The 56,920-nt window shown below is 70.3% G+C and carries 52 protein-coding genes and 1 tRNA gene (1 of these 53 cut by a window edge); 17 read left to right on the top strand and 36 right to left on the bottom strand.

Annotation, left to right across the window (positions count from 1 at the left end; genetic code table 11):
* Together meaB and ACFU3E_RS20915 are read right to left on the bottom strand one after the other, a co-directional pair.
* Window positions 1–570 carry the 5' portion of a methylmalonyl Co-A mutase-associated GTPase MeaB gene (gene meaB, locus ACFU3E_RS20920; protein WP_384160096.1) on the bottom strand. It extends 387 nt beyond the left edge of the window, so 570 of the gene's 957 nt are visible here — the first part of the coding sequence; its start codon is at window positions 568–570; its stop codon lies off the left edge, out of view.
* A gap of 34 nt (window positions 571–604) precedes the next feature.
* Entirely contained in the window at window positions 605–1,804 is a 1,200-nt protein-coding gene (locus tag ACFU3E_RS20915) for an acetyl-CoA C-acetyltransferase (RefSeq protein WP_384160093.1), read from the bottom strand.
* A gap of 148 nt (window positions 1,805–1,952) precedes the next feature.
* Between ACFU3E_RS20915 and mce the strand changes: the two genes are divergently transcribed.
* The 7 genes from mce (at window position 1,953) to ACFU3E_RS20880 (ending at window position 11,751) form a co-directional block, all read left to right on the top strand.
* Complete coding sequence (gene mce, locus ACFU3E_RS20910) at window positions 1,953–2,393, top strand: methylmalonyl-CoA epimerase (protein WP_384160090.1); 441 nt, start codon at window positions 1,953–1,955, stop codon at window positions 2,391–2,393.
* A gap of 233 nt (window positions 2,394–2,626) precedes the next feature.
* Window positions 2,627–6,574 (top strand): polarized growth protein Scy, encoded by a 3,948-nt coding sequence (gene scy / locus ACFU3E_RS20905; RefSeq protein ID WP_384160087.1) that lies wholly within the window; start codon window positions 2,627–2,629, stop codon window positions 6,572–6,574.
* 183 nt (window positions 6,575–6,757) lie between these two features.
* Complete coding sequence (locus ACFU3E_RS20900) at window positions 6,758–7,693, top strand: cellulose-binding protein (RefSeq protein ID WP_384160084.1); 936 nt, start codon at window positions 6,758–6,760, stop codon at window positions 7,691–7,693.
* Between the two features lie 86 nt (window positions 7,694–7,779).
* A complete protein-coding gene (locus ACFU3E_RS20895; protein WP_384160081.1) occupies window positions 7,780–8,748 on the top strand; it encodes an ABC transporter ATP-binding protein in 969 nt (322 codons plus the stop codon).
* Between the two features lie 2 nt (window positions 8,749–8,750).
* Entirely contained in the window at window positions 8,751–9,521 is a 771-nt protein-coding gene (locus ACFU3E_RS20890; protein ID WP_384160078.1) for an ABC transporter permease, read from the top strand.
* A 113-nt stretch (window positions 9,522–9,634) separates the two neighbouring features.
* Entirely contained in the window at window positions 9,635–10,885 is a 1,251-nt protein-coding gene (locus ACFU3E_RS20885) for an ATP-binding cassette domain-containing protein (protein ID WP_384160075.1), read from the top strand.
* On the top strand, window positions 10,882–11,751 hold the full coding sequence (locus ACFU3E_RS20880) for an ABC transporter permease subunit (RefSeq protein WP_384160072.1): 870 nt from the start codon (window positions 10,882–10,884) through the stop codon (window positions 11,749–11,751). The genes ACFU3E_RS20885 and ACFU3E_RS20880 overlap by 4 nt, the downstream gene beginning before the upstream one ends.
* A gap of 6 nt (window positions 11,752–11,757) precedes the next feature.
* Here the strand turns inward: ACFU3E_RS20880 and ACFU3E_RS20875 are convergent, their stop codons facing one another.
* A complete protein-coding gene (locus tag ACFU3E_RS20875) occupies window positions 11,758–12,090 on the bottom strand; it encodes an ATP/GTP-binding protein (protein ID WP_384160069.1) in 333 nt (110 codons plus the stop codon).
* Window positions 12,091–12,367: 277 nt separating this feature from the next.
* Between ACFU3E_RS20875 and ACFU3E_RS20870 the strand changes: the two genes are divergently transcribed.
* Window positions 12,368–13,396 (top strand): LLM class flavin-dependent oxidoreductase, encoded by a 1,029-nt coding sequence (locus tag ACFU3E_RS20870; protein WP_384160066.1) that lies wholly within the window; start codon window positions 12,368–12,370, stop codon window positions 13,394–13,396.
* An 84-nt stretch (window positions 13,397–13,480) separates the two neighbouring features.
* Here ACFU3E_RS20870 and ACFU3E_RS20865 read toward each other — a convergent pair whose 3' ends face one another.
* The gene (locus tag ACFU3E_RS20865; RefSeq protein ID WP_030246492.1) at window positions 13,481–13,873 is read right to left on the bottom strand and encodes an SCO5389 family protein; all 393 of its coding nucleotides are present in this window, start codon (window positions 13,871–13,873) and stop codon (window positions 13,481–13,483) included.
* Between the two features lie 254 nt (window positions 13,874–14,127).
* Here ACFU3E_RS20865 and nucS point away from each other — a divergent pair, with 254 nt between their 5' ends.
* Window positions 14,128–14,799, top strand: a complete 672-nt coding sequence (gene nucS, locus ACFU3E_RS20860) for an endonuclease NucS (protein WP_033312972.1) — start codon at window positions 14,128–14,130, stop codon at window positions 14,797–14,799.
* Between the two features lie 75 nt (window positions 14,800–14,874).
* Here the strand turns inward: nucS and ACFU3E_RS20855 are convergent, their stop codons facing one another.
* From ACFU3E_RS20855 to ACFU3E_RS20840, 4 genes are all read right to left on the bottom strand, one after another.
* Window positions 14,875–17,382 carry an ATP-binding protein gene (locus tag ACFU3E_RS20855; protein WP_384160063.1) on the bottom strand — a complete coding sequence of 836 codons (2,508 nt, stop codon included), beginning with the start codon at window positions 17,380–17,382 and terminating at the stop codon, window positions 14,875–14,877.
* 267 nt (window positions 17,383–17,649) lie between these two features.
* Entirely contained in the window at window positions 17,650–17,973 is a 324-nt protein-coding gene (locus ACFU3E_RS20850) for an STAS domain-containing protein (RefSeq protein WP_003993003.1), read from the bottom strand.
* 150 nt (window positions 17,974–18,123) lie between these two features.
* Entirely contained in the window at window positions 18,124–18,972 is an 849-nt protein-coding gene (locus ACFU3E_RS20845; RefSeq protein WP_283972419.1) for a 3-hydroxyacyl-CoA dehydrogenase family protein, read from the bottom strand.
* 116 nt (window positions 18,973–19,088) lie between these two features.
* Window positions 19,089–19,730 carry a TetR/AcrR family transcriptional regulator gene (locus ACFU3E_RS20840; protein WP_384160059.1) on the bottom strand — a complete coding sequence of 214 codons (642 nt, stop codon included), beginning with the start codon at window positions 19,728–19,730 and terminating at the stop codon, window positions 19,089–19,091.
* Between the two features lie 79 nt (window positions 19,731–19,809).
* Between ACFU3E_RS20840 and ACFU3E_RS20835 the strand changes: the two genes are divergently transcribed.
* From ACFU3E_RS20835 to ACFU3E_RS20825, 3 genes are read left to right on the top strand one after another with little or no spacing between them, the layout of a single operon-like run.
* A complete protein-coding gene (locus tag ACFU3E_RS20835; protein ID WP_384160056.1) occupies window positions 19,810–20,592 on the top strand; it encodes an ABC transporter ATP-binding protein in 783 nt (260 codons plus the stop codon).
* 17 nt (window positions 20,593–20,609) lie between these two features.
* Window positions 20,610–21,359 (top strand): ABC transporter permease, encoded by a 750-nt coding sequence (locus ACFU3E_RS20830; protein ID WP_384160053.1) that lies wholly within the window; start codon window positions 20,610–20,612, stop codon window positions 21,357–21,359.
* Window positions 21,360–21,372: 13 nt separating this feature from the next.
* Window positions 21,373–21,945, top strand: coding sequence for a cob(I)yrinic acid a,c-diamide adenosyltransferase (locus ACFU3E_RS20825; protein WP_384160049.1), 573 nt, complete (start codon window positions 21,373–21,375; stop codon window positions 21,943–21,945).
* Between the two features lie 63 nt (window positions 21,946–22,008).
* Here ACFU3E_RS20825 and ACFU3E_RS20820 read toward each other — a convergent pair whose 3' ends face one another.
* On the bottom strand, window positions 22,009–22,590 hold the full coding sequence (locus ACFU3E_RS20820) for a hypothetical protein (protein ID WP_384160046.1): 582 nt from the start codon (window positions 22,588–22,590) through the stop codon (window positions 22,009–22,011).
* 152 nt (window positions 22,591–22,742) lie between these two features.
* On the opposite strand from ACFU3E_RS20820, the gene ACFU3E_RS20815 reads away from it, so the two are divergent.
* The 3 genes from ACFU3E_RS20815 to ACFU3E_RS20805 all read left to right on the top strand — a co-directional run bounded on the left by ACFU3E_RS20815 (window position 22,743) and on the right by ACFU3E_RS20805 (window position 26,533).
* Window positions 22,743–23,936 carry a sensor histidine kinase gene (locus ACFU3E_RS20815; protein ID WP_384160043.1) on the top strand — a complete coding sequence of 398 codons (1,194 nt, stop codon included), beginning with the start codon at window positions 22,743–22,745 and terminating at the stop codon, window positions 23,934–23,936.
* Complete coding sequence (locus ACFU3E_RS20810; protein WP_384160040.1) at window positions 23,933–24,574, top strand: response regulator; 642 nt, start codon at window positions 23,933–23,935, stop codon at window positions 24,572–24,574. The genes ACFU3E_RS20815 and ACFU3E_RS20810 overlap by 4 nt, the downstream gene beginning before the upstream one ends.
* Window positions 24,575–24,700: 126 nt before the next feature.
* Window positions 24,701–26,533, top strand: coding sequence for a glycosyl hydrolase family 18 protein (locus ACFU3E_RS20805; protein WP_384160037.1), 1,833 nt, complete (start codon window positions 24,701–24,703; stop codon window positions 26,531–26,533).
* A gap of 101 nt (window positions 26,534–26,634) precedes the next feature.
* On the opposite strand, the gene ACFU3E_RS20800 is transcribed toward ACFU3E_RS20805, so the two are convergent.
* The 26 genes from ACFU3E_RS20800 to ACFU3E_RS20675 form a co-directional block, all read right to left on the bottom strand.
* Window positions 26,635–27,081: a DUF2550 domain-containing protein gene (locus tag ACFU3E_RS20800; RefSeq protein WP_384160034.1), complete on the bottom strand. Its 447-nt coding sequence runs from the start codon at window positions 27,079–27,081 to the stop codon at window positions 26,635–26,637.
* 130 nt (window positions 27,082–27,211) lie between these two features.
* On the bottom strand, window positions 27,212–27,589 hold the full coding sequence (locus ACFU3E_RS20795) for a F0F1 ATP synthase subunit epsilon (RefSeq protein ID WP_384160031.1): 378 nt from the start codon (window positions 27,587–27,589) through the stop codon (window positions 27,212–27,214).
* A 117-nt stretch (window positions 27,590–27,706) separates the two neighbouring features.
* Window positions 27,707–29,143 (bottom strand): F0F1 ATP synthase subunit beta, encoded by a 1,437-nt coding sequence (atpD, locus tag ACFU3E_RS20790; protein WP_384160028.1) that lies wholly within the window; start codon window positions 29,141–29,143, stop codon window positions 27,707–27,709.
* A complete protein-coding gene (locus ACFU3E_RS20785) occupies window positions 29,144–30,061 on the bottom strand; it encodes a F0F1 ATP synthase subunit gamma (protein WP_384160025.1) in 918 nt (305 codons plus the stop codon).
* Between the two features lie 20 nt (window positions 30,062–30,081).
* Complete coding sequence (gene atpA / locus ACFU3E_RS20780) at window positions 30,082–31,671, bottom strand: F0F1 ATP synthase subunit alpha (RefSeq protein WP_384160022.1); 1,590 nt, start codon at window positions 31,669–31,671, stop codon at window positions 30,082–30,084.
* A gap of 126 nt (window positions 31,672–31,797) precedes the next feature.
* Window positions 31,798–32,613, bottom strand: a complete 816-nt coding sequence (locus ACFU3E_RS20775) for a F0F1 ATP synthase subunit delta (protein WP_384160020.1) — start codon at window positions 32,611–32,613, stop codon at window positions 31,798–31,800.
* Window positions 32,610–33,158, bottom strand: coding sequence for a F0F1 ATP synthase subunit B (locus tag ACFU3E_RS20770; RefSeq protein WP_086852629.1), 549 nt, complete (start codon window positions 33,156–33,158; stop codon window positions 32,610–32,612). The genes ACFU3E_RS20775 and ACFU3E_RS20770 overlap by 4 nt, the downstream gene beginning before the upstream one ends.
* A gap of 38 nt (window positions 33,159–33,196) precedes the next feature.
* Window positions 33,197–33,433 (bottom strand): ATP synthase subunit C, encoded by a 237-nt coding sequence (locus tag ACFU3E_RS20765; RefSeq protein WP_031104199.1) that lies wholly within the window; start codon window positions 33,431–33,433, stop codon window positions 33,197–33,199.
* A 79-nt stretch (window positions 33,434–33,512) separates the two neighbouring features.
* Window positions 33,513–34,280, bottom strand: coding sequence for a F0F1 ATP synthase subunit A (gene atpB, locus ACFU3E_RS20760; RefSeq protein WP_384160220.1), 768 nt, complete (start codon window positions 34,278–34,280; stop codon window positions 33,513–33,515).
* 273 nt (window positions 34,281–34,553) lie between these two features.
* Window positions 34,554–34,991, bottom strand: a complete 438-nt coding sequence (locus ACFU3E_RS20755) for a hypothetical protein (protein WP_384160016.1) — start codon at window positions 34,989–34,991, stop codon at window positions 34,554–34,556.
* Window positions 34,992–35,289: 298 nt separating this feature from the next.
* Complete coding sequence (locus ACFU3E_RS20750) at window positions 35,290–36,630, bottom strand: MraY family glycosyltransferase (protein ID WP_384160013.1); 1,341 nt, start codon at window positions 36,628–36,630, stop codon at window positions 35,290–35,292.
* 129 nt (window positions 36,631–36,759) lie between these two features.
* A complete protein-coding gene (gene glyA, locus ACFU3E_RS20745; protein ID WP_384160010.1) occupies window positions 36,760–37,998 on the bottom strand; it encodes a serine hydroxymethyltransferase in 1,239 nt (412 codons plus the stop codon).
* Between the two features lie 68 nt (window positions 37,999–38,066).
* A complete protein-coding gene (locus ACFU3E_RS20740) occupies window positions 38,067–38,747 on the bottom strand; it encodes a protein-tyrosine-phosphatase (protein WP_248504818.1) in 681 nt (226 codons plus the stop codon).
* Entirely contained in the window at window positions 38,744–39,391 is a 648-nt protein-coding gene (locus ACFU3E_RS20735) for an L-threonylcarbamoyladenylate synthase (RefSeq protein ID WP_030854964.1), read from the bottom strand. The genes ACFU3E_RS20740 and ACFU3E_RS20735 overlap by 4 nt, the downstream gene beginning before the upstream one ends.
* 70 nt (window positions 39,392–39,461) lie before the next feature.
* Window positions 39,462–40,307 (bottom strand): peptide chain release factor N(5)-glutamine methyltransferase, encoded by an 846-nt coding sequence (gene prmC, locus ACFU3E_RS20730; RefSeq protein ID WP_384160006.1) that lies wholly within the window; start codon window positions 40,305–40,307, stop codon window positions 39,462–39,464.
* 29 nt (window positions 40,308–40,336) lie between these two features.
* On the bottom strand, window positions 40,337–41,413 hold the full coding sequence (gene prfA / locus ACFU3E_RS20725) for a peptide chain release factor 1 (RefSeq protein WP_361929678.1): 1,077 nt from the start codon (window positions 41,411–41,413) through the stop codon (window positions 40,337–40,339).
* 292 nt (window positions 41,414–41,705) lie between these two features.
* Window positions 41,706–41,927: a 50S ribosomal protein L31 gene (gene rpmE / locus ACFU3E_RS20720; protein WP_031140670.1), complete on the bottom strand. Its 222-nt coding sequence runs from the start codon at window positions 41,925–41,927 to the stop codon at window positions 41,706–41,708.
* Window positions 41,928–42,098: 171 nt separating this feature from the next.
* A complete protein-coding gene (locus tag ACFU3E_RS20715) occupies window positions 42,099–43,235 on the bottom strand; it encodes an LCP family protein (protein WP_384160001.1) in 1,137 nt (378 codons plus the stop codon).
* Window positions 43,236–43,443: 208 nt separating this feature from the next.
* Window positions 43,444–45,231: a trypsin-like serine protease gene (locus ACFU3E_RS20710; protein WP_384160217.1), complete on the bottom strand. Its 1,788-nt coding sequence runs from the start codon at window positions 45,229–45,231 to the stop codon at window positions 43,444–43,446.
* Between the two features lie 123 nt (window positions 45,232–45,354).
* Window positions 45,355–47,385, bottom strand: coding sequence for a transcription termination factor Rho (rho, locus tag ACFU3E_RS20705; RefSeq protein ID WP_384159998.1), 2,031 nt, complete (start codon window positions 47,383–47,385; stop codon window positions 45,355–45,357).
* Between the two features lie 402 nt (window positions 47,386–47,787).
* Window positions 47,788–48,717, bottom strand: a complete 930-nt coding sequence (thrB, locus tag ACFU3E_RS20700; RefSeq protein WP_384159995.1) for a homoserine kinase — start codon at window positions 48,715–48,717, stop codon at window positions 47,788–47,790.
* A gap of 342 nt (window positions 48,718–49,059) precedes the next feature.
* Window positions 49,060–50,118 carry a threonine synthase gene (gene thrC, locus ACFU3E_RS20695; RefSeq protein WP_384159992.1) on the bottom strand — a complete coding sequence of 353 codons (1,059 nt, stop codon included), beginning with the start codon at window positions 50,116–50,118 and terminating at the stop codon, window positions 49,060–49,062.
* Window positions 50,119–50,124: 6 nt separating this feature from the next.
* Complete coding sequence (locus tag ACFU3E_RS20690) at window positions 50,125–51,414, bottom strand: homoserine dehydrogenase (protein WP_384160213.1); 1,290 nt, start codon at window positions 51,412–51,414, stop codon at window positions 50,125–50,127.
* A gap of 192 nt (window positions 51,415–51,606) precedes the next feature.
* Window positions 51,607–52,998 (bottom strand): diaminopimelate decarboxylase, encoded by a 1,392-nt coding sequence (lysA, locus tag ACFU3E_RS20685; protein WP_384159989.1) that lies wholly within the window; start codon window positions 52,996–52,998, stop codon window positions 51,607–51,609.
* Between the two features lie 16 nt (window positions 52,999–53,014).
* Window positions 53,015–54,058 (bottom strand): ArgS-related anticodon-binding protein NrtL, encoded by a 1,044-nt coding sequence (gene nrtL / locus ACFU3E_RS20680; protein ID WP_384159986.1) that lies wholly within the window; start codon window positions 54,056–54,058, stop codon window positions 53,015–53,017.
* Window positions 54,059–54,166: 108 nt separating this feature from the next.
* Window positions 54,167–54,712, bottom strand: a complete 546-nt coding sequence (locus tag ACFU3E_RS20675; protein WP_384159983.1) for a response regulator — start codon at window positions 54,710–54,712, stop codon at window positions 54,167–54,169.
* A gap of 115 nt (window positions 54,713–54,827) precedes the next feature.
* Here ACFU3E_RS20675 and ACFU3E_RS20670 point away from each other — a divergent pair.
* Both ACFU3E_RS20670 and ACFU3E_RS20665 read left to right on the top strand, forming a co-directional pair.
* Window positions 54,828–54,899, top strand: a tRNA-Arg gene (locus ACFU3E_RS20670).
* Window positions 54,900–55,258: 359 nt separating this feature from the next.
* The gene (locus ACFU3E_RS20665; protein WP_384159980.1) at window positions 55,259–55,555 is read left to right on the top strand and encodes a hypothetical protein; all 297 of its coding nucleotides are present in this window, start codon (window positions 55,259–55,261) and stop codon (window positions 55,553–55,555) included.
* A 72-nt stretch (window positions 55,556–55,627) separates the two neighbouring features.
* Here the strand turns inward: ACFU3E_RS20665 and ACFU3E_RS20660 are convergent.
* Window positions 55,628–56,920, bottom strand: a 1,293-nt coding sequence (locus tag ACFU3E_RS20660; RefSeq protein WP_384159977.1) for a tyrosine-type recombinase/integrase, incomplete at its 5' end; no start/stop codon positions are given.

The raw sequence follows: 56,920 nt of genomic DNA, 5'->3' as shown, positions 1-56,920 counted from the left end.
GTACACGTCGCCGATCTCCAGGATCCCGGCCTTGGCCGCCTGGATCCCGTCGCCCATCCCCGGCGCGAGCAGCACCACGGACGTGTCCGCCTGCGAGGCGATCTCCACCTCGGACTGCCCCACACCCACCGTCTCGACCAGGATCACGTCGCAGCCGGCGGCATCCAGGACCCGGATCGCCTGCGGGGCCGCCCATGCCAGCCCGCCCAGATGCCCGCGCGTCGCCATCGAGCGGATGTACACGCCCGGGTCGGACGCGTGCTCCGACATCCGCACCCGGTCCCCGAGCAGCGCACCGCCCGAGAACGGGGACGACGGGTCGACGGCGAGCACGCCGACCCGCTTCCCCTGCTTGCGGTACGCGGAGACCAGCGCCGAGGTCGACGTCGACTTGCCGACCCCGGGCGACCCGGTCAGCCCCACCACGTACGCCCCGCCCGTCAGGGGCGCGAGCGCCGCCATGACCTCCCGCAGCTGCGGGGACGCCCCCTCCACCAGGGAGATCAGCCGGGCCACGGCCCGCGGCCGCCCCTCCCTGGCCTGGGCCACCAGCGTGGAGACGTCCTGCATCACAGCTCCGTTCAGATAAGGGACGTACCGAAACTCAGGCCTTGGGCACGCGCACGATCAGCGCGTCACCCTGCCCACCGCCACCGCACAGCGCGGCCGCGCCCACGCCGCCGCCACGCCGCTTCAGCTCCAGCGCGAGATGCAGCACCAGACGCGCACCGGACATCCCGATCGGGTGACCCAGGGCAATGGCGCCACCGTTGACATTCACCTTTTCGGTGGACACCCCGAGGTCCTTCATGGACTGCACGGCCACGGCCGCGAACGCCTCGTTGATCTCGATGAGGTCGAGGTCGGAGACCTCCAGGCCCTCCTTCTTCAGCGCGTGCAGGATCGCGTTGGACGGCTGCGACTGGAGCGAGTTGTCCGGCCCGGCCACGTTCCCGTGCGCCCCGATCTCGGCGATCCACTCCAGGCCGAGCTCCTGCGCCTTGGCCTTGCTCATCACGACGACGGCGGCGGCACCGTCGGAGATCTGCGAGGCGGAACCGGCCGTGATCGTGCCGTCCTTGGCGAACGCCGGACGCAGCTTGCCCAGGGACTCCGCGGTGGTGTCGCCGCGGATCCCCTCGTCCTTGCTGAACAGCACCGCGTCGCCCTTGCGCTGCGGGATCTCGACGGGCGTGATCTCCGCCTCGAACAGGCCGTTCTTCTGGGCCGCGGCGGCCCGCTGGTGCGACAGAGCGGCGATCTCGTCCTGCTCGGGCCGCGCGATGCCGAGGCGGGTGTTGTGCTTCTCCGTGGACTCGCCCATGGCGACGCCCTCGAAGGAGTCGGTCAGACCGTCGTAGGCCATGGCGTCGAGCATCTCGACCGCGCCGTACTTGAAGCCCTCGCGGGACTTCGGCAGCAGGTGCGGGGCGTTGGTCATGGACTCCTGACCACCGGCGACGACCACGTCGAACTCACCCGCGCGGATGAGCTGGTCGGCGAGCGCGATGGCGTCGAGGCCGGACAGACACACCTTGTTGACGGTCAGCGCCGGCACGCTCATCGGGATGCCGGCCTTGACCGCGGCCTGGCGGGCCGGGATCTGCCCCGCACCGGCCTGGAGCACCTGCCCCATGATCACGTACTGCACCTGGTCGCCGCCGATCCCCGCACGGTCGAGGGCGGCCTTGATCGCGAAGCCGCCGAGGTCGGCTCCGGAGAAGGACTTCAGTGAACCGAGCAACCGCCCCATGGGCGTACGCGCCCCCGAGACGATCACCGAGCTGGTCGTGGCAGAAGACATGAGCTGCGATCCCCTTACCGGCTGCACAGCCGAGGAGTGAACGAGGGTTTACTTCGAATGTACTGACCGGTACTCCACCCCGTCACCGGGCTGTCGGTGTGATCGCGCGCACGTTGCGTAACCACCTCGGGAGCGCTGCACTGAATCCATGCTGACGCGAATCGACCACATCGGAATCGCCTGTTTCGATCTCGACAAGACCGTCGAGTTCTACCGTGCCACCTATGGCTTCGAGGTGTTCCACTCCGAGGTCAACGAGGAGCAGGGCGTGCGCGAGGCCATGCTCAAGATCAACGAAACGTCCGACGGCGGCGCCACCTACCTGCAGCTTCTGGAGCCGACCCGCGAGGACTCCACCGTCGCGAAGTGGCTCGCGAAGAACGGGGAGGGCGTCCACCACATCGCTTTCGGTACGGCAGACGTCGACGGGGACGCCCAGGAGATCAAGGGCAAGGGCGTACGCGTGCTGTACGAAGAGCCGCGACGCGGTTCCATGGGGTCACGGATCACCTTCCTGCACCCCAAGGACTGTCATGGCGTACTGACAGAACTGGTCACTTCGGCGCCTGTTGAGTCACCTGAGCACTGACTCTCGTACATAGGGGCCGGTAGGGTTGGGGGCGGTCGCCGCTCAGTCCAGGGTGACCGCGGTCCCGCCGTGCGACGGCAGGACCACCGGGGTCCGGGTTTCGGGGGACGAGCGTCGGGGCAGCAGCCTCTGCTCCGCCGATGATCTGACACCATTCCCCGGGGGCCCCGTCCGGCGGATGGACGGAGCTCGTTTGGGCAGAGTTGCGACCAGGGGACGGATGGGACCGCGCAGTGCGGGGCTACGAGAGCCAGGAGCGAGAGCCGGCGGCTGACGTCGACCACCTCTCTCGGTTCGAAGCCGAGATGAAGCGGCTGAAGACCGAGCGGGAAAAGGCGATCCAGCACGCCGAGGACCTCGGCTACCAGGTCGAGGTGCTGCGCGCCAAGCTGCACGAGGCGCGGCGCACCATCATGTCCCGGCCCTCCTTCGAGGGGGGCGACATCGGCTGGCAGGCCGAGCAGTTGCTGCGCAACGCGCAGGTGCAGGCCGACCAGATCCGCGCGGACGCCGACCGCGAGCTGAGCGAGGCCCGGGCCCAGACCCAGCGGATCCTCCAGGAGCACGCCGAGCAGGCGGCCCGGCTCCAGGCTGAGCTGCACCAGGAGGCGGTGACCCGCCGCCAGCAGCTGGACCAGGAGCTGTCCGAGCGCCGCCAGACGGTCGAGTCGCACGTCAACGAGAACGTGGCATGGGCCGAGCAGCTGCGCGCCCGCACCGAGCAGCAGGCCCGCCGGCTGCTGGAGGAGTCCCGGGCGGAGGCCGAGCAGGCCCTGGCCACCGCCCGCGCGGAGGCCGAGCGGCTGGCGACCGAGGCCCGGCAGCGGCTGACGGGCGCGGCCGAGGAGGCCCGGGCCGAGGCCGAGCAGATCCTGCGCCGCGCCCGCACGGACGCCGAGCGGCTGCTCAACGCCGCCTCCACACAGGCCCAGGAGGCCACCGACCACGCCGAGCAGCTGCGCACGTCCAGCGCCACGGAGTCGGAGTCCGCGCGCCGCGAGGCCCAGGAGCTGAGCAAGGCCGCCGAGCAGCGGATGAACGAGGCCGAGGAGGCGCTGCGCAAGGCGCAGACCGAGTCGGAGAAGCTGGTCGCGGAGGCCAAGGAGGCCGCCGCCAAGGCCCTGGCGAGCGCGGAGTCCGCGAACGAGACGCGGACGCGCACCGCCAAGGAGCAGGTCGCCCGGCTGGTCGAGGAGGCCACGAAGGAGGCCGAGAACACCAAGTCCGAGGCGGAGCAGCTGGTCGCCGACGCCCGCGCCGAGGCAGAGAAGATCGTCGCGGAGGCCTCCGAGAAGGCCCGTACGCTCACCGCCGAGGAGACCGCGACCCAGCTGTCCAAGGCGGCCCGGACCGCCGAGGAGGTCCTCACCAAGGCGTCGGAGGACGCCAAGAAGACCACGAAGGCCGCGGCCGAGGAGGCCGAGCGGATCCGCTCGGAGGCCGAGGCCGAGGCGGACCGGCTGCGGGCCGAGGCGCACGACATCGCCGAGCAGCTCAAGGGCGCGGCGAAGGACGACACCAAGGAGTACCGCGCCAAGACGGTCGAGCTGCAGGAGGAGGCCCGCCGGCTGCGCGGAGAGGCCGAGCAGCTGCGGGCGGACGCGGTCGACGAGGGCGAGAAGATCCGCGCCGAGGCCCGCAAGGAGGCCGTGGCGCAGATCGAGGAGGCGGCGAAGTCCGCCGAGGAGCTGCTCGCCAAGGCCAAGGCGGACGCGGACGAGCTGCGTACGAAGGCCACGACGGACAGCGAGAAGGTCCGCACCGAGGCCATCGAGCGGGCCACGACCCTGCGCCGGCAGGCCGAGGAGACGCTCCAGCGCACCCGGCAGGAGGCCGAGCGGCACCGTGAGGAGGTCGTCGAGCAGGCCGAGGCGCTCAGGGAGGACGCCGAGCGCGCGGCGCGGGAGCTGCACGAGGAGACCGAGCGGGCCATGGAGGCCCGGCGCGGCGAGGCCGCCGAGGAGCTGACGCGGCTCCAGACGGAGGCGGAGGAGCGGCTGACGGCCGCCGAGCAGGCGCTGTCGGACGCCCGTGAGGAGGCCGCGCGGATCCGCCGCGAGGCCGCCGAGGAGAACGAGCGGCTGCGCGCCGAGGCCGCCGAGCGGATCCGTACGCTCCAGCAGCAGGCGGAGGCGGAGGCCGAGCGGCTGCGCGACGAGGCAGTGTCGGACGCGTCCGCGGCGCGTGCCGAGGGCGAGGCCGTCGCCGTACGGCTGCGCTCGGAGGCGGCGAACGAGGCCGAGCGGCTGAAGTCGGAGGCCCAGGAGAGCGCCGACCGGATGCGCGCGGAGGCGCAGTCCGCGGCCGAGCGGCTCGCCGCGGAGGCGTCCGAGACGCTGGCCGCCGCCCAGGAGGAGGCCAACCGGCGCCGCCGCGAGGCCGAGGAGCTCCTCGGCAGCGCCCGGCAGGAGGCCGACCAGGAGCGCGAGCGGGCCCGCGAGCAGAGCGAGGAGCTGCTGGCCTCGGCGCGCAAGCGCGTGGAGGATGCGCAGACCGAGGCCGTACGGCTGGTCGAGGAGGCCGACCGCCGTGCCACGGAGATGGTGTCGGCGGCCGAGCAGCACGCCCAACAGGTCCGGGACTCCGTCGCGGGGCTGCACGAGCAGGCGCAGGAGGAGATCACCGGTCTGCGCTCGGCCGCCGAGCACGCGGCGGACCGTACGCGCCGGGAGGCCCAGGAGGAGGCGGACCGGGTCCGCTCCGACGCCTACGCGGAGCGCGAGCGGGCGAGCGAGGACGCGGGCCGGCTGCGGCGCGAGGCGCACGAGGAGTCCGAGGCCGCCAAGGCGCTCGCCGAGCGGACGATGTCCGAGGCGATCTCGGAGGCGGAGCGGATCCGCACGGACGTCGCCGAGCACGCCCAGCGGGCGCGTACGGAGGCGGCGGACGCGATCGCCGAGGCCGAGCAGAGCGCCTCGCGCACCCGGGCGGACGCCCGCGAGGACGCCAACCGCATCCGTTCGGACGCGGCGACGCAGGCGGACACCCTCATCACCGAGGCCCGCAACGAGGCGGAGCGGCTCACGACGGAGACGGTCCAGGAGACCGACCGGCTGCGCATGGACACGGTCGCCGAGGCCGAGCGGGTCCGTACGGAAGCGGTCTCCGAGGCCGAGCGGGTCCGCTCCGAGGCGGCCACGGAGGCCGAGCGGGTGCGGGCGGAGTCGGTCGCCAAGGCCGAGCAGCTGGTCGGAGACGCCACCGGCGAGGCCGAGCGGCTGCGGGCCGAGGCCGCCGAGACGGTCGGTTCGGCGCAGCAGCAGGCGGAGCGGATCCGCAGCGAGGCCGAGCGCGTGAAGACCGATGCGGAGGCGGAGGCGGAGCGGCTCGTCAGCACCGCGCGCGAGGAGGCCGACCGCACGCTGGACGAGGCCCGCAAGGACGCCAACAAGCGGCGCTCCGAGGCGGCCGAGCAGGTCGACAAGCTCATCACGGAGACCACGGCGGAGGCGGACAAGCTGCTGACCGAGGCGCAGCAGCAGGCGCACAAGACCACCGCGGAGGCCGAGTCGCAGGCCGACACGATGGTGGGCGCGGCCCGCACGGAGGCCGACCGGCTGGTGTCCGAGGCGACGGTCGAGGGCAACTCTCTGGTGGAGAAGGCCCGTACGGACGCGGACGAGCTGCTGGTCGGCGCACGCCGGGACGCCACGCAGATAAGGGAGCGCGCCGAGGAGCTGCGCGACCGCATCACCTCCGAGATCGAGGAGCTGCACGAGCGGGCCCGCCGCGAGTCGGCCGAGACGATGAAGTCGGCGGGTGACCGCTGCGACGCGCTCGTCAAGGCCGCCGAGGAGCAGCTGGCGAAGGCGCAGGCGAAGGCCAAGGAGATCGTCTCGGAGGCCAACTCCGAGGCGGGCAAGGTCCGTATCGCCGCGGTGAAGAAGGCGGAGGGCCTGCTCAAGGAGGCCGAGCAGAAGAAGTCCACGCTGGTCCGGGAGGCCGAGGAGCTCAAGGCCGAGGCGATCCGCGAGGCCAAGCGCACGGTCGAGGAGGGCAAGCGCGAGCTGGAGGTGCTGGTCCGCCGCCGCGAGGACATCAACGCCGAGATCTCCCGTGTCCAGGACGTCCTGGAGGCGTTGGAGTCCTTCGAGGCCCCCTCCACGGGCAAGGACAACGGAGTCAAGGCGGGCGCGACGGTCGGCGCGCCCCGTTCGGGTGGCAAGTCCTCGGATAGCTAGCCAAACGGGGCGAATCCGTTGTGTGCTGGGGCCTTTGACCAAGTCTTTGGCAAGCGGTCCGGGGGTTAGCCACTCAAAAGGGGTCTCATTTTGCAGACCAAACGCGCATCCGCTCGATGACACACCGTTTCGGCCCCTAGGATTCCACCTATCACCTCACCGGTCTCATTCGACAGGAACCCCATGAGCGACACTTCCCCCTACGGCTTCGAGCTTGTGCGGCGTGGGTACGACCGCGCTCAGGTGGACGAACGTATCTCCAAGCTCGTCTCCGACCGTGACAGCGCTCTCGCCCGCATCACCGCTCTGGAAAAGCGCATCGAGGAGCTCCACCTCGAGACGCAGAACGCCCAGGCCCAGATCACCGACGCCGAGCCGTCGTACGCGGGTCTCGGCGCGCGCGTGGAGAAGATCCTCCGCCTCGCCGAGGAAGAGGCGAAGGACCTGCGCGAGGAGGCCCGGCGCGCGGCCGAGCAGCACCGTGAGCTCGCCGAGTCGGCGGCCCAGCAGGTGCGCAACGACGCCGAGTCGTACTCGGCGGAGCGCAAGGCGAAGGCCGAGGACGAGGGCCTGCGGATCGTCGAGAAGGCCAAGAGCGACGCCGCCCAGCTGCGTTCCGAGGCGCAGAAGGACGCGCAGTCCAAGCGCGAGGAGGCGGACGCCCTCTTCGAGGAGACCCGCGCCAAGGCCGCGCAGGCCGCCGCCGACTTCGAGACGAACCTCGCCAAGCGCCGCGAGCAGTCCGAGCGCGACCTGGCCTCCCGTCAGGCCAAGGCCGAGAAGCGCCTCGCCGAGATCGAGCACCGCGCCGAGCAGCTGCGTCTGGAGGCGGAGAAGCTGCGCACGGACGCCGAGCGCCGCGCCCGCCAGACGGTGGAGACGGCCCAGCGCCAGGCCGAGGACATCGTGGCCGACGCCAACGCCAAGGCCGACCGCATCCGTTCGGAATCCGAGCGCGAGCTGGCCGCCCTCACCAACCGCCGCGACAGCATCAACGCCCAGCTGACGAACGTCCGCGAGATGCTCGCGACGCTCACGGGCGCCGCGGTGGCCGCCGCCGGCACGCCGGCCGAGGACGAGTCGATCTCCCGTGGGGTCCCGGCGCAGCAGTCCCGGTAACAGCCCGGCATACGGAGTCTGAATCTCCTGCAAAGCCCTCTGCCGCTCGGGTGGCAGAGGGCTTTGTCACGTTCTAGCGTGGCGGCATGATTGAGCTGGAGGGGCTGACCAAGCGGTACGGCGAGAAGGTGGCGGTCAACAATCTGTCCTTCACCGTCAGACCGGGCATCGTCACCGGCTTCCTCGGGCCGAACGGCGCGGGCAAGTCCACGACCATGCGGATGATCCTCGGTCTCGACCATCCGACCGCCGGCGACGTCCGGATCGACGGCAAGCACTACCAGCAGCTCAAGGACCCGCTGACGTACATCGGCGCCCTGCTGGAGGCCAAGGCCTGGCACGGCGGGCGCACCGCCTACAACCACCTGCTGTGCCTCGCGCAGAGCAACGGCATTCCGCGCGGCCGCGTGCGGGACGTGCTGGAGACGGTCGGGCTGACGGCGGTGGCGAAGAAGAAGACCAAGGGCTTCTCGATGGGTATGGGGCAGCGGCTCGGCATCGCCGCCGCGCTGCTCGGCGATCCGCGGATCCTGATGTTCGACGAGCCGGTCAACGGCCTCGACCCCGAGGGCATCCACTGGATCCGCACCCTGATGAAGTCGCTCGCCGCGCAGGGCAGGACCGTGTTCGTCTCCTCCCACCTGATGAGCGAGATGGCCCTGACGGCCGAGCACCTCGTCGTCATCGGGCAGGGGCGGCTGCTCGCGGACACCTCCATGGCGGACTTCATCGACCGCAACTCCCGCTCGTACGTCCGGGTCCGCAGCCCGCAGCGGGAGCGGCTGCTCGACGTGCTGCACCAGGCCGGGATCGTGGCCGTGGAGAGCGGTGACGGGGTGCTGGAGGTGGACGGCGGCAAGGCCGAGCACATCGGTGAGCTGGCGGCTCAGCACCGGATCACGCTGCACGAGCTGAGCCCGCAACAGGCCTCGCTGGAGGAGGCGTTCATGCAGCTGACCGCGGAGTCGGTGGAGTACCACGCACACAACGGGACGAGCGCGCCGAGCCCCGAGCCACCGCGGCAGCAGTGGGGCGACGGCTGGAAGAGGGGCTGAGCATGGCGGTGACACAGGTCGTCCGGTCGGAGTGGACCAAGATCCGGTCCGTTGCGTCCACCGTGTGGACACTCTCGCTGGTGGTGGTCGTGACGATCGCCCTCGGCATGCTGATCTCGGCACTGTCGAAGAACGAGTTCGACTCGATGAACGCGCAGGCCCGTGCGGAGTTCGACCCGACGTTCATCAGCTTCGCGGGGATGAGTCTCGGTCAGCTCGCGATGATCGTGTTCGGTGTGCTGGTCGTGTCGAACGAGTACAGCACCGGCATGATCCGCACCTCGCTGGCCGCCGTGCCGCAGCGCGGCTCCTTCCTGTTCAGCAAGATCGCGGTCGCCGGTGGGCTCGCCCTGCTGGTCGGCCTCGTCACCAGCTTCGCGGCCTTCTTCCTGGGGCAGGCGATGCTGGGCCCGCACCGGGCGGAGATCGGCGACCCGGGGGTGCTGCGGGCCGTGCTCGGCGGCGGCCTCTACATGGCGCTGATCGCGATGTTCTCCATGGGCGTCGCCGCGATGCTGCGCTCACCGATGCTGTCCCTGGGCATCCTGATGCCGTTCTTCTTCCTGATCTCCAACATCCTGGGCAACGTCGACGCGACGAAGAAGGTCGGCCGGTTTCTGCCCGACCAGGCCGGCAGCAAGATCATGCAGGTCGTCACGCCGATCGACGACGACACTCCGTACGGGCCGTGGGGCGGCCTCGGGATCATGGGGCTGTGGGTCCTCGCGGCGCTCGTCGGCGGCTATGTACTGCTGAAGAAGCGCGATGCCTAGCGTGGCCTGACCTTTTACCTCCTCTTGGGTGGAACCGTCAGCGCCTCGATATCCTCCTAACCCTTACGGGGGCGTGTGCCCCGCTGTCCTGAACCTTGCGATGGGTGCGGAGCATGATCGAAGCAGTCGGCCTGACGAAGCGCTACGGCGACAAGACCGCTGTGTACAACCTTTCCTTCCAGGTGCGGCCCGGAGCCGTCACCGGCTTCCTCGGGCCGAACGGCTCGGGCAAGTCGACGACGATGCGGATGATCCTCGGCCTCGACAACCCGACGGCCGGGCAGGTGACGATCGGCGGCTATCCGTACCGGAGGCTGCCCAACGCCGCCCGCCAGGTCGGTGCCCTGCTGGATGCCAAGGCGGTGCACGGCGGCCGGTCCGCCCGCAACCACCTGCTGTCCCTGGCCCAGCTCTCGGGCATCCCGGCCCGGCGGGTGGACGAGGTGCTCGGGGTCGTCGGTCTGCAGGACGTGGCCAGGAGGCGGTCCAAGGGCTTCTCCCTCGGTATGGGGCAACGGCTCGGCATCGCCGCGGCGCTGCTCGGCGACCCGCAGGTGCTGCTGTTCGACGAGCCGGTCAACGGCCTCGACCCCGAGGGCATCCTCTGGGTGCGCAACCTGATGAAGGCACTGGCGGCGGAGGGCCGTACCGTCTTCGTCTCCTCCCACCTGATGAGCGAGATGGCGCTGACCGCCGACCACCTCATCGTCATCGGGCGCGGTCAGCTGCTCGCCGACATGAGCGTGACCGCGTTCATCTCGGCGAACTCCGCGGACTTCGCGCGCGTGCGGACGCCGGACAGCGAGCCGCAGCAGCGCGAGAAGCTGTCGGCCGCGCTCACCGAGTCGGGCGGGCACGTGCTGCCCGAGCAGGACGGCGCGCTGCGCGTGACCGGGCTGCCGCTCCCCCGCATCAGCGACATCGCGCACGACCACGACGTACGGCTGTGGGAGCTGTCGCCGCACCAAGCCTCCCTGGAGGAGGCGTACATGCGGATGACGCAGGGCGCCGTCGACTACCGCTCGACGATCGACCAGAAGGAAGGGCTCCAGCAGCCGTTGCCGCCCGGCGCGCAGCCGCCGATGCCGGTGCCCGGGCAGGGCCAGGCGGGCTGGTACGCCCCGCCGCCGCCCCAGCAGGGCGGCCAGCCGTTCTCCATGCCACCGCAGGGCGCACCGGGCCCGACGCCGGCGGGACCGTACGGCGCGCCAGGGGCCGCCCCAGACGCCCCTGGCGCCCCAGGGGCGGGAACGTCCAACCCTTACGCCCAGCCCGCGCAGCCGGACGCCCAGCCGGACGCGGCGCCGCCGGCGCCCGCCGCCGCCCCGACCTCCGACCTGACCAAGCCCGAGGACACCCGATGAGCAGCCCCCAGTCCCAGATGCCGCAGGCCGCGCCCGCCCGGCAGGCGGCGCCCGGTGCCCCGTACCCCGGCTACACCTCGCCGATCCCGGTCGTGCGTACGCACCTCGGACACGCCATCGCCTCCGAGTGGACGAAGATCAGGTCGGTCCGCTCCACGATGTGGACGCTCGGCGTCTTCGTGCTGCTCGTCATCGGCATCGGCACGCTGACCGGCGTGGTGGTGGCGGACTCCGACCCCGCCCTGGACGGCGAGAACCCGCTCGGCCTGGGCTTCTTCGGCCTGCTGCTCGGCAGTATGTGCATCATCACGCTGGGCGTGCTGACCACGGCCTCGGAGTACGGCACCGGCATGATCCGCACCACGATGGTCGCGTGCCCGAGCCGGGGCCGGGTGCTGGCGGCGAAGGCCGTGGTCTTCTTCCTGGTCGCCTTCGCGGTGACACTCGCCTCCGCGTCCCTCGTCGCCTTCCTGCACGTGGCCATGCTGGAGGGCAACGGTGCCAAGTCCCCCTCCGGCGAGGAATGGCTGAGGGGGACGGTCGGCATCGCGGCCTACGTGGCCCTGCTGGGCCTGCTCTCGCTCGCCATCGGCTCGATCATCCGGCACTCGGCCGGCGCCATCACCATCATGATCGGCGCCGTGCTCGCCCCGCTGGTGATCGCGCTGTTCATGTTCTCGGAGTCGCTGCAGGGCGTCCGCGACGCCCTGTTCGAGTACTCGATCCCGAACCAGCTGAGCGTCTTCTACGCCAACTCCCTCAGCCAGTCGGGCCCGTCCGGCTGGGACCCTCTGTGGATCCTCCTCGGCGCCACGGCCGTGGCGTTCGCCGCCGCCTTCGCGCTGCTGGAGAAGCGGGACGTCTGAGCCCCCTCAGAACCTCGGCGCGTTACGGGACCGCCGCACCCCCGGGGTGCGGCGGTCCCGCGCGTTCCAGCAGGCCTTGTGCCAGTGCCGGCGGTCGTCGATGCCCGTGTGCTCCCCCCAGGCCACCACGTGCGGCACCCCGTCGGGGATCATCTGGTCGCAGCCGGGGCAGCGGTACGACTTGCCCTGCGCGCTCGCGCCGGCCACGTGGCGCACGCTCCAGTTCTCGCCCTGCCAGTTCTCCGAGGACTGCCATCCGCCGTAGCGGCCGGGGCGGTCGTCCTCGGCGCTCCGGCCGGACGAAGCTGCGCCCTTGGGTCGGTTGCGACGCGGGGACACGGGACACCTCTCGGGGCTATACAGGAAGCACGGGCCGCATCCAGCCTACGCGGCGCGTACCGGGGTACGCGTACGGCACCAATCGCCATAAGGACCTCTAAGTCCCTCTCGGGCGCGGCGGGCCCGCCCCGGGTGCCCTCCCCTCGGGACTCCCGGCGGAACGCCCCATTCTGCAGACAATCCGCAAAATACTCCGCCCGGCCGTGTCCTCGGCACGTGTCAGACGGTTATGCGCTGTGGGGGAGCTCCGTGTCGGAGCCAAGGAAGCAGGAAAGCAATGCGCGTTGGAAGTTTCGTGTTGGCGGCCCAGTTCCCCGGTCAGGGCGAGGGAGAGGCGCTGCATCGCGCGGTCCGCTCGGCCGAGGTGGCCGAGGAGGCCGGGCTCGACACGGTCTGGCTGGCCGAGCACCACTTCGTGCCGTACGGCACGTGCCCGTCGGCCATCACCCTGGCCGCCTTACTGCTGGGCCGCACCCGCCGCATCCGGGTCGGTACGGCGGTCAGTGTCCTGCCCACCGTCCACCCCGTGGCCCTCGGTGAACAGGCCGCGCTGCTGCACCACACGAGCGGCGGCCGGTTCACGCTCGGTGTCGGGCGCGGTGGCCCGTGGGTCGACCTGGAGGTGTTCGGCGCGGGCCTGGAGGCGTACGAGCAGGGCTTCCCGGAGTCCCTGGAGCTTCTGGCGCGGTGGCTGCGCGAGTCGTCCGTGGCGGCCGACGGGGAGCGCTTCCGCTTCCGTGAAGTCCCGGTGGTGCCGCGGCCGTCGGAGGCCCTGACGGAGGTCGCGGGACCCGAGCTCGTCGTCGCCTGCACGTCGCCGGCGAGTGTGCGGCTGGCGGCCGAGCGGGGTCTGTCGATGCTGCTCGGGATGCACGTGGGGGACGAGGAGAAGGCCGAGATGGTCGCGCTGTGGCGGCAGCACGCGCGGGCGTGCGGACGCTCCGCGGAGGAGGTCCACGGCGCGTCCCATGTGTCGGCCGGTGTCTGCCAGATCGCGGACCGGCGGGTCGATGCGGCGGAGACGCTGATGAAGGCGATGCCGGGCTGGCTGAAGCAGGGCCTCGAAGCCCATGTCACGGTCGACGGGCGCACCCGCCGGATGCGCGACCCTCTGGCATACACCGAACTGCTCTGCGGGCTGCACCCCGTGGGCACTCCGCGACTGTGCGCGGACCGGCTGGCGGCGACCAGCGAGCGGACGGGCATCTCCCGCTTCGCGCTGCTCGTCGAGGGATCCGGAGACCTGGCGGCGACCGAGGAGAACGTGCGGCGGCTGGGCGCCGAGGTGCTCCCCCAACTCGCCTGAGATCACGATGGATTCCTGGGAGCTTGCCGCTCCGGTACAGAACTGCACCTCCCGCGTACGGAGCGGCAAGCAAGTGGCGCCGCGTCAGCAGTCCCGGAACTCGGGCGACTGGTTCAGCACCTGACTGCGGACCGAGGTGAAGCGGCCCAGCTTCTCGTCCACCGAGGAGTCGAGCGGGAACACGGCCACCCGGTGGCAGTTCTGGAAGGCCAGGCGCACACCGAAGTGCCGTTGCAGCGCGCCGCGTATCGCGTCACTCGCAAGCGCACGCAGCAGCTGACCGCGTGCCTGCTCGTCCGGCGGGGGCGTCTGGTTGTCGGCGAACGCGCCGCCGTCCACCTTCAGCTGGGCCACCAGTGAGCTGATCATCTCCCACGCATAGGGCAGGGAGGTCCGGACGCAGTCGACGAATTCCGCTTCGTCGACCTCGCCTCGCTCGGCCTGTTCGAGTAGGGCCGGTGAGACGTCGAGCGACATGAGTTCTCCTCTCGCACCCCCGACGAGCGGGGGTTGCCGGACAGATAGGGAGAGTTCGCGATATCCGGACACGCTGCGTACACGCCTCGCGACCTCCCGTTCATACGGTAAGCACGGTACGGTGACGGCACCAGGAAAATGCGCAGATGAGACACTCCCGCTGAGCACACCATGCACACAATCGGCCATTACTGAACATGCGTTTTCCAGGGCGAATCGCGTCGACAGGTGCCCGTCGAGTAGCGTTGCCGACCATGCGTCTCGTCATTGCCCGCTGCTCCGTGGACTACGCCGGGCGGCTCACCGCCCACCTTCCCTCGGCCCCGCGCCTGATCCTGGTGAAGGCGGACGGCAGCGTCTCGATCCACGCCGACGACCGGGCCTACAAGCCCCTGAACTGGATGTCGCCGCCCTGCACGCTGAAGGAGGGCACCGGTGAGGAAGAGGGCGTCTGGACCGTCGTCAACAAGGCGGGCGAAAAGCTCATCATCACGATGGAGGAAGTCCTCCACGACTCCTCGCACGAACTGGGCGTCGATCCCGGCCTGATCAAGGACGGCGTGGAAGCGCACCTCCAGGAACTGCTCGCCGACCGCATCGAGACACTCGGCGAGGGCTACACGCTGATCCGCCGCGAGTACCCGACGGCCATCGGACCGGTCGACATCCTGTGCCGGGACGCCGACGGCAAGACCGTCGCCGTGGAGATCAAGCGGCGCGGTGAGATCGACGGCGTGGAGCAGCTCACGCGCTATCTGGAGCTGCTGAACCGCGATCCCCATCTCGCCCCGGTGCGCGGCGTCTTCGCGGCCCAGGAGATCAAGCCCCAGGCCCGCGTCCTCGCGACCGACCGCGGCATCGGCTGCCAGGTCCTCGACTACGACGCGCTGCGGGGCATCGAGGACGACAAGCTGCGGCTGTTCTGACCGCCCGTACGACGACGAACAGGGCCGGGTCCGTTCCGCGGACCCGGCCCTGACGTGTGTACGGGTGTACGGGTGTCAGATCACCGTCTCCGGGCTGCTCGGCGAGCCCGTGGTGCTCTGCGGCGCGCTCGCCGAGGTGCTCGTGGGAGCGCTCGGCGCCGGGCCGCTGGCCGAGTCGGACATGGACGGGCTGGTCGTCGGCGGCTCCGAGGTGGGCGGCTCGGAGGTGGGCGGTTCCGAGGTCGGCGGCTCGGAGGTCGGCGGCCTGGACGTCGGCGGCCTCGACGTCGCGGGGGGCTTGGACGTCACAGGCGGCTTGGACGTGGACGGCGGCTCCGAGGACGACGGCGACTTCGACGGCGACGCGGAACCACTCGGGTCCCGCGAACCGCTCGGGGTGTCCGTCGGCGTCGGGTCGTCCGACGTGCCGGGTGTGCCGTCCGGGCCCGGGTCCGTCGGGCGGGCGGGCGCCTCACCGGGGGCTCCGCCGTCGTTCGCCGGCCGGTCGGCGCCCAGACTTCCGTCGTTGACGCCCTGGCTGGCGGAGGGGTTGACGCCGACCTGGTCGGACGGCGGGTTCTGGTCGTTGTCGGAGGTGGCGCCGAGCGTCACCACCGTGCCGAGGACGGCGACGAGCAGCGCACCGGCACCGGCGCCCACGAGATTGCGCCGGGCCAGGCCCTTGAGACCGCCGCGCGCCTTACGCGAGGGCGTGGGCGTGGGCGAGCTGCGGTGGGTGACCAGGGCCGGGGAGGGCGGCTGCTGGAGCGTCGGGAAGGCCGCCGGAACGCCACCGGGCGGGGACGCCGACTCCTCTCCACGGGCGTCGGGCACCTCCTCCGCCGCGGTCGGTCCGAGCCCGATCGGCGTGCCCGCGCGGTCGGCGACCAGGGCGAGGGCACGGCGCCCGGCCACGGTGCCGCGCTTGTCGGCGAGGGCGCCGCGCAGGCCGATGGAGGCCTCCAGTTCGGCGCGGGCCCGGTCGAGCTGCCCGCCGCACAGGGCGAGGACGCCGAGCTCGTGGTGGAAGTAGGCCTCCTCGCCGACGTCCCCGGCGAGCCGGGCGGCCTCGGCACCGGCCCGCAGGGCCCGCTCCCAGGCGCTCCAGTGCAGTCCGGCGGCGAACGCGGGCGCGGCGGTGCGGGCCAGGTGCACGGCCGCGCTCTCCTCGCCTTCGGCGGGCGGCCGGGTGGCCGGTCCGAGGACGGCCAGGGCGGCGAGAACCGCGTCGGCCTCGGCGCACACCCGCTCCGGGGTGACCGAGGGGTGTCCGGCCCACCAGGAGTAGTGCTGGGCGGCGCTGCGGGCACCGGCCTCGGCCTCGTCGGCGTACCCGGCGGCCTCCAGCTGGGCCGGCACGCCGGCCGCGAGGCGGTAGCGGGAGCCGGCCGGGGAGACCAGGCCGCAGGCGGCCAGTTCGCCGAGCGCGGCGTCCGCGTGGGTGTCGCCGACCAGGGCGGGCAGATGCGCCTGGTGCGGGACCTCGCCGCCCAGGGCGATGGCGAACCGCAGGGTGGCGCGGGCGGAGGCGCTCAGCCGGGAGGCGAGCAGCGGCGCGGGCGCGGCGGCCTCGCCCAGCGCGGGCAGCGGCACGTCGTCAGCGAGGTCGCAGGCCTCGGCGGTGTCGGCCGGGGGCGCGTCCTCGAAGACGCCGAACTCGTCGACGGCACTGGTTCCGGCGCGCAGCCGGTCGCGCTGCCGCAGCAGGGCGCCTGCCTGGACGAAGCGCAGCGGCAGGCCCTCGGACTCGAACCAGAGGTCGCCCGCCCAGTTGGACTCGTCCTCGGTGAGGGTCCGGCCGACGGCGTGTTCCAGCAGGTCGAGCCCGGCCGCCCGCTCCAGTCCGCCGAGGAGGACCTCCTCGACGCCGGCGTCGGCGGAGGGAGCCGGCACGTCCGGGGTGGCGCCGAGCAGGAAGGCGCACTCGGGGGTGGCCTCCAGCAGCTCGTCGAGCGCGGCGCCGCCGAACTCCAGGTCGTCGAGGACGACGACCGCACCGATCTCACGGACGTAGGTGAGCAGTTCGTCCCGGTCCGGGCGGTGCAGCGGGGCGTTGTACACGGCGTGGAACAGGTCGTACAGCAGGTCACCGGAGGTGCGCCCGTAGCCGTTGAGGCGGACGACGCCGTCGGGGGCGAGGTCGGAGCAGTCCTCGGCGACGAGGTCGAGGAGGCGGGTGCGGCCGGAGCCGGCCGCACCGGTGAGGCGGGTGGAGCGGCCACGGGCCAGCAGGCGCACCAGGCGCTCGCGTTCGTCCTGGCGGGCCAGCAGCGGCAGCGCGGGCTGTGCGGGGCCTGGCGGGACGGGCGGGCGGGCGGCGCGCTCGGCCTCTGCGCGCTCGGCCGCGGTGAGCTTCACGGGCCGGGCGGGCCGTTCGGCGGGCGGGCAGGCCTCTATCTCACTGCCGTCCACGGGGTTGACGGTCAGCAGGAAGTCGCCGGAGACGAGCTGCACCGTGCGGGCGAGCGCCGGCGCGTGCTGTGCGAAGTCCGGCGTGAGGGAGTCCCTGGGAGGGCGCTGGCGCGGCGCAGGGCCGTCACCTTCGTGGCCGTACTCCTCGGGTCCCTGGTTGTCAGGATCCATAGGTCAAGCCCCCCAAAAGCGTGTGTGTGCCTGGAAAAGCCCCTCCCGGCCTTGCTGCACACCGCGCTGTCGCTTCTGGTCCGGTCCCGCTCGAAGGGTTTCAAGGCAGCGGGCAGCCGAACCCTAAACCTTCGCACAGTATCTACGACAGTCCGGGGTACCGCGCCGTCCGTAACGTCACGGTCTCGTGAGGATTGTGCGCGCCGCACGATTCGACGACGTGCGTCCGGGTCTCCCCGGTCGCCCGGCTCACACCTGTACGAGGCGTCACACGCGGGGAAGGGTCTCCACTCCGATACCGCCCTCGATCGCCAGGATCCGGTGCAGGCGGGTGGCCACCAGCAGGCGCTGCATCTGCGGCGGTACTCCGCGCAGCACCAGGCGGCGGCCGCAGCGGCCGGCCCGCCGGTGGGCCCCCATGATCACGCCGAGTCCGGTGGCGTCCCAGGAGTCCAGTTCGGACAGGTCGAGCACCAGGTCTCCGACTCCGTCGTCGACGGCCGAGTGCAGGACCGTACGGGCGTCCGCCGCGCTCCGGACGTCGAGGCGGCCCCCGACGACCAGCTCGGCGTGGTCGCCCCTGATGTGCATATGCGCTCCCCGTGCGTGCGAATCGTGCTCCGCGTTCTGATGTGGGTGATGCAACCTCTGACTGTGTGGAGGAGTCAGAGGTTGCTTCCTGTAAGCGAACCGATACCGAATTCACCCTGGGGTGTGATGGGTCCCGGGGCATGTGCGGTTTCAGTGCTTGTAGAAGCCCTGCCCGCTCTTGCGGCCGATGTCACCGGCGTCAACCATCCGGCGCATCGCCTCGGGAGCCGCGAACTTCTCGTCCTGGGACTCGGTGTAGATGTTGTTCGTGGCGTGCAGCAGGATGTCGACGCCCGTCAGGTCCGCCGTCGCCAGCGGGCCCATGGCGTGGCCGAAGCCCAGTTTGCAGGCCAGGTCGATGTCCTCGGCGCTGGCCACACCGGACTCCTGCAGCTTCGCGGCCTCGACGACCAGGGCGCAGATGAGACGGGTCGTCACGAAGCCGGCGACGTCGCGGTTGACGACGATGCAGGTCTTGCCGACCGACTCGGCGAACTCCCGGGCCGTGGCGAGGGTTTCGTCGCTGGTCTTGTAGCCGCGGACGAGTTCGCACAGCTGCATCATCGGCACCGGCGAGAAGAAGTGCGTGCCGACGACCCGCTCCGGGCGCTCCGTGGCCGCCGCGATCTTGGTGATCGGGATGGCGGAGGTGTTGGAGGCGAGGATCGCCTCGTCCTTCACGATCTTGTCGAGCGCGCGGAAGATCTCGTGCTTGACCTCGAGCTTCTCGAAGACGGCCTCGACGACCACGTCCGCGTCGGCCGCGGCGTCCAGGTCGGTGGTCGCGGTGATGCGGGCCAGGGCGGCGTCGGCGTCGTGCGCTTCCAGCTTGCCCTTGGCGACGAACTTGTCGTACGACGCCTTGATGCCGTCGGTGCCCCGCGTCAGCGCCTCGTCGGTGACATCCCGCAGGACCACCTCCCAGCCCGCCTGTGCGGAGACCTGGGCGATGCCGGATCCCATGAGGCCGGCTCCGATGACGGCGAGCTTCCGTGCCACTGTGCGACTCCCCTGACGCGCTGCTTATGTCTGCCTCTCGGGCGGAGACTAGCGCTCGTGAGAGTGCGTGTGAGCGCTTAGTAACGCGTTTCACGTCTCACGACGTGAGACACGCGTCACGCGCCGCCTCGTACGGCGTAGTTGAGCACCTTCTCACTCAACAGCTCCTCGATGCCGTCGAGGAGGACGAGCATTTCCCGTGACACTTCGTCCGGTTTGCGCCCCTTGGTCATCTCGCGGCCGATCGCGACGAAGACGGTGCCGTGGACCCAGCAGATCTGACCGGCGATCAGCCTCGGCAGCGGGTCACCGGCCTCGGCGCTCAACTCCTCGCGGAGCGTCGTCTCCAGGTTGTCCTGGACCTCCTGCTGCATGCGCCACAGCCGGGAGCGCAGCGGCGGGGCCTCGTCGATGCAGCGCATGAAACGGTCATAACCCTCGATCAGACCCATCCGAGGCGAGACGGCCTCGATCTCGGCGCGCAGTTCGCGCAGCACCGCCCGGGCGGCCGACTCCCCCGCGTCCCGGCCGCGCACCCAGCGGGAGAGCCGGTCGACGACACCCTGGGACCGGTCGAAGAAGAGGTCCTCCTTGGCCGGGAAGTAGTTGTAGACGGTGTTCACCGAGACGTCGGCCGCTTCCGCCACGTCCGCGATCGTCACCGTCACGAACCCGCGCTCCAGGAACAGTCCGGTGGCGATGTCCGAGATGCGCTGCCTGGTCTCACGCTTCTTCCGCTCCCTGAGCCCCTCAGCCATGTCCGAATCCTAACTTCCCTGGGATCGATGAAAATTTGGAGTCATTGCAAACTTTAAGAGACTCTGTTTTTCTGTGGGCATGGCAATCATCAGTGCGGCCGGACTGGCCCGTACCTTCCAGACCAGGAACGGCCCCGTGGAGGCCGTGCGCGGTGTCGACCTGACCGTCCGCGAGGGCGAGATCCTCGGCTTCCTCGGCCCGAACGGAGCCGGCAAGACGACGACCCTGCGGATGCTGACGACCCTGCTGGAACCGACCGGCGGCGCCGCCACCGTCGCGGGCCACGACCTGGCGACCGACCCCGCCGGGGTGCGACGGGCCTGCGGATACGTGGCGCAGTCCGGCGGGGTCGACGAGCAGATCACCGTGCGGGAGGAACTGGTCACCCAGGGGCGGCTGTACCGGCTGACGAAGACCGAGGCCGTCGGGCGCGCCGGGGAACTGGCCCGCGACCTGGACCTCACCGAACTGCTCGACCGCAGGTGTGCCACGCTCTCCGGCGGGCAACGGCGCCGCCTGGATATCGCGATGGCGCTCACCCACCGCCCGAAGGTGCTGTTCCTCGACGAGCCGACGACCGGTCTCGACCCCGGCAGCCGGGCCGACCTGTGGGACCTGGTGCGCCGGCTGCGCGACGAGCACGGCACGACCGTCTTCCTGACCACCCACTACCTCGACGAGGCCGACGCCCTCTCCGACCGGCTGGTGATCGCCGACCAGGGCGTGGTCGTCGCGGAGGGCACCCCGAGTGCGCTGAAGCTCGAGTACGGCGGCTCGCTCGACGCCTCGCTCCAGGACACCTTCCTCGCCATCACCGGCCGCGGCGCCGCCCCCGCCGACCAGACCCCCGTCGCCGTATAGACGCCAGAGGACTCACGATGCTGTTGCACGACACCGCGCTCGTCTACGGGCGCTACCTCCGCCAGTCCCTGCGCTCCCGCTTCGCGCTGCTCTTCGGCGTGCTGACGCCGCTGCTGTACCTGCTGTTCTTCGGCCCTCTGCTGACGGATCTCCCGCTGGGCGGGCAGGGCAGCTCCTGGCAGGTGCTGGTCCCCGGGCTGCTGCTTCAACTCGGTCTGTTCGGAGCGTCCTTCGCGGGTTTCTCGATCATCATCGAGAAGGGCCAGGGAGTGGTGGAGCGGATGCGGGTGACGCCCGTCAGCCGGCTCGCCCTGCTGCTGGGGCGGGTCCTGCGGGACGCGACCGTGTTCGTCTTCCAGGCGGTGCTGCTGGTGCTGGCGGCACTGGCGATGGGACTCCGGGCCCCGCTCGCGGGCGTTCTCATCGGCTTCGCGTTCGTCGCGCTGCTGACGGTGTCGCTGGCCGCGTTGTCGTACGCGCTGGCGATGAAGGTCCGCACCCCTCAGGAGTTCGGTCCGGCGGTCAACGCCATGACGATGCCCATGATGCTCCTGTCCGGCCTGATGCTGCCGATGACACTGGGGCCGAAGTGGCTGGACGTGCTGTCCCACTTCGTACCGTTCCGCTATCTGGTGGACGCGGTCCGGGACGCGTACGTCGGCTCGTACGTCACGGAGCACATGCTCTACGGCGTCGTTGTGGCGGTCGGCTTCACCGCGCTGGCCGTGACAGTGGGCACACGCGTGTTCCGAACCGCCGGAGCGTAACTACGCTGGCCGCATGGTCAATCTGACGCGCATCTACACCAGGACCGGCGACCAGGGCACCACCGCCCTCGGCGACATGAGCCGGGTCGCCAAGACCGACCTGCGGATCTCCGCGTACGCGGACGCCAACGAGGCGAACGCGGCGATCGGCACGGCCATCGCGCTGGGCGGCCTGGACGAGGAGATCGTCACGGTCCTCACCCGCGTCCAGAACGACCTGTTCGACGTGGGTGCGGACCTGTCGACGCCGGTGGTGGAGAACCCCGAGTTCCCGCCGCTGCGGGTCGAGCAGTTCTACATCGACAAGCTGGAGGCGGACTGCGACCGCTTCAACGAACAGCTGGAGAAGCTCCGCTCCTTCATCCTCCCCGGCGGTACCCCCGGCGCGGCCCTGCTCCACCAGGCCTGCACGGTGGTCCGCCGGGCGGAGCGCTCGACCTGGGCGGCACTGGAGGTGCACGGCGAGGTCATGAACCCGCTGACGGCCACCTACCTCAACCGCCTCTCCGACCTCCTGTTCATCCTCGCGAGGACGGCCAACAAGGAGGTCGGAGACGTGCTGTGGGTGCCGGGCGGCGAACGCTAGGTTCTGCCCCGCGCGGCGTGACGGAGGCCGTCGGCGGAGAGGACCCCGCCGACGAACAAGCGGTCATGGGCGGATCCTCTCCTTCGAAGGGGTGACCGCCCCTGGCTCCCCCGCCGGAGCCTTCCGCGGCCAGACCCGGTAGCTGAGCGCGATCAGTCCGTGGATGCCGGCCGCACGCCAGGCCACGGAGCGCCAGCTCTCCAGGGAGGTGACGCGGCTCGGGTCGTCGACGTACCAGATGGCGAGCTGGAGCAGCACGGTCGCGACGACGGCACCGGTCAGCGTGCCCAGCCACACCTTGCCCTCGTGGCGCGCCCGGGCCAAGCCGTAGCGGGGTGGTCCGACCGGCGGCGGCGCACCGCCGAACCGGTGGGCCGCGTGGCCGTCGAGCCACTTCACCGTGCGGTGGCCGTGGCCGACGGTGTAGCCGATGTACAGCGCGGCCAGCCCGTGCGTCCAGTTCGGGTCCGCGCCGTTCTTCAGGTCCAGCGCGGTCGCGACCAGCAGGACGACCTCCAGCAGCGGCTCGCACAGCAGCAGCGCCAGCCCCGTACGCGGCATGCGCAGCAGGTAGCGGAAGGCCAGCCCGGCCGCCAGCAGTACCCAGAAGCCGATCTCACAGGCGGCGATCAAGGCGACGATCACGGTTCGCTCCTCTCGGTCACCTCTTCAGGCTCCCGTGCGCAGCGGCCGGAGTCGTCGTCGCGACTGACGAACCCGCGGTACATCGAAAGATGCAGCGAGGGACCCTTCGCGGGGTCCACGCGCGGGGCGCGAGGGCCGTGTTGGATGGTGGCATGGCCGCACGACTCCCCCGCCCACGCCGTTTCGACGTCTACGTCGCGCTCGGCGGCCTGCTCGGCGGGTTGCTGCTCTGGGGCGTCGGTCTGGCCACCCGTCCGCACACCGAGGCGTACGTACTCCTGCCGGGCCGCTGGCCGGTCCTGCTGCCGCTGCTCGTCATGGCCGGCTGCGAGCCGCTGCGCCGCACCGCACCGCGCGCGGCCCTGCTGACCGGCACGGCCGCGATCGTCCTGGACACCGTCACCCAGGGCAACCTGGTGACGGTCCTGATGTACACGGACCTCATGTACGCGGCCGTCCTGTACGGCCCGCCCGCCTCGGCCCACCGCATCCCGCGGATCACCGGGCTGCTCTCGCTGGCGGGGGCCGTGGTGCCGTTCGCGCTGTGGCGCGAGCCGGAGGCGCTGCTGATCGGCGTGGTCACCGGCCTCGTGACGTTCGGGCCCGCCTCCACCGGCCTGATCGTCCGCAACCACCGCGAGGCCGCGGAGGCAGCCCGGCTGCGCGCCGAGCAGACCGCGCTGCTCGCCGAGATGGACCGCACCCAGGCCGTCACCGCCGAACGCGCCCGGATGGCCCGCGAACTGCACGACATGGTCGCCAACCACCTGTCCGCGATCGCCATCCACTCCACCGCCGCGCTCTCCCTGGCGGACCCGAAGACCTCCCAGGACGCCCTGGCCGTCATCCGTGAGAACAGCGTCGAGGGGCTGGCGGAGATGCGGCGGCTGATCGGGATCCTCCGGGACTCCAGCGGTGACGTCGAGCCTGTCGCCGCGCCCACCCTCGACGGACTCGGCGCACTGGTCGAGAGCGCCCGCGCCAACGGCCTCGACATCACCCTCGACGCGGCCCACGGCACGGTCCCCGCGCCCGTCGAACTCGCCGCCTACCGCATCGTGCAGGAGTCCCTCACCAACGCCCTGAAGCACGCCGGGCCCGGCCGGGTCACCGTCGCCCTCGCCCGGCAGAACGGTGCGCTGACCGTCTCGGTGACCAGCCCCCACGGTGACCGGGACCAGCCGGGCGCCCCCGGCTCCGGCGCCGGGCTCATCGGCATGCGCGAGCGCACTGCCCTGCTGGACGGCACGTTCGAGGCCGGCCCCGAGGACTCGGCCGACGGCAGGATCTGGGCCGTACGCGCCGCCCTCCCCGTGCACGACACCGTCGAAGGAGACACCGCATGATCCGCGTCCTGGTCGCCGAGGACCAGTCGGCCGTCCGCGCAGGACTCGTCCTCATTCTGCGCAGCGCCCCCGGCATCGAGGTGGTCGGCGAGGCGGCGGACGGCGAGCAGGCGGTGGCGCTGGCCCGTGAGCTGCGGCCGGACCTGGTGCTGATGGACGTGCAGATGCCGCGCCTCGACGGTGTGTCGGCGACCCGGCAGGTTGTCGCGGAGCGGCTGGCCGACGTGCTGGTGCTGACCACGTTCGACCTCGACGCGTACGTCTTCGGGGCGCTGCGCGCGGGTGCGTCCGGGTTCCTGCTCAAGAACGCCGAGGCGACGGAGCTGCTGGAGGCCGTACGGACGGTCGCGCGCGGGGAGGGGCTGATCGCCCCGGCGGTCACACGGCGGCTGATCGCGGAGTTCGCCGCGAAGCCCGCCCGGGAGCCCGCGGCGGATCCGGCGGTGCTCGACCAGCTGACCCGGAGAGAACGCGAGGTGCTGGCCTGCCTCGGCGAGGGGCTGTCCAACGCGGGTGTCGCCGAGCGGCTCGACATGGCCGAGGCGACCGTGAAGACCCACGTGAGCAGGCTGCTGGGGAAGCTGGGGCTGCGGAGCCGGGTGCAAGCCGCCGTGCTGGCTCAGGAGTTGGGGATCTGAGCCGAGTCCGGTGAGTGGTGGTCCAGACCTATTGACCGGTGGTCCAGACCTTTCTATTCTCACCGCACCATGAGAGTGGCGTGAGGCTCAGTCACGCCCCCCACAACTCCATCAAGGAGGCGCAGCATGCGCTTCAGACACAGAGCCGTGGCAGGCTTCGCGACCCTGCTGCTCCCGCTGGCCGGCCTCGTCGGCCTGGCCGGCCCGGCCCAGGCCGCCACGTCCGCCACGTCCGCCACCGCCACCTACGCCAAGACCCAGGACTGGGGCTCCGGCTTCGAGGGCAAGTGGACGGTGAAGAACACCGGCACCACCGCCCTCAGCTCCTGGACCGTCGAGTGGGACTTCCCCTCCGGCACGTCCGTCACCTCCTCCTGGGACGCCGACGTCACCTCTTCGGGCACCCACTGGACCGCGAAGAACAAGTCCTGGAACGGCACCCTCGCCCCCGGCGCCTCCGTCTCCTTCGGCTTCAACGGCACCGGCACCGGCTCCCCCGCGAACTGCAGACTCAACGGCGGCAGCTGCGACGGCGGCACCACGGAGCCCGGCGACAGCGCGCCGAGCGCCCCCGGCACCCCCACCGCCTCGGAGATCACCGACACCTCGGTGAAGCTGTCCTGGTCCGCCGCCACCGACGACAAGGGCGTCAGGAACTACGACGTCCTGCGCGACGGCTCCAAGGTGGCCACCGTGACGGGCACGTCGTACACCAGCACCGGCCTGACCGCCGGCACGGACTACTCCTACTCGGTCCAGGCCCGTGACACCGCCGACCAGACCGGTCCGGTCAGCGGCGCCGTCCGCGTCCGCACCACCGGTGGCACCTCCGAGCCGCCCACCGGCGACAAGATCAAGCTCGGCTACTTCACCGAGTGGGGCGTCTACGGCCGCAACTACCACGTCAAGAACCTGGTGACCTCGGGCTCGGCGTCGAAGATCACCCACATCAACTACGCGTTCGGCAACGTCAAGAACGGTCAGTGCACCGTCGACGACACCTACGCCGCCTACGACAAGGCCTACACCGCCGGCCAGTCCGTCAGCGGCACCGCCGACACCTGGGACCAGCCGCTGCGCGGCAACTTCAACCAGCTGCGCCAGCTGAAGGCCGAGTACCCGCACATCAAGGTGCTGTACTCCTTCGGCGGCTGGACCTACTCCGGCGGCTTCGGCCAGGCCGCGGCCAACCCCGCCGCGTTCGCCAAGTCCTGCAAGGCCGTCGTGGAGGACCCGCGCTGGGCCGACGTCTTCGACGGCATCGACATCGACTGGGAGTACCCCAACGCCTGCGGCCTGACCTGCGACACCTCCGGCCCGGCGGCCTTCAGGAACCTCTCTCGGGCACTGCGTGCCGAGTTCGGCCCGGACTACCTGGTCACCGCGGCCATCACCGCCGACGGCTCCTCCGGCGGCAAGATCGACGCGGCCGACTACGGCGGTGCCGCCGAGTACCTCGACTGGTACAACGTGATGACGTACGACTACTTCGGCGCCTTCGACAAGGACGGCCCGACCGCCCCGCACTCCCCGCTCACGTCCTACCCGGGGATTCCGCAGGCGGGCTTCAACTCGGCCGACGCCATCGCCAAGCTCACGGCGAAGGGCGTCCCGTCCGCCAAGCTCCTGCTCGGCATCGGCTTCTACGGCCGCGGCTGGACCGGCGTCACCCAGTCCACCCCGGGCGGATCGGCGACCGGCGCGGCTCCGGGGACGTACGAGGCGGGCATCGAGGACTACAAGGTCCTGAAGAGCGCCTGCCCGGCCACCGGCACCATCGCCGGCACGGCGTACGCGCACTGCGGCAGCAACTGGTGGTCGTACGACACTCCGGCCACCATCGGCTCGAAGATGGCGTGGGCGAAGTCCCAGGGGCTCGGCGGAGCGTTCTTCTGGGAGTTCAGCGGCGACACCGGGAACGGGGAGCTGGTGACCGCGATCGACAGCGGCCTGAAGTAGGCCGGATCAGAGAGAGGTTCGAAGGGCCATAAGGCTCAGGCGACATTGACGCTCCCCCCAGACTTCGTCCGGGGGGACCCCCACCCAGCGAGTGAGTGTGGCTACGCCACATTCACTCGCTGTCCGGGCGGGGCTGCCTCCAGCCACGCGAGGAAACCGGTCAGCGCGTCTTCGCTCATCGCGAGTTCGAGACGCGTGCCCCGGTGCAGACACGCCAGGATCACATGCTCGGAGAGCAGCGCCAGCTCCTCCTCGCCCTCCGGGACGCGGCGGCCGGCCACCTCGATCGCGGAACGCTCCAGGACACGGCGCGGCCGCGGCGAGTACGAGAAGACGCGGTACCACTCGACCCGGTCACCGTTGTACCGGGCCACCCCGTACGCCCAGCCCTTGCCGTTCGTGTCGCCCTCGGCCGGGGCGTCCCAGCGCAGGCTGGCGTCGAAGGTGCCGCCCGAGCGCTGGATCAGCCGGCGGCGCAGGCCGAAGACGAACAGGCCCACCACCACGAGGGCCACCACGATTCCGCACACAGTCAGAGCGAGGACCATCGACACCGACCTCCTCGTCTCCTAGGTAACGGAACGTAAAAATCACCCACATCCGCCTCAGCCGCGGCTGGGTCCGGATCTCTCCGGTACCCAGCCGCGGCTGAGTGACGTCATCACACGGCGGACGGGGTCAGCGCGCCGCCGTGGCAGCCCGCAGACGGGCGTCCGCGCGGCGCCGGGCCTCCGCGTCGTCCTCCGCCTTCGCGCGCTCGAGCTCCTGCTCCGCGCGCTGGACATCGATCTCGTCCGACAGCTCGGCGACTTCGGCCAGCAGCGAGAGCTTGTCGTCCGCGAACGAGATGAATCCGCCGTGAACCGCGGCGACGACCGTCCCGCCTTCACTCGTACGGATGGTCACCGGGCCCGACTCCAGCACACCGAGCAGCGGCTGGTGACCGGGCATGACGCCGATGTCGCCGGACGTGGTGCGCGCGACGACCAGGGTGGCCTGGCCGGACCAGACCTCACGGTCGGCCGCGACCAGCGCGACGTGCAGCTCAGCAGCCAAGGGTGGCTCCTCGGGTCACCACCCGGCGGGAGTGCCGGGTGTTGGTTACAAGTCTAGTAGGCGTGAATGAGGGGGCGGGACGAACCCCGCCCCCTCATGACTCGAGCACTGCCCGGGTCAGGAGACGCCCAGCTCCTTCGCGTTCTTCTTCAGGTCCTCGAGACCACCGCACATGAAGAACGCCTGCTCCGGGAAGTGGTCGTACTCGCCGTCGCAGATCGCGTTGAACGCGGCGATCGACTCGTCCAGCGGCACGTCCGAACCGTCCACACCGGTGAACTGCTTGGCGGCGTGGGTGTTCTGGGACAGGAAGCGCTCCACGCGACGGGCACGGTGGACGACGAGCTTGTCCTCCTCGCCGAGCTCGTCGATACCGAGGATCGCGATGATGTCCTGCAGGTCCTTGTACTTCTGCAGGATGTTCTTCACGCGCATCGCGGCGTTGTAGTGCTCCGCCGAGATGTACCGCGGGTCGAGGATGCGGGACGTCGAGTCCAGCGGGTCCACGGCCGGGTAGATGCCCTTCTCGGAGATCGGACGGGAGAGCACCGTCGTCGCGTCGAGGTGGGCGAAGGTGGTGGCCGGGGCCGGGTCGGTCAGGTCGTCCGCGGGGACGTAGATCGCCTGCATCGAGGTGATCGAGTGACCACGGGTCGAGGTGATGCGCTCCTGGAGGGTGCCCATCTCGTCGGCCAGGTTCGGCTGGTAGCCCACCGCGGAGGGCATACGGCCGAGCAGGGTCGACACCTCGGAACCGGCCTGGGTGAAGCGGAAGATGTTGTCGATGAAGAACAGCACGTCCTGCTTCTGGACGTCACGGAAGTACTCCGCCATCGTCAGGCCGGCCAGCGCCACGCGCAGACGGGTGCCCGGGGGCTCGTCCATCTGGCCGAAGACCAGGGCGGTCTTGTCCAGAACGCCGGACTCTTCCATCTCCGCGATGAGGTCGTTGCCCTCACGGGTGCGCTCGCCGACGCCCGCGAAGACGGAGACGCCCTCGTGGAGGTTGGCGACACGCATGATCATTTCCTGGATCAGCACGGTCTTGCCGACACCGGCACCACCGAACAGACCGATCTTGCCGCCCTTGACGTACGGGGTGAGCAGGTCGACGACCTTCAGGCCCGTCTCGAACATCTCGGTCTTCGACTCGAGCTGGTCGAACGCGGGGGCCTTGCGGTGGATGGACCAGCGCTCGCCCTCGTGGACCTCGTCGCTGTTCAGCACCTCACCGAGGGTGTTGAACACCTTGCCCTTGGTGAAGTCGCCGACCGGGACGGTGATGCCCGCGCCGGTGTCGACCACCGGGGCCTGGCGGACCAGGCCGTCGGTGGGCTGCATCGAGATGGCGCGGACCAGGCCGTCGCCCAGGTGCTGGGCGACCTCGAGGGTCAGCGTCTTCTTCTCGCCCGCCAGCGCCGGGTCGGCGACCTCGACGTGAAGGGCGTTGTAGATCTCCGGCATCGCGTCGACGGGGAACTCCACGTCGACGACCGGGCCGATGACCCGCGCGACGCGGCCCGTCGCCGTGGCCGTCTCAACAGTGGTGGTCATTTATCGGTCACTCCCCGCGGTCGCGTCGGCCAGGGCACTCGCGCCACCGACGATCTCGCTGATTTCCTGGGTGATTTCGGCCTGGCGGGCCTGGTTGGCAAGCCGGGTGAGCGTCTCGATGAGCTCTCCGGCGTTGTCGGTGGCCGACTTCATCGCGCGCCGCGTGGCGGCGTGCTTGGAGGCGGCCGACTGGAGCAGCGCGTTGTAGATGCGGCTCTCGACGTAGCGCGGCAGCAGGGCGTCCAGGACGTCCTCCGCCGAGGGCTCGAAGTCGAACAGCGGGAGGAGCTCGCCCTTGGGCGCCGCCTCCGCCGCGACCTCGTCGAGGCTGAGCGGCAGCAGCCGTGCCTCGATCGCCGTCTGCGTCATCATCGACACGAACTCGGTGTAGACGATGTGGAGCTCGTCCACGCCGCCCTCGGCGGTCTCCGTCTCGATCGCCTCGATCAGCGGGGCCGCGACCTTCTTGGCGTCCGCGTACGACGGGTCGTCGGTGAAGCCCGTGAACGACTCCGCGATCTTGCGCTCGCGGAAGTTGTAGTGGGCGACACCGCGGCGGCCGACGATGTAGCTGACGACCTCCTTGCCCTCGGCCTCCAGCTTCGCCGTGAGCCGCTCCGCGGCCTTGATGGCGTTGGCGTTGAAGGCGCCGGCCAGACCGCGGTCGCTCGTGAGGAGCAGGACCGCGGCACGGGTCGGGTTCTCCGCCTCCGTCGTCAGCGGGTGCTTGGTGTTAGAGCCGGTGGCGACCGCCGTGACCGCCCGGGTGAGCTCGGTCGCGTACGGGGTGGAGGCCGCCACCTTGCGCTGCGCCTTGACGACGCGCGAGGCGGCGATCATCTCCATCGCCTTGGTGATCTTCTTGGTCGCGGTGACGGATCGGATGCGACGCTTGTAGACCCGGAGCTGGGCTCCCATGAGTCAGGTCCCTTCCGTCGTCACTTGCCGGCAGCCGGGCTGTCCTCGCCGAGCAGCTTGCCGTCGGAGGTCTCGAACTGCTTCTTGAACTCCGCGATGGCCTCGGCGACGGCCTGAAGGGTGTCGTCGGACATCTTGCCGCCCTCGCGAATGGAGGTCATCAGACCCTGCTCCTTGCGGTGCAGGTAGTCCAGCAGCTCCTTCTCGAAGCGGCGGATGTCTGCGACGGGGACGTCGTCCATCTTGCCGGTGGTGCCGGCCCAGACGGAGACGACCTGGTCCTCGGTGGCCATCGGCTGGTACTGCGGCTGCTTGAGCAGCTCGACCATGCGCTGACCGCGCTCCAGCTGCGCCTTGGACGCGGCGTCCAGGTCGGAACCGAAGGCGGCGAACGCCTCCAGCTCACGGAACTGGGCGAGGTCCACGCGCAGACGGCCGGAAACCTGCTTCATCGCCTTGTGCTGGGCGGAACCACCGACTCGGGAGACAGAGATACCGACGTTCAGCGCGGGGCGCTGACCGGCGTTGAACAGGTCCGACTCCAGGAAGCACTGGCCGTCGGTGATGGAGATGACGTTGGTCGGGATGAACGCCGAGACGTCGTTGGCCTTCGTCTCGACGATCGGCAGACCGGTCATCGAGCCGGCACCCATCTCGTCGGAGAGCTTCGCGCAGCGCTCCAGCAGACGGGAGTGCAGGTAGAAGACGTCACCCGGGTAGGCCTCACGGCCCGGCGGGCGGCGCAGCAGCAGCGACACGGCGCGGTAGGCGTCGGCCTGCTTCGACAGGTCGTCGAAGATGATCAGGACGTGCTTGCCCTGGTACATCCAGTGCTGGCCGATGGCCGAACCGGTGTACGGCGCCAGGTACTTGAAGCCGGCCGGGTCGGACGCCGGGGCGGCGACGATGGTCGTGTACTCCAGCGCGCCGGCCTCCTCCAGAGCGCCGCGCACGCCGGCGATGGTGGAGCCCTTCTGGCCGATGGCGACGTAGATGCAGCGGACCTGCTTGTTCGGGTCGCCGGTACGCCAGTTGTCGCGCTGGTTGATGATGGTGTCGACGGCCAGGGCGGTCTTGCCGGTCTGGCGGTCACCGATGATCAGCTGACGCTGGCCACGGCCGACGGGGGTCATCGCGTCGACGGCCTTGTAGCCCGTCTCCATCGGCTCGTGCACCGACTTACGGACCATGACGCCCGGGGCCTGCAGCTCCAGGGCGCGACGGTCTTCGGTCTCGATCTCGCCGAGGCCGTCGATCGGGTTGCCGAGGGGGTCCACCACGCGGCCGAGGTAGCCCTCGCCCACCGCGACGGAGAGAACCTCACCGGTACGCTGCACCGGCTGACCCTCCTCGATACCGCTGAACTCACCGAGGACGACGCAGCCGATCTCGCGCTCCTCGAGGTTGAGGGCGAGACCGAGGCTGCCGTCCTCGAACTTCAGCAGCTCGTTGGCCATGACCGAGGGCAGACCCTCGACCTTCGCGATACCGTCGCCGGCGAAGGTGACCGTACCGACCTCCTCGCGCGAGGCCGCGTCCGGCTTGTACGCCTGGACGAAGTTCTCCAGCGCGTCCCGGATCTCCTCCGGCCGGATCGTGAGCTCCGCCATCTGGGTTCCCTGCTCTCCTTGTTGGGCCCGAAGTTTCACTTTGGGGGTCTGGGGGCGACCCCCAGGATTCTTCTGCACGGCCCAACCAGGGCCGTCGTAAGTACGTTGTGCCTATTGAGTTGCTGCTCAGCCGGCGAGCCGGCGGCTGGCGTCCTCGATGCGGTCCGCGAGGGAGCCGTTGATGACCTCGTCGCCGACCTGCACCCGGATTCCGCCGAGGACCTCGGGGTCCACGTCCAGGTTGAGGTGCATCCGGCGGCCGTAGAGCTTCGCGAGGGCGGCACCCAGGCGCTGCTTCTGCGGGTCGCTCAGCGGTACCGCCGACGTGACGATGGCCACCATGCGGTCCCGGCGGTCGGCGGCGAGCTTGGACAGGGACTCGAGTCCCGACTCCAGGCTACGTCCCCGCGGCGCGGTCACAAGGCGCGTGACCAGACGCTCGGTGGTTGACTGCGCCCGGCCGCCGAGCAGGCTGCGCAGCAGCTCGCCCTTGGCCGAGGTGGTGGCCTTGCGATCGGTCAGCGCGGCACGCAGCTCGGTGCTGCCGGAGACGATCCGGCCGAACCGGAACAGCTCGTCCTCGACGTCGTCGAGCTTGCCGGCCTGCTGCGCGGCGGTGAGGTCCGCCGTGCCGGCCAGCACCTCGAGCGCGTCCACCAGGTCGCGCGACTGCGACCAGCGGGAGCGGACCATGCCGGCCACCAGGTCGACGGCGGGGCCGCTGACCTGGGTGCCGAGCAGGCGCTGGGCCAGCTCGGCCTTGGCCTCGCCGGCCTGCGCCGGGTCGGTCAGGACCCGACGCAGCGACACCTCGCGGTCGAGCAGCGCGGTGACGGCGGCCAGCTCGTCGGCGAGCCGCGCCGCGTCGGCGGACGTGGAGTCCGTCAGCGCGTCGAGACGCTCTCGTGCGGCTGCCAGGGCATCGCGGCTCGCTCCGTTCATCGTCCGGCCTCGGCCTTCTCCTCGAGGTCGTCGAGGAACCGGTCGATCACGCGGCTCTGACGGGCGTGGTCCTCGAGGGACTCGCCGACGAGCTTGCCGGCCAGGTCGGTGGCGAGCTTGCCGACGTCCTGACGGAGCGCGGACGAGGCGGCCTTGCGGTCGGCCTCGATCTGGGCGTGACCGGCGGCGACGATCTCCTCGCGCTGACGCTGGCCCTCGGCCCGCATCTCGGCGATGAGCGCGGCACCCTGCTCCTGCGCCTCCTGGCGCAGACGCGCGGCCTCGTGCCGGGCCTCGGCGAGCTGTGCCTTGTACTGCTCAAGGACGCTCTGGGCCTCGACCTTCATGGTCTCGGCCTCTTCGATACCGCCTTCGATCGCCGCGCGGCGCTCCTCCAGAACCTTGTTGATGTTCGGAAGCAGCTTCTTCCAGAAGAAGAAGAACACGATGGCGAAGGCGATGGTGCCGACGAGCAGCTCGGGGCCCGGAGGAACGAGCGGGTTCTGCTCTTCCTCGGCCGCCAGCTGCACCAGGTTGGCGATCACATCAGTGCCTTTCGTCGATGCGTGTCAGTAAGCGGTGATTACTTACCGAACACGAACGGCATAACGATGCCGATGAGGGCGAGCGCCTCACAGAAAGCGAAGCCGAGGATCTGGTTGGCACGGATCAGGCCGGCGGCCTCGGGCTGACGGGCCAGGGCCTGGGTGCCGTTACCGAAGATGATGCCGACGCCGATGCCGGGGCCGATGGCGGAGAGGCCGTAGCCGATGGAGCCGAGCGAACCGGAGACAGCGGCGAGGGTCTCAGTGGCAGCCATGCTGTTTCTTCCTTCTCTTTCACGGACCGGCGGGGGTTGGCCACCGGACGTTCTTGGGATTTGCGGGGGCGGGTGGGGCTCAGTGGTGCTCGGCCAGAGCGCCCTGGATGTACGTGCAGGCGAGGAGCACGAAGACGTACGCCTGGACAGCCTGCACGAAGAGCTCGAAGAGGATCATGACCATGGTCATGACGAAGGAGATGCCGGCCGCCGGGATCATCCAGCTGTTCAGCAGGTACCAGGAGGCGACGGTGAACATGACCAGCATCAGGTGGCCGGCGAACATGTTCGCGAACAGTCGCACCGCGTGCGTGAACGGCCGGACGAGCAGGTTCGAGAAGAACTCGATGACCATCACGAGCGGCAGCACCGGGCCGAGCGACTTGTCGTAGCCGGTGACGTTCTTGAAGAACCCGACGAAGCCGTGCCGCTTGAAGGTCAGCGAGACCCAGGTCACGTAGACGATCGCGGCCAGCACCGCGGGGAACGCGATGATCGACGAGACCGGGAACTGCGCGAGCGGGATCACGGACCAGATGTTCATGATCCAGATGAAGAAGAAGAGCGAGACCATCAGAGGGACGTACTTCTCGCCCTCCTTCTTTCCGAGGGTCTCGTAGACGATGCCGCGGCGGACGAAGTCGTACCCCGCTTCACCGACCATCTGCAGCTTGCCCGGCACGACCTTGGCCTTGCCGAAGGCCGCGTAGAAGAAGCCGATGACGAGGATGGTGGTGATGAGGGCCAGCAGCATCACCTTGTTGAACTCGAACCCTCCAACCGTGGCAATCGGCTTGAAGAGGAACGAGTGCAGGCCCGGTGCCGGAAAACCACACCCGTCGGACATGATCCGACAGCTCCAGTCAAAGGCGAGCTGGGTCTGGTCAGCACTCACCGCGGGCTCCTTCGGCGTGACGCATAGGTACGGCAACCTCGTTGTGTCGGCGCGGCGCGCAGCCGCGGTTCGGCACGGGACTGGTGTTACGGATGTGAGGGCGGCTGAGGGGCATCGAGCCTCGCGTTCGAGCAGGCGTCAGCTCAGATGCCCGCGCCCGCGATGCCGCAGTTGGCACCGGACGATAGCAGGAGTTCCTACTGCCCTTTATCGCGCCCCTACTCGTCACGACGACGACCCGGTCTTCTCGGGCTTCTCGCTCTTCTCGGAGTCCGGGTCGATGTAGAAGATCTTGGCCTTCATATGCGCACGAGCCTGCGCGGCCATCCACACGACGGTGGCGATGACGAGCCCGAGGGCGAACGCCTTCGCGTTGAAGAGAGAGGTGTCCTTGAAGAGGGCGACGAAGATCAGCAGAAGCAGTAGCTGGGCGACATAGAGCATCAGCCCCATGGCCTGGAACAACTGCGGGAGCGTTTTTGCCGTCCACTGGAGAACGTACAGACCGATACCCATGAAGAGGATGGCCAGTACGGTGCCGACGGCCGCTCCGATGGCTCCCTTGCCTCCGGCCACCACGCCGCTGACGGCGACCACGACCACACCGGCAGCGGCTGTGGGCACAGCGCACTGCAAGAGGTTCCGGGCGTCATTGGACGGCATGGCGGCAACTCCGCTTTCGCAGGGGGCAGGGGTGTCGTCATGGACGAGCGTAGTCCCGGGCTGAGTGGAGACCTCACACCAATGGACCGTCGCACTACGGTCCTTCGGCTCTATCCGGGGGGTTCTCGTGAACCGTATCACAAACTATTTGATGCAGTCTTTACCTGAGGGTGTGCGCACTGTCACACATGAGAGTGAAGATGCGCGTCTGAGCGAGAACCTTGCCGAGATGTCTGGTATTGGGGCGCTTCGCACCCCCATCGTGACCCCACGACTTGGTAATGCTCTAGTCAGATTCTTACCTGGTCCCCGCCTTGCGCCGGTCGGACAGACGCGAGCGGGGGCCGATGGCGGTCGCCCCGTTGACACCGGCGACGCCGGACACCACGGGCGTGCGGTCCTCGGCCGGGGCGGGCTGGTCCGCCGCGGACGCTGGCGTCGAGGCCTCGGGTGAGAGGGCCGCGACCGAGCCGCGGCGCCGGTAGCGCGGCGGCACGAAGCGCTCCATCCAGCGCGGGGCGCGCGGCGTGAAGCGCGGCAGCAGAAGCAGGAGGAGACCGATCGCGCTCAGGAACACCACACCCAGCACGATCCACATGGACGCCGAGTTGACCGAGTAGGCGAGCGCACCGAAGGCGATCAGCGCCGACCAGAAGTACATGATGAGCACCGCGCGGCTGTGCGAGTGGCCGATCTCCAGCAGCCGGTGGTGCAGGTGGCCGCGGTCGGCGGCGAACGGGGACTGGCCGCGCCAGGTGCGGCGCACGATCGCCAGGATCAGGTCGGCGGCCGGCACCGCGATGATCGTCAGCGGCAGCAGCAGCGGGATGTAGACCGGCACCGTCTGGTGCACCGCCTCCTTCTCGGAACCGGCGAACAGCTTCAGCGCATCGGGGTCCACCTGCCCGGTGACGGAGATCGCGCCCGCGGCCAGGACCAGGCCGATCAGCATCGAGCCCGAGTCGCCCATGAAGATCCGCGCCGGGTGCATGTTGTGCGGCAGGAAGCCCAGACACATGCCCATCAGGATCGCCGCGAAGAGGGTGGCCGGGGCGGCGGCCTCGATGCCGTACGAGTACCAGATGCGGTAGGCGTACAGGAAGAACGCCATGGCCGCGATGCAGACCATGCCGGCCGCGAGGCCGTCCAGGCCGTCGACGAAGTTGACCGCGTTGATGGTGATGACGACCAGCGCGACCGTGAGCAGGGTGCCCTGCCACTGGGTGAGCGCGACCGAGCCGACACCCGGGATCGGCAGCCACAGGATCGTCAGACCCTGCACGACCATCACGCCCGCGGCGATCATCTGGCCGCCCAGCTTGATCAGGGCGTCGATCTCGAACTTGTCGTCCAGCACACCGATCAGCCAGATCAGGGCCGCCCCGGACAGCAGGGCCCGGGGTTCGTTCGACGTCTCGAAGACCTGGTTGAGGTTGGTCAGGTGGTCGGCGACCAGCAGGCCCGCGCACAGACCGAAGAACATCGCGATACCGCCGAGGCGCGGAGTGGGTTCGCGGTGCACGTCGCGTGCCCGGATCTCCGGCATCGCTCCGGCCACGATCGCGAACTTCCGTACCGGCCCTGTCAGCAGATACGTCACCGCGGCCGTGACGCAGAGCGTCAGGAGGTATTCACGCACGGGCTTCCCCACAGGTCTCGCTGGCCATCTCAGCCCCACACCCTAGCGATGCGCGCATACCAGTGGGGACTTCCGGGTAGCGACGATGGTTGCACGAGTGGCTGTGCACCCTGGTGCGTCTACCCCGGCTCAGGCGGGATACGGCGGAAATCCACCGGCCAGCTCCCGTACATCTTCACGGGCTCTTGAGGTCTCCGTCACGCCCCGGAGCACTCCGGTGAGCAGTTCGGCGATCCGGACCATCTCCGCCTCCCCCATCCCCTGCGTGGTGATCGCGGCCGTGCCGAGCCTCAGCCCCCGGGCGTCGCCGTGCGGCAGCGCACAGCAGTCCATGACCAGGCCTGCCGCGGCGAGACGGCCCCGGGCGGTGCGTCCGTCGACACCGAGCGGCGCCGGGTCGGCGGTGATCAGATGGGTGTCCGTGCCGCCGGTGGTGACGACCAGGCCCGCCGCGGCCAGCCGGGCCGCCAGAACCCGCGCATTCGCCACCACCTGATGGGCGTACGCGGCGAACGCCGGTGTTGCCGCCTCACCGAACGCGACCGCCTTGGCGGCGATGGTGTGCATCTGCGCACCGCCCTGTGTGAAGGGGAACACGGCCCGGTCGACCCGCTCGGCCAGCTCCGAGCGGCACAGGATCAGGCCGCCGCGCGGGCCCCGCAGCACCTTGTGGGTGGTCCCGCAGACGATGTCCGCGTACGGCACGGGGTTCGGGGCCGCTCCCCCGGCGACCAGTCCGAGGGGGTGCGCGGCGTCCGCGATGAGGTACGCGCCCACCTCGTCGGCGACCTCGCGGAAGAACGCGTAGTCGAGGTGCCGTGGGTAGGCGATCGAGCCGCACACGACCGCCTTGGGCCGGCGGGTGCGGGCCAGGGTGCGCACCTGCTCGTGGTCGATGAGCCCGGACTCGGCCTCGACGCCGTACCCGACGAAGTCGAACCAGCGGCCGGAGAAGTTGGCGGGCGAGCCGTGCGTGAGGTGCCCGCCGTAGGGCAGGCCGAGCGCGAGGACGGTGTCGCCGGGGCGGAGCAGGGCGGCATAGGCGGCCAGCACCGCCGAGGAGCCCGAGTGGGCCTGGACGTTGGCGTGGTCGGCGCCGAACAGCGCCCGGGCCCGCTCGACGGCGACACGTTCGGCTACGTCGACGACCTCGCAGCCGCCGTGGTGCCGCGCCCCCGGGTAGCCCTCGGCGTACTTGTTGGCGAGCGGTGAGCCGAGGGCGGCCAGCACGGCCGGGGAGGTGAAGTTCTCGGCGGCGATCAGCTGGAGCGTGGTCGACTGCCGCTCCCGCTCCCCGAGCAGGATGTCGGCGAGCTCGGGGTCCTGGCGGCGCAGGACGTCGGTCTCGATGGCAGGGGTGACCGTCATGGTGGGCTCCGGGCGTCGACGCTGACGTACGACCAATGTAGGCCCGGGGCCTGAGGAACGCTCGGTCGCTACGTCTTTGCGGGGACGCCGGTGAGGGCCGTGACCACCGGATCGAGTGCCTGGTGTATCTCGTCCCCGATGGACCGGAAGAACGTCAGGGGCGCGCCGTACGGGTCGTAGACCTCGTCCGCCTCGGCGGTCGGCGCCAGCAGCCACCCGCGTAGAGCGGCCGAGGCGCGGACCAGCGCGCGTGCGCGCACGACCACGCCCTCCTCCAGGGGCGGCAGGGTCGCCGGGTCGATGGCCTTGACCAGGCGGGTGAACTCCTTGAGCGTGAAGGTGCGCAGGCCGGCGGAGTGCCCCATGGAGATGACCTGCGCCCGGTGGTCCCTGGTGGCGGTCAGCACCAGGTCGGCGCGGATCACGTGCTCGTCGAGGAGCTCGCGCCCGGTGAAGCCGGAGGCGTCCGCGCCGAAGTCGGCCAGGACGGTCTCCGCGTGGGACTCCATGGGCGCGCCCTCATGACCCCAGGTGCCCGCGCTCTCCACGACGAGCCCGCCGCCGAGGATGCCGAGCCGCTCCTTGACGAAGTGGCGGGTCAGCCGCTCGGTGATGGGCGAGCGGCACACGTTTCCGGTGCTGACGTGGAGGATGCGGAAGCTGTCGCGCGGAAGTCCCACGAAGGTCGTCGTGATCTCCGCCGCGCTTTCCCCGTTGCCTATGCCACGCCCCGATCCAGGGGCCGTCAATTCGCCACCTCGAGGTCGGGTACGACCTTGCGCAGCTCGTCCGCCGAGATGGCACCCGCGCGCAGGAGCAGCGGCACCTCCCGGGTCACGTCGACGATCGACGACGGCACGATGCCGGGGGTCGGGCCGCCGTCGAGGTAGACGGAGACGGAGTCGCCGAGCATCTCCTGCGCGGCGTCGCAGTCCTCCGGCGCCGGGTGGCCGGTCAGGTTGGCGGAGGAGACGGCCATGGGGCCGACCTCGGTCAGCAGCTCGATGGCGACCGGGTGCAGCGGCATGCGCACGGCGACGGTGCCACGGGTGTCCCCGAGGTCCCACTGGAGGGACGGCTGGTGCCGGGCGACGAGCGTCAGGGCGCCCGGCCAGAACGCGTCGACCAGCTCCCAGGCCAGCTCGGAGAAGTCCGTGACGAGGCCGTGCAGCGTGTTCGGGGAGCCGATGAGGACGGGGGTGGGCATGTTGCGGCCCCGGCCCTTCGCGTCCAGCAGGTCGGCGACCGCCTCCGAGGAGAACGCGTCGGCGCCGATGCCGTACACCGTGTCCGTCGGCAGCACCACGAGCTCGCCACGGCGGACGGCGGACGCTGCCTCGCGCAGACCGGTCACGCGGTCGGTCGCGTCGTTGGTGTCGTATCGCCGTGCCATCTTTAGCTGGCCTCCTCGTACACGTGCTGCTGGGATGAAGTCCGCGAAGACCGCGGGGTGCCCGGTGTGCTCACGGCAGTGCCTTGCGGGCCGTGGCGAACCGCGGGCGGTTGTTCAGGTCCGGGTGGTCGGCCGCGTCGGTCCAGCCCCGGTCCTCGGCGAAGATCCACGGCACCTGGCCGCCCTGGGTGTCCGCGTGCTCGACGACGACGACACCGCCCGGGCGCAGCAGCCGGTGTGCGGTGCGTTCCAGGCCGCGGATGAGGTCGAGGCCGTCCTCGCCGGAGAAGAGGGCCAGGCCGGGGTCGTAGTCCCGGGCCTCGGGGGCGACGTACTCCCACTCGGTGAGCGGGATGTACGGCGGATTGGTGATGACCAGGTCGACCTGGCCGTCGAGGTCCGGGAAGGCCGTCAGGGCGTTGCCCTGCCGCAGGTCGACCCTGGATCCCTGGACGTTCTTGCGGGTCCACTTGAGGGCGTCCTCGGACAACTCCACGGCGTGCACGCGCGAGCGCGGCACCTCCTGGGCGAGGGCGAGCGCGATGGCGCCGGAGCCGGTGCACAGGTCGACGATGCACGGCTCGACGACGTCCATGGCCCGTACGGCGTCTATGGCCCAGCCGACCACGGACTCCGTCTCGGGCCGCGGCACGAACACCCCGGGGCCGACCTGGAGTTCCAGGTAGCGGAAGTAGGCTCGCCCGGTGATGTGCTGGAGCGGTTCGCGGGCCTCGCGGCGGGCGATGACCTCCCAGTAGCGGGCGTCGAAGTCGGAGTTCTTGACGGAGTGCAGCTCGCCGCGCTTGACGCCGTGCACGAACGCGGCGAGTTCCTCCGCGTCGGTACGCGGCGAGGGCACGCCGGCGTCGGCGAGCCGCTGGGTGGCCTGGGCCACCTCCGCGAGCAGCAGGTTCACGCAAGTCCTCCGTATTGCTCGTACGTGCCTTACGCCGCCGCCAGCTTCGCGGCCGAGTCCGCGTCGACGCATGCCTGGATCACCGCGTCGAGGTCGCCGTCCAGGACCTGGTCCAGGTTGTACGCCTTGAAGCCGACACGGTGGTCCGAGATGCGGTTCTCCGGGAAGTTGTACGTGCGGATCTTCTCGGAGCGGTCGACGGTGCGGACCTGGCTGCGGCGGGCGTCGGCGGCCTCCCGCTCCGCCTCCTCCTGCGCCGCTGCGAGCAGCCTCGAGCGCAGGATACGCAGTGCCTGCTCCTTGTTCTGCAGCTGGCTCTTCTCGTTCTGGCAGGAGGCGACGACTCCGGTGGGGATGTGCGTGATGCGCACGGCGGAGTCGGTGGTGTTGACGGACTGCCCGCCGGGCCCGGAGGACCGGTAGACGTCGATGCGCAGGTCGTTCGGGTTGATCTCGACGTCGACCTCCTCGGCCTCGGGCGTGACGAGCACACCGGCCGCGGAGGTGTGGATCCGGCCCTGGGACTCCGTCGCGGGCACGCGCTGCACGCGGTGCACGCCGCCCTCGTACTTCATCCGCGCCCAGACGCCCTGACCGGGTTCGGTGGCGCCCTGGCCGCCCTTGGTCTTCACGGCGACCTGGACGTCCTTGTAGCCGCCCAGCTCGGACTCGGTGGCGTCGATGATCTCGGTCTTCCAGCCGACGCGCTCGGCGTAGCGCAGGTACATGCGCAGCAGGTCGCCGGCGAACAGCGCCGACTCGTCGCCGCCCGCGCCCGCCTTGATCTCGAGGATGACGTCCTTGTCGTCGCTGGGGTCGCGCGGGACGAGGAGGAGACGCAGTTTCTCCGTCAGCTCCTCGCGCGCCTTCTCCAGCTCCTTGACCTCGGCGGCGAACTCGGGGTCGTCGGCGCCCAGTTCACGCGCGGTCTCGATGTCGTCGCCCGTCTGCGTCCAGGAGCGGTAGGTGGCGACGATGGGGGTGAGCTCGGCGTAACGCTTGTTCAGCTTGCGCGCGTTGGCCTGGTCGGAGTGGACCGACGGGTCGGCGAGCTTCTTCTCCAGGTCGGCGTGCTCGGCGACGAGTTCCTCGACGGCCTCGAACATCTTGGGCTCCTGTGAACGGACGGGGGTGAAGGGCGGGCGACCAAAAACGCCGGTCCAGGCGCGCCCTCGGTGGGGGCGCGGCCGTGGACCGGCGCTAGGGCCTGTCCGGCGGATCAGGTCGGAGGAAAGCCGCCGTACCTGTCAGTGCCGACGAGCGGGGCCTGGTGCGTGCAGCTGCAAGGCGGAGGAAAGAGTCGACGCGGAGCGTCGGCGACTGACGACAACGCCGCAGATGTGCGTGCCAGGCCCCGCGTCTCCGACAGGATCCGCCGGGCAGGCCCTAGGAGGCTCGCTACTTCTTGGAGCCGGCGGCCTTGCCGAAGCGGGCCTCGAAGCGGGCCACACGGCCACCGGTGTCGAGGATCTTCTGCTTGCCCGTGTAGAACGGGTGGCACTCGGAGCAGACATCGGCGCGGATGGCGCCGGACTCGATGGTGCTGCGGGTGGTGAACGACGCGCCGCAGGTGCAGCTGACCTGCGTCTCGACGTACTCGGGGTGGATGTCGCGCTTCAAGGTGTCTCCTAGGTTCGGGAGGGCGCCGGGTCGCTGCCGCGGGGTGCGAGAGCGTGAACCGGAGCCGACGTACCAGTCTGCCAGGACTGGGGCCTACTCCCAAAACCGGGGGTTGCCGTCGTTTGTTCCCTGCGGGCCGGTGAGGGCTTGTCGCGCAGTTCCCCGCGCCCCCTAGGAGGACGACACCACGCCCTTGGCCTCACCGGTCGCCGTGCCCTTGGTGGCGCTCGCCGGGATCGGTCTGTCGTTCGCCAGGGCCTTCCAGATCTGGTCGGCCTTCTTCTCCTGGAGGAGGACACGGTTGGGGTCGGCCGGGTCGTAGGCCACCGGCATCGTGATCATGTGCATGTTGGACGGGCTGATGCCCTTGAGGCCGCTCGCGAAGGACGCGAGTTTGTTGACCGAGCCGAGGTCGGAGTCGGTCGTCACCGTCTTGGTCGCGGTTTCCGCGAGGTCGAGCAGCTTCTTCGGGTTCGAGAAGACGCCGACGTCCTTGATCTGGTTGACCAGGGCCTTGATGAAGGCCTGCTGGAGCTGGATGCGGCCCAGGTCTGAGCCGTCGCCGACGCCGTGTCTGGTGCGGACCAGGCCGAGGGCCTGCCTGCCGTCGAGCGTGTGGGGGCCGGCCTTCAGCTTCAGATGGCTGTCGGGGTCGTCGATGCTCTTGGTGGTGGTGATCTCGACGCCGCCGAGGTCGTCGATGAGCGTCTGGAAGCCGGAGAAGTCGACCTCCAGATAGTGGTCCATGCGCAGGTCGGTGATCGACTCGACGGTCTTCACCGTGCAGGCCGCCCCGCCGGTGGAGTACGCGGAGTTGAACATCACGCTGTGGGCGGCGGGGTGCTCGTCGCCCTTGGTGTCCGTGCAGGAGGGCCGGTCGATGAGGGTGTCGCGCGGGATGGAGACCACACTGGCCTTCTTGTGGCCCTCGTAGACGTGCACGATCATCGCCGTGTCGGAGCGGGCGCTGCCGTCGTCGGTGCCGCCGCCCAGCTTCTTGTTGCCGCCGGCGCGGGTGTCGGAGCCGAGGACGAGGATGTTCTCCGAGCCGTTGTCGGCCTTCTTGGGCCGGTCCGTGCCGAGGGCCTGGTCGATGTCGACGCTCTTGAGGTTGCCGTTGAGCTTGAAGTACAGGTACCCGGTTCCGGCTCCGCCCAGCACGACGATGCCCGCGGCCGTCCAGGCCGTGATCATCAGACCCTTGTGACGCCTCTGGGACTTACGGCGTCGGCCCTTGCCGCGGTGACGGGCTCCGTTGATGCCGGTGTCGCCCGGTATACCCGGATCCGGCGTGCTCTCGGCGGACATGCACTCCTCAGCTCTTCTACGGTCGGTTACCCCCTGCGGTCAATGCCAGGCGTGGCCGGAGAAGACCCTTCCTCGCACTATCGTCGCCCCACCTGGTCAGACGGGGAAACTCGGGAAAGGGTTGCACGACGGACTGTGCCCACCGCGTGCGGCGGTGGGCACAGTCCGTGTTCGTCACAGCGGGGGTGAATCCCGCTCACCTGCAATTTCAGCCGAAGATGTCGTACTGCTTGAAATCCGTGCCCACGGACTTCCTTGTGGCGAAGATCTCGCTGGTCCCCTTGCCGGTGCCCGGGTACAGGTAGAGCGTGCCGCCGGGGGTGCGGGCCAGGAAGTCGGCCCTGCCGTCACCGGTGACGTCGCCGGGCGCGTCGAAGGCGTTGTAGCCGCCCCACGTACGCACCTTGACCCGGGCCGAGAAGGCCCCCGAGCCGGACTTGCCGGTGCCCTTGTAGAGGTAGATGTAGCTGCCCGACTTGCTGCGGGCGATCAGGTCGGTCTTGCCGTCCCCGTTGAAGTCGCCCTTGCCGCGCACGGAGTTGTACTGGTTCCAGCCGGAGCCGACCTTCACGCGGGGTGCGAAGCTGCCGTTGCCCTTGCCCGGGTAGATCCACATGACGCCCGCCGAGTCGACCGAGAGCAGGTCGGGCAGGTAGTCGCCGGTGACGTCACCGGGGGTGATGACGCGGGTGCGGGTCTTCCAGTTGTCGGCGAGCTTCTTGGTGGACCAGGTGCCGCTGGAGATCACGTAGTGGGTCCAGAACAGGTCGCCGTCGCTGCTGCGCCGGTAGACCAGATCCTGGTGGCCGTCGCGGTCGAGATCGGTCTGCAGGACGACGTTGACGCCGTTCCAGTTGCCCCAGGACACCCGGGCGGCGAACGACGTGCCCTTGGAGTCCTTGGAGTAGCCCGTCTTGGTGGAGGACTTGCGCACCCACAGGTCGGCCTTGTGGTCGCCGCTGATGTTGGTGTCGTCTAGGCGCGGGTAGGCGGCGCCGACGTACGAACTCACCTTGCTGAAGACGCTGTAGGCGCCCTTGGCGACGCAGTCCGTCACGCCCCAGGACACGACACCGACGATCCGGTTGTTCACGACCAGCGGGCCGCCGGAGTCGCCGTTGCAGGCGGAGACGGTGCCGGTGTCGCTGCCGGTGGCGGGCTTGCCCGCGCAGACCATGTGGCCCTTGACGAAGTCCCGGCCGTAGTAGCCCGCGCAGGTGGTGTCGGACTGTACGGGCAGTGTGGCCGTCTTCAGCGTCTCGGAGACGTCGTCGCTGGTGGAGCTGGTGCGGCCCCAGCCGTAGACCTTGGCGCTGGTGCCGGCCTTGTACGACGTGGTGTCACCGGACGTCGTCATGCGGATCGGGCTGGCCTTGACCGGGACGGGCAGGGTGAGCACCGCGATGTCGTTGTCGATGGTGGTCGCGTTGTACGACGGGTGGTTCCACTGCCGCCAGACGCCGGTGACGGTGCCGCCGTGCAGGTCGGTGCCATCGGCGGAGGGCAGCTGCGCGGTGCCGGTGACGACGGCGCCGTTGCCGTTCCAGTCGTAGCCCTTGACGCAGTGCGCGGCGGTGAGGATCTTCGTCGGCGCGACGACGGCGCCGCCGCAGAAGAAGCCGATGTCGTCGCTGGTGCCCGCGGTGCCCCGGTCGTCGTAGTAGTGGAGCTGCGCCATCCACGGGGCCGTGCTGATGCTGGTCTCGTTGCCGCCGATGACCTTGGGGTCGATCCGGCTCGTGGTGGTGCCGGCGCTGAGCGCGGCCTTGCTCGTCTTGCCGGCGACGTCGTCCCCGGCCATGGCACCCGCGACACGCTTCTCCAGCTCGGCGAGCGACGGCGAGCTGGTGGCGGGCTTGACCTTCGGCTGCGGCAGCGGGGTGGCCGCACCGGCGGACGTCGTCAGCAGCGCGCCGGCCACGGCGGCGGCGACACCGGCCGCGGCGACGGGCAGCGCGATGCGTATCCGGCGTCTGTGCCGACCGCCCCCGGGCATGGGTGTACCCACGAATGTCCCCCCTTGGGATCACAAGTTCGAAGAGAGCGTGATCCTACCTCTACATGAACACCACAAAGGGCCGCCCCCTTACGGGAAGCGGCCCTCTTGTGCGGTGATGACTCAGTCGCCGTTGCCGGGCGTCGGCGTCGTCTTCTGGATCTGCATCAGGAACTCGGCGTTCGACTTCGTCTGCTTCATCTTGTCGAGGAGCAGCTCGACCGCCTGCTGCTGGTCGAGGGCGTGCAGCACCCGGCGCAGCTTCCAGACGATGCCCAGCTCGTCGGGGGCGAGCAGGATCTCTTCCTTACGGGTACCGGACGCGTCGACGTCCACCGCCGGGAAGATGCGCTTGTCGGCGAGCTTCCGGTCGAGCTTCAGCTCGGCGTTGCCCGTGCCCTTGAACTCCTCGAAGATCACCTCGTCCATGCGGGACCCGGTGTCCACCAGGGCGGTGGCGAGGATGGTCAGCGAACCGCCGTCCTCGATGTTGCGGGCCGCACCGAAGAAGCGCTTCGGCGGGTACAGCGCCGTCGAGTCGACACCACCGGACAGGATGCGGCCGGAGGCCGGGGCGGCGAGGTTGTACGCACGGCCCAGACGGGTGATCGAGTCGAGCAGCACGACCACGTCGTGACCCAGCTCCACCAGGCGCTTTGCGCGCTCGATGGCCAGCTCGGCGACGGTGGTGTGGTCCTCGGCCGGGCGGTCGAAGGTCGAGGAGATGACCTCGCCCTTCACCGACCGCTGCATGTCGGTGACCTCTTCCGGACGCTCGTCGACGAGGACGACCATCAGGTGGCACTCGGGGTTGTTGTGCGTGATCGCGTTGGCGATCGCCTGCATGATCATGGTCTTGCCGGTCTTCGGCGGGGCCACGATCAGACCACGCTGGCCCTTACCGATCGGCGACACGAGGTCGATGATGCGGGTGGTGAGGACACCGGGGTCGGTCTCCAGGCGGAGGCGGTCCTGCGGGTACAGCGGCGTCAGCTTGTTGAACTCGGGCCGCCCGCGCCCGGATTCGGGCGCCATGCCGTTGACGGAATCCAGGCGCACCAGCGCGTTGAACTTCTCGCGCCGCTCGCCTTCCTTGGGCTGGCGCACGGCACCGGTGATGTGGTCGCCCTTGCGCAGGCCGTTCTTGCGGACCTGGGCGAGGGAGACGTACACGTCGTTCGGGCCGGGCAGGTAGCCGGACGTACGGATGAAGGCGTAGTTGTCGAGGATGTCCAGGATGCCCGCGACGGGGATCAGGACGTCGTCCTCGTTGATCTGCGGCTCGGAGGCGATGTCGTCGCGGCCACGACGGCCCCGGCGGTCGCGGTAGCGCCCGCGACGGCCACGACGGCCGCCCTCGAAGTCGTCGTCGTCCTGCTGCTGGCCGCGGTCCTGACGGCCGCCGCCCTGGTTCTGCTGCTGGCCGCGCTGACCGCCCTGCTGGTCGTCGCCCTTGCCACCGCGGCGGTCGCGGTCCCGGTCCCGGCCACGGTCACGGCGGTCGCGACGACGGCCCTCGCCGCCGTCACCCGCGTCGGACTTGGCGTCGTTGTTCTGCGACTGCTGCTGCGCCGGCGTCTCGGCCTTGGCGTCGTTCTTCGCCTCGGCGACGATGGTCTCCGTGGCGGAAGCCGGGGCTCCGGCCTCGGCGGTGGCCCGGCGACGACGGCGCTCGGGCGCCTCGTCTCCCCCGTCGCGGGAGGGGCCGCCGGCCGGCTGGCCGGGGATCTCGATCTGCTGCTGGGCCACGGCCTTGCCGGCCTTGTCCGCCTTGTCCGCGGGGGCCTGCGAGGCCTCCTTCGCGTCCGCCTTCTTGTCCGCCTTCTCGGCGTTGTCGCCCGTACGGGTCCGCGAGGTGGCGCGGCGCTTGGGCTTGGTCTCGGCGGGGGCGTCGGCCTTCGCGGCCGGAGCGGCGCCGCCGGACGCCTGCGCCTCCTTGATGACCTCGATCAGCTGGCTCTTGCGCATACGCGCGGTGCCCCTGATACCGAGGCCGGATGCGACCTGCTGCAGCTCGGCCAGCACCATGCCCTCGAGGCCGGTACCGCGGCGCCGCCGGGAGCCGGCACCGGTGGCAGGCGCGGAGGCGTCCGTGGCGGGCGCGGCAGCGGTCTCCTCGACACGTGCGCCCATCAGATCGGTGGTGTCGCTCACGAAGGGTCCTTCCCTGGAGCGGACGTCGGCCTGTCTGGCTCGGCGACCGGTTGTGCTGTCCGACTTCGGTCCGTGTGGTGTGAACCGTGCCGGGGCGGTGGTCCGCCTAAGCGGCGGGGGAATCTGGTGATGGCGCTTCCTTGAGCCGTGGCACCCAGTGTCAGTGTCACGCGGCGTGGTCGCACCGGTTCCGGAGCGTGCCCTGCGCCCCGCTCAGTGTCCTTGTACGGCGTACGGTCCGACGTACGGGACACAGTGCGGCTTGGGGGGCTCCCGGAAGAATGTCTGTCCCGGACGGGGACACGAGGCACCTCGCCATGGTGGGGTCGGGTGCAGACTTGAGGTTAACACTACCGGATCCAACAAACATTCCCCCTCTCGAAATCCGGCAACCGCGCGCTTTCAGATGTCACCGGGGGCCGCGAGCGGCAGCACGCTCGCGCCCTGCTGATCGAGGCGCAGCCGGTTCGCGGCCCAGTCCGCGCCCGCCAGTGCCTCGACCTTGTCGGCGGTCTCGGCGTCGGCCAGCGCCATGACCGTGGGTCCGGCTCCGGAGATGACCGCGGGGATGCCGTCGCCCCGCAGCCGCTCCACCAGCGCCGTGCTCTCGGGCATGGCCGGCGCGCGGTACTCCTGGTGCAGGCGGTCCTCGGTGGCGGGCAGCAGCAGTTCGGGGCGGCGCGTCAGGGCCTCGACGAGCAGGGCGGCCCGGCCCGCGTTGGCGGCCGCGTCGACGTGCGGAACGGTGCGCGGGAGCAGGCCGCGCGCGGTTTCCGTGAGAACCGGCTTTCCGGGTACGAAAACCACCGGAACGATGGAATCCGCGGGCTCCATCCTGATCGCACGGGCCGCACCGCCCTCCATCCAGGACAGCGTGAAGCCACCCAGCAGACACGCCGCGACGTTGTCGGGGTGGCCCTCGATCTCGGTGGCGAGCTCCAGCAGCGCGGTGTCGTCGAGCTTGGCGTCGGCCCCTATGGTCACAGCGCGGGCGGCGACGATCCCGGCGCAGATGGCCGCCGAGGAGGAGCCGAGTCCCCGGCCGTGCGGAATGCGGTTGGCGCAGACGATCTCCAGGCCGCGCGGCTGTCCGCCGAGCAGGTCGAAGGCGGTGCGCAGGGAACGCACGAGAAGGTGCCGCTCATCGCGCGGGAGCGTCTCGCTTCCCTCACCCGCGATGTCGATGTGCAGCCCGGAGTCGGCCACCCGGACGACCACGTCGTCGTACAACCCCAGCGCGAGGCCGAGGGCGTCGAAGCCCGGGCCGAGGTTGGCGCTGGTGGCGGGGACGCGCACCCGGACGGCGGCGGCGCGGAACGCTGGACCGGCCATCGCTCGATGACTCTCCTTGAGCTGCGGTGATTGTCGAATGACGTTCAGTGGACATTCGATGGCGTACGAGAACCCTGGGGGCCGCCGCCGGCCGCGAGGGCCGGCCGCTGTCCCGGCCGCGGAGACGGCACGGCACCGTGCTCCCTGCGGAGGCATATGCGGCGGGCGGGTTCAGTACAGCCTATCGAAGGAAGGTTCTGTGGCGACATAGGGCGCACAGGAGGCGCACGATGCGTGTCGTAAGCCCCCTGTGCACCCCCCGTAGGGAACCTCCCCGGGCAAGCGCCGTCTTACGCCGGACCTTGCCGGGCGTTGCACCGGCGCTCGATGCATACCCGCACGTCAGGCGAGGCCCAGGCGCTCCGCCGCGGCCGCCGCGTCGACGGGCACGGTGACCGGCTGCGGGGCACCGGCGACGGCCCAGTCGGGGTCCTTCAGGCCGTTGCCCGTGACGGTGCAGACGATCCGCTGCCCCGGGTCGACCTTGCCCTGCTCGGCGGCCTTCAGCAGACCGGCGACGGACGCGGCGGACGCCGGCTCGACGAAGACGCCCTCCTGTGAAGCCAACAGCCGGTAGGCGCGCAGGATCTCACGGTCCGTCACCTCGTCGATGAAACCGCCCGACTCGTCCCGCGCGGCGAGCGCGAACTGCCACGAGGCCGGATTGCCGATTCGGATGGCCGTGGCGATGGTCGACGGGTCCTTGACGACCTCGCCGCGCACGATCGGGGCGCTGCCGGAGGCCTGGAAGCCCCACATCCGCGGGGTCCGGGTCGCCACACCGTCGGCGGCGTACTCCGTGTAGCCCTTCCAATAGGCCGTGATGTTGCCCGCGTTGCCCACCGGCAGGACGTGAATGTCGGGCGCGTCGCCGAGCATGTCCACGATCTCGAACGCGGCCGTCTTCTGGCCCTCGATACGTACCGGGTTGACCGAATTCACCAACGCCACGGGGTAGTTGTCGCTCAGGCCGCGCGCCAGCGTGAGGCAGTCGTCGAAGTTGCCTTCGACCTGCAGGATCTTCGCGCCGTGCACGAGGGCCTGGCCCATCTTGCCGAGCGCGATCTTGCCCTGCGGCACGAGCACGGCGCAGACCATCCCGGCCCGCACGGCGTACGCGGCGGCGGACGCCGACGTGTTGCCGGTGGAGGCGCAGATGACGGCTTGCGCGCCCTCCTCCTTCGCCCGGGTGATGGCCATGGTCATGCCCCGGTCCTTGAAGGAACCGGTCGGATTCGCGCCCTCCACCTTGAGGTGGACCTCGCAGCCCGTGCGCTCGGAGAGCACCTGCGCGGGCACGAGGGGCGTGCCGCCCTCACGGAGCGTCACGACCGGCGTGCTGTCGGAGACGGGCAGCCGGTCCCGGTACTCCTCGATGATTCCGCGCCACTGGTGGGTCATTGCTGGTTACTCTCCTTCAACCCGCATGATGCTGGCGACACCACGCACGGTGTCGAGCTTGCGCAACGCCTCGACGGTCCCGGTGAGGGCGGCGTCGGACGCACGGTGCGTGACGACGACGAGGGAGGCCTCGCCGTCCTTCCCCGACTGGCGAACCGTATCGATCGAGACTCCGTGCTCGGCGAAGACGGTCGCGACCTGGGCGAGAACACCCGGTTTGTCGGCCACGTCGAGGCTGATGTGGTAGCGCGTGACGACGTCGCCCATCGGGGACACCGGCAGCGCGGCGTAGGCAGAATCGCCCGGTCCGGTCGAGCCGCTGAGCCGGTTGCGGCAGACGGCGACGAGATCGCCGAGCACGGCGGAGGCGGTGGGGGAACCGCCCGCTCCGGGGCCGTAGAACATGAGCTGCCCGGCGGCGTCGGACTCGACGAACACGGCGTTGTAGGCGCCGCGGACGGAGGCCAGCGGGTGGCTCAGCGGGATCATGGCCGGGTGCACACGCGCGGTGACCGACGCCCCGTCCGCGGCCCGCTCGCAGATGGCGAGCAGTTTGATGGTGCAGCCCATCTCCTTCGCGGAGGCGAAGTCGGCCGCGGTCACCTCGGTCATGCCCTCGCGGTAGACGTCGTCGAGGCGTACGCGCGTGTGGAAGGCGATGCCGGCGAGGATCGCGGCCTTGGCGGCGGCGTCGAAGCCCTCGACGTCGGCGGTCGGGTCGGCCTCCGCGTAGCCCAGGGCGGTGGCCTCGTCGAGGGCCTCCTGGTAGCCGGCGCCGGTGGAGTCCATCTTGTCGAGGATGAAGTTCGTCGTGCCGTTGACGATGCCCATCACCCGGTTGATCTTGTCGCCGGCGAGGGACTCGCGCAGCGGCCGGATCAGCGGGATGGCACCGGCGACGGCGGCCTCGTAGTAGAGGTCCTTGTCGTGCTGCTCGGCGACGGCGTGCAGGGCGGCCCCGTCCTGGGCGAGCAGCGCCTTGTTGGCGGAGACGACGGAAGCCCCGTGCTCGAAGGCGGCGGTGATGAGACCGCGCGCGGGCTCGATGCCACCGATGACCTCGACCACCACGTCGATGTCGCCGCGTTTGACGAGGGCGGTGGCGTCGGTGGTGACGAGCTCGGGAGCGATGCCCTCACGCACCTTGTCGGGCCGCCGCACGGCCACGCCCGCGAGCTCCACCGGGGCCCCGATGCGGGCCGTGAGGTCGTCGGCGTGCGTCGTCATGATGCGCGCCACCTCTGAGCCGACCACTCCACAGCCCAGCAGCGCCACCTTCAGCGGACGCGTACGCATCATCCGACCTCGTTTCCTCTTTACCGTCTACGGTGGAACCAGTCTCACTCACCGGACGGGAGTTTCTGCCCCCGGTCCGGATCGTGAGACGTCCATTTCATTTTCGCGGGGGCGGCAGACAGGAGATCTTCCGCCGCCTGCCGCGGCCCGCAGTTCGCTTCTTCTCAGCCGGTCTTTCTCAGCCGACCCTTCTCAGCCGACGTCGAGACGCAGCAGGTCCTCCTCCGTCTCGCGGCGGACGATCACCCGCGCCTCACCGCCGTCGACGGCGACGACCGGCGGGCGGAGCACGTGGTTGTAGTTGCTGGCCATGGACCGGCAGTAGGCGCCGGTGGCCGGGACGGCGATGAGGTCACCCGGTGCCAGGTCGGCCGGCAGGAACGCGTCCTTGACCACGATGTCACCGCTCTCGCAGTGCTTGCCGACGACCCGGGCGAGCATCGGCTGGGCGTCGGAGGTGCGGGAGACCAGCGCGACGCTGTACTCGGCGTCGTACAGCGCGGTGCGGATGTTGTCCGACATGCCGCCGTCCACGGAGACGTACGTCCGCAGCCCGTCGAGGGGCTTGATGGTGCCGACCTCGTAGAGCGTGAAGGCGGTCGGGCCGACGATGGCGCGGCCCGGCTCGACGGAGATGCGGGGCGTGCGGAGCTTGGCGGCCTCGCACTCCCTCGTGACGATCTCGGTGAGCGCCTTGGCGATCTCGTGCGGCTCGCGGGGGTCGTCGTCGCTGGTGTACGCGATGCCGAGGCCGCCGCCGAGGTCGATCTCGGGCAGCTCGACGCCGTGCTCGTCGCGGACGGCCTTCAGGAGCGAGACGACCCGGTGGGCGGCGACCTCGAACCCGGACATGTCGAAGATCTGCGAGCCGATGTGGCTGTGGATGCCGACCAGTTCCAGCCCGTCGAGCTGCAGGGCCCGGCGTACGGCCTCGGCGGCCTGGCCGCCGGCCAGCGGGATGCCGAACTTCTGGTCCTCGTGGGCCGTGGCGATGAACTCGTGGGTGTGGGCCTCGACGCCGACGGTGATGCGGATGAGGACCTTCTGCCGCTTCCCGAGGCCCTGCGCGATGTGGGCGACGCGGACGATCTCCTGGAAGGAGTCGAGGACGATGTGCCCGACGCCGGCCTCGACGGCCCTGGTGATCTCGTCGACGGACTTGTTGTTGCCGTGGAAGGCGATGCGGTCGGCGGGCATGCCCGCGGACAGGGCGGTGGCCAGCTCGCCGCCGGAGCAGACGTCGACGTTCAGTCCCTCCTCGTCGAGCCAGCGTACGACGGCGCGGGAGAGGAACGCCTTGCCGGCGTAGAAGACGTCGGCCTCGGCCCCGAAGGCGGTGCGCCAGGCACGCGCGCGGGCCCGGAAGTCGGCCTCGTCGAGGACGTAGGCAGGAGTGCCGAACTCCTCGGCGAGCCGGGTGACGGGGATGCCTCCGACGCTCACGACCCCGTCCTCGTCACGCGCCACGGTCTGGGCCCACACCTTGGGGTCCAGCGCGTTGAGGTCGGCGGGCGGAGCGGAGTAGTGGCCCTCGGGGAGGACATCGGCGTGACGGGGCCCGGCGGGGTGTGCGGAACGGCTCATGATCTGTTCGTGTCTCTCAGAGATGGTCGGGTGCGTCGATGCCGAGCAGGGACAGGCCGCCGGCCAGCACCGTCCCGGCGGCTTCGGCGAGCGCCAGCCGGGCACGGTGGGCGGCCGAGGGTTTCTCCTCACCGAGGGGCAGCACGGCGGGGAGCAGGGGCATCGCGGCATCGGCGACGGCGATGAGGTGCCGGGCCAGGCGGTCGGGGGTGTACTGCGTGGCGGTGGCGGCGAGGACGCGGGGGTGGTCGCCGAGTGCGGCGAGCAGCGCTTCCGCTTCGCTCACGGGACCGGGCTCGGGGTGGAAGCCGAGGTCGGCGGCGTTGCGCAGGAGGGCCCGGGTGCGGGCGTGGGCGTACCGGACGCGGAAGAGGGGGTTGCTCTCCCGCTGGACGAGGTGGTCGCCGGGGATCCGGGGACGGTCGTGGGCGGCGGGGTGCAGCAGCGCCCAGCGGGCGGCGTCCCGGCCGAGGGGCAGGGGGTCGGCGGGAGCGGGGACGGGCCGGACGGTGAAGGACCGGTCGGCGAGGCGCGGCCCCCGGGCGGTGACGTCCGCGCCGAGGACGGACTCCCACTCCGGGGCGGGCCGGCCGTCGCACTCGACACGGACGTAGTCCCCCTGGCTGCGCAGCACACGGGCCACGGCGTCCGCGACCACGACGGCCCGCACGTCTGCCGGGCACCGGAGCCGGACGGCGGTCCCGCTGAACCCGGTCGTCACGTGCCCGTACCGCCGCCCGCGCCGCAGGACCTCCTCGACGAGGCCGGCGGCGGCGGTGCTCCGCAGACTGAGGTTGAGGAAGCCGGGTCCGGTGACGACGACGTCGTCGAACCGCTGCTCGTCGAGGAGCCGCGCCCGCAGGATCTCGGCCACGCGCTGCGGCGGCTCCCCCGCGGCACGGGCCAGCTGGAGGGCGATGCTGGTGGCGTAGTCGCCGCAGCCCCCGGGCCCCGGCGGAGCGACCACGGCCCGCTCCGGCACGGTCACGCTGAGCTCGCCGCGGTCGACAGCGCGGCGCACGGCGTGCAGCACGGTGCGGGAGAGCTCGGCGGGGGTCACGGGACAAGCGTATGGGAGGAAGGGGGTGGGTATGCGAGCCGGTTTCGGTACGGTCCGGGATGTGGACGCGGCCCCCGGCCCAGGGTCGGCTGCGCACGAGTCCCTCACCTACGGCACAGCGGGCAGATCCACTTCCCTCGCCTGTTCCTTCGCCTGTTCCTTCCCCTGGTCCTTCATCGGGACTCCCCCGCCGTCGGCGTCGGGACCGCCCAGCTGCCGGCCCTCGGCCCGGGCCCGCTCGATCAACTGGCGCACCATGCGGACCAGTTCGGCGGGCTCGAAGGGCTTGGCGAGGAAGGCGTCGACACCCGCCTCGAGTCCGGCCTCGACCTCGTGATGACCGCAGGCGCTGACGAGGGCGAGGGGCACGTCCCGGGTACGGGGATCGGCCCGCAGCCGGGCGGCGGTACTGATCCCGTCCAGCCGGGGCATGACGACGTCGAGGGTCACGACGTCGGGCCGCACCTGATGAACGACTTCAAGACACTCGGCACCATCGGCCGCGGTCACGACCTCCAGCCCCTCAAGCTCGAGGTTGACCCTGATCAACTGCCGGATGACCTTGTTGTCGTCCACAACAAGCACCCGGCCCGACGCGCCTGGCACAACTCGAGAGTAGGTCGGACCCGGCCATCGCGTCCGGGTTTTCCCCACTTCCACCCCGCACGGACGTCCCGAAACCCCGCCCCCGGCAGCGGAAACCCGTTCATGACCACCCCGACGGAGCTGGTAGTGTTCTACCCGTCGCCGCGAGCAACGCGACGGACACGCCCCCGTAGCTCAGGGGATAGAGCAACGGCCTCCGGAGCCGTGTGCGCAGGTTCGAATCCTGCCGGGGGCACCTTGGATTAGGTGCCCAAAGACCCCGCCATCAGCGCTTTCGCTGAGACGGGGTCTTCGTGTGTGTGCAGGCGTGTGCGGCCCGGAGCGGCTGTACGTCGAGGGCTGTGGACTATCCGTGGACTGGCCGCAGGCCAGGAATTCGCAGGTCAGGGCCGGAAAACGCCGAGGCCCCTGGATCGTAGTCCAGGGGCCATCATGCCGCAGGTGCGCGTGTCGGGGTTAGGCCGTTTCCTTTGGATCATCTCGCCCACTATCACCATCACCGCCGCCTGATCCAACTCCCGGACGGAGCGCCCTCCCCGGTCGTACCGTCACCACACAGGCCAGCGCCATGCCGAACGGGATGAAAAAGAAACCGTGACCAAGCCACGCCTGTCCCTCGAAGAACACGAGGACCTCGGCCGCACTCTCGCGGCCATCCACACCGAACTCGTCCACCGTGTCACTCAGCTCGCCAACGCCTACCCGAGGAGCGGCGTCGAGAGCGAGCCCTATCGCAGGCTCAGGGCGGCCGAGCAAGCACTCAACCAGGCTCGAGCGAGCCTCGATCACGCTCTCTTCCGGGATCATCCGCGCACCGGGGAGACGACCATCTACTACCCGCATCCCGAGGACCGGGGCGTGACGCTGCCGACCGGTGGGCGACACCTGTAGGACGTCGAAGGTCGCGACCAGCCGGGGCCCGTCCGAAGCAGGCCCCGGCCGTAACAGCCAGTCTTCCCCGGCTCAACTAGGAAGCGTGGAGTGCTCCGCCACACCGTGGCTGGGCTCGTCCTCCTGGCCGTCGTCCTCACCGAGGAGCTCGGCGATCCGGCGGTTGGCAACGTCCTGGCGGCCGTCGAGACACTTCGCGTACCGGCTCAGCAGCACTTCGACGCTGTTGCCCGCGCGTTCCGCCACCTCGGTGGGGTCGACGCCGGCGTTGAGCCACGAGGAGAGCGCGGCGTGCCTCAGGTCGTACGGTCGAGCGGCCAACAGCGAGGCCACCTGTTCCGGCGTGAGCGCCAGGTGCCGAGCCTCGTCCCAGACGCGCCAGTACGTAGTGGAGGCGACCACTCCCCCACGTTCATTGGCGAACAGCCGCCCGTCCTTGGCGGTGCCGAACTCCTCGATGTGGGCGAGGAGCATGCGGACGAGGCGAGGTGGGATCGGGACGATGCGGGTTTCATTCGTGGGGCGATTCTTGAGGCCGCGGTTGTCATGAACCTCCCCGGTCCCGGTCCAACGCTTCCCGACGGTCGGGCGGGTCTTCTCAAGGATCAGCGAACCCCACCCGGTCTCCGGCAGCGTGCAGTCCGGACGACGCAGCGCCACAGCTTCCGCCGACCGAAGCCCGCCGAAGTACATGCAGGCGAAGAGCGCGACCAGGCGCCGCCCACGGGCTCTGCGGTAGCCGCCGACGTAAGAGACTGCGGCCAGGAGTTCGCGTGCCTGCCGAGGGTTCACCACGACCCGGCGGTCGACTTCCTTGGTCACCTTCGGAGGCTTCCACTTCACGAGCGTGACCGGGTTCTCCGGAAGCTCCCCCAGTTCGACCGCATAGGCAAGGGCGTTGAAGAGGACCGCGCGCTTGCGCCGTACCGTCTCTGCGGCCGCTGGAGTGCCCGACAGCTTGAGCTTGAGCGAGTCGAGGATGCGGCGAATGTCTGCCGGATTCTTGATCGTCGCCAATGGCAGCGAAGCCTTGGCCACCCAGCGAAGAGCGTTCGCGATGTCGACCGGCGGAGCTTCCTCGTCCGAGGCTTGGACGACGAAAGCCCAGCCCCGCAGCGCACGGCGCAAGACGTCGTCAGCTGGCCGCCCCGGGCGATCACCCAACAACTGAGTGGTGACGAGCGTCATCGTCTCGTTCAGGCTGTCGCGGGAGTTCGGAGCCGCGTGCGGCCACTTCATGGCGACGTACGCCCGTGCGAAGTCGTACCAGGTACGGGACGCTTTGACGGGCGCCATCGAGTCCGGCAGGCGAAGCTGTTGTCTTTCCGGGCGTGATCGGTGCGTTTCCGCTGGTCGGGGATAGTA

The sequence above is a fragment of the Streptomyces sp. NPDC057424 genome (assembly GCF_042803315.1).
GTDB lineage: Bacteria > Actinomycetota > Actinomycetes > Streptomycetales > Streptomycetaceae > Streptomyces.
Note: the sequence above shows the minus strand (reverse complement) of the source record. Positions and strands in the feature narration are given on the sequence as shown.

Coding starts and splice junctions, on each gene's coding strand:
- ACFU3E_RS20915 (WP_384160093.1), bottom strand. CDS start 1,804: ATGTCTTCTGCCACGACCAGCTCGGTGATCGTCTCGGGGGCGCGTACG.
- prfA (WP_361929678.1), bottom strand. CDS start 41,413: ATGTTCGAGGCCGTCGAGGAACTCGTCGCCGAGCACGCCGACCTGGAG.
- atpB (WP_384160220.1), bottom strand. CDS start 34,280: ATGTCCGACGGGTGTGGTTTTCCGGCACCGGGCCTGCACTCGTTCCTC.
- ACFU3E_RS20715 (WP_384160001.1), bottom strand. CDS start 43,235: ATGTCCGCCGAGAGCACGCCGGATCCGGGTATACCGGGCGACACCGGC.
- atpA (WP_384160022.1), bottom strand. CDS start 31,671: ATGGCGGAGCTCACGATCCGGCCGGAGGAGATCCGGGACGCGCTGGAG.
- ACFU3E_RS20755 (WP_384160016.1), bottom strand. CDS start 34,991: ATGCCGTCCAATGACGCCCGGAACCTCTTGCAGTGCGCTGTGCCCACA.
- lysA (WP_384159989.1), bottom strand. CDS start 52,998: ATGAGCCGTTCCGCACACCCCGCCGGGCCCCGTCACGCCGATGTCCTC.
- ACFU3E_RS20885 (WP_384160075.1), top strand. CDS start 9,635: ATGATCGAAGCAGTCGGCCTGACGAAGCGCTACGGCGACAAGACCGCT.
- ACFU3E_RS20835 (WP_384160056.1), top strand. CDS start 19,810: ATGGCAATCATCAGTGCGGCCGGACTGGCCCGTACCTTCCAGACCAGG.
- ACFU3E_RS20895 (WP_384160081.1), top strand. CDS start 7,780: ATGATTGAGCTGGAGGGGCTGACCAAGCGGTACGGCGAGAAGGTGGCG.
- ACFU3E_RS20735 (WP_030854964.1), bottom strand. CDS start 39,391: ATGGCACGGCGATACGACACCAACGACGCGACCGACCGCGTGACCGGT.
- ACFU3E_RS20805 (WP_384160037.1), top strand. CDS start 24,701: ATGCGCTTCAGACACAGAGCCGTGGCAGGCTTCGCGACCCTGCTGCTC.
- ACFU3E_RS20855 (WP_384160063.1), bottom strand. CDS start 17,382: ATGGATCCTGACAACCAGGGACCCGAGGAGTACGGCCACGAAGGTGAC.
- ACFU3E_RS20690 (WP_384160213.1), bottom strand. CDS start 51,414: ATGCGTACGCGTCCGCTGAAGGTGGCGCTGCTGGGCTGTGGAGTGGTC.
- ACFU3E_RS20810 (WP_384160040.1), top strand. CDS start 23,933: ATGATCCGCGTCCTGGTCGCCGAGGACCAGTCGGCCGTCCGCGCAGGA.
- ACFU3E_RS20880 (WP_384160072.1), top strand. CDS start 10,882: ATGAGCAGCCCCCAGTCCCAGATGCCGCAGGCCGCGCCCGCCCGGCAG.
- ACFU3E_RS20830 (WP_384160053.1), top strand. CDS start 20,610: ATGCTGTTGCACGACACCGCGCTCGTCTACGGGCGCTACCTCCGCCAG.
- nucS (WP_033312972.1), top strand. CDS start 14,128: ATGCGTCTCGTCATTGCCCGCTGCTCCGTGGACTACGCCGGGCGGCTC.
- thrB (WP_384159995.1), bottom strand. CDS start 48,717: ATGGCCGGTCCAGCGTTCCGCGCCGCCGCCGTCCGGGTGCGCGTCCCC.
- ACFU3E_RS20870 (WP_384160066.1), top strand. CDS start 12,368: ATGCGCGTTGGAAGTTTCGTGTTGGCGGCCCAGTTCCCCGGTCAGGGC.
- thrC (WP_384159992.1), bottom strand. CDS start 50,118: ATGACCCACCAGTGGCGCGGAATCATCGAGGAGTACCGGGACCGGCTG.
- ACFU3E_RS20710 (WP_384160217.1), bottom strand. CDS start 45,231: ATGCCCGGGGGCGGTCGGCACAGACGCCGGATACGCATCGCGCTGCCC.
- mce (WP_384160090.1), top strand. CDS start 1,953: ATGCTGACGCGAATCGACCACATCGGAATCGCCTGTTTCGATCTCGAC.
- ACFU3E_RS20775 (WP_384160020.1), bottom strand. CDS start 32,613: ATGAACGGAGCGAGCCGCGATGCCCTGGCAGCCGCACGAGAGCGTCTC.
- ACFU3E_RS20840 (WP_384160059.1), bottom strand. CDS start 19,730: ATGGCTGAGGGGCTCAGGGAGCGGAAGAAGCGTGAGACCAGGCAGCGC.
- glyA (WP_384160010.1), bottom strand. CDS start 37,998: ATGACGGTCACCCCTGCCATCGAGACCGACGTCCTGCGCCGCCAGGAC.
- ACFU3E_RS20825 (WP_384160049.1), top strand. CDS start 21,373: ATGGTCAATCTGACGCGCATCTACACCAGGACCGGCGACCAGGGCACC.
- ACFU3E_RS20785 (WP_384160025.1), bottom strand. CDS start 30,061: ATGGGAGCCCAGCTCCGGGTCTACAAGCGTCGCATCCGATCCGTCACC.
- ACFU3E_RS20815 (WP_384160043.1), top strand. CDS start 22,743: ATGGCCGCACGACTCCCCCGCCCACGCCGTTTCGACGTCTACGTCGCG.
- ACFU3E_RS20865 (WP_030246492.1), bottom strand. CDS start 13,873: ATGTCGCTCGACGTCTCACCGGCCCTACTCGAACAGGCCGAGCGAGGC.
- ACFU3E_RS20850 (WP_003993003.1), bottom strand. CDS start 17,973: ATGCACATCAGGGGCGACCACGCCGAGCTGGTCGTCGGGGGCCGCCTC.
- ACFU3E_RS20765 (WP_031104199.1), bottom strand. CDS start 33,433: ATGGCTGCCACTGAGACCCTCGCCGCTGTCTCCGGTTCGCTCGGCTCC.
- ACFU3E_RS20890 (WP_384160078.1), top strand. CDS start 8,751: ATGGCGGTGACACAGGTCGTCCGGTCGGAGTGGACCAAGATCCGGTCC.
- atpD (WP_384160028.1), bottom strand. CDS start 29,143: ATGACCACCACTGTTGAGACGGCCACGGCGACGGGCCGCGTCGCGCGG.
- ACFU3E_RS20900 (WP_384160084.1), top strand. CDS start 6,758: ATGAGCGACACTTCCCCCTACGGCTTCGAGCTTGTGCGGCGTGGGTAC.
- ACFU3E_RS20800 (WP_384160034.1), bottom strand. CDS start 27,081: ATGGTCCTCGCTCTGACTGTGTGCGGAATCGTGGTGGCCCTCGTGGTG.